Source organism: Granulicatella sp. HMSC30F09, from assembly GCF_001806915.1.
GTDB lineage: Bacteria > Bacillota > Bacilli > Lactobacillales > Aerococcaceae > Granulicatella > Granulicatella adiacens.
The window spans coordinates 1-44,163 of record NZ_KV786413.1 but is presented as its reverse complement, the minus strand read 5'-3'; the positions used below and the strand labels follow the sequence as shown (position 1 = coordinate 44,163).

Genomic DNA, 44,163 nt, shown 5'->3' with positions numbered 1-44,163 from the left:
TTTAGAACGCCGTTTAGAATTCCTGCAGCAAAAGCATCTCCTCCACCTACTCGGTCGATAATTGGATTAATATCATAGAGTTTGGATTCTACAAACACTCCATCTTCGCCTATAAAGAATCCTTGTAATTCGTTATGATTTGTTGAAATGACATTTCGTTTGGTTGAATACAACACTTTAATTTTTGGATATTTTCCTTGAACTCGCATGTAAATTTCTTCCAGCGAAACATCTTCGTCTTCTGATGCTACTTTCAAGAAATGAATCGCATCAAGTCTACCCGCAGAAAGGATATCTACATAAGGCAAGATTTGTTGGAAACAAGGATAGGCTTCCTCATAACTCCACAACTTACTACGATAGTTCATATCAAAACTCACATAGCATCCATATTCTTTCGCTTTACGGACGACTTCAACCGTCCAAGCTTGCCACTTCTTAGAAAGAGCTGGTAGAATTCCTGAAATATGAAGCAAATCAGTATCAATAAAGATTTCGTCTAGATTCCAGCATAGTTCATTTAAAACGGAAATACTAGAATATAAGCGGTCGTATGTAACACGAGAAGCACGTCCCGCATTTCCTTGTTCTAAAAAGTAGGTTCCTAATCTTCCATATTCTGTCGCTACTAGATTCGTATTGATTCCATTCATTCGTAATCTTGAACTTACAGCATCGTTTAAAGGATTATCTTGTGGTAGAACCGTTGCCACAGAAACGTCATGGCCAAAGTGCGCTAAAGAAATCCCTACATTTGCTTCAGCTCCACCATAGCAGACTCTGAACTCTTTTGTACTTTTTAACCGTACATCATCTGCGGTCGATAATCTTAGCAAAATTTCACCTAAAGTGATGACTCTCATCTTGACTCCTCTTTTCTTAAATTGAATTTTTTTAGAAGGATGAATTACCTCCAATTAATCCGCTAAAGCATTCACAAATTCTTTGGCAATTCGTGTTACACTTTCATACCCTTCTGTTGCAACTTTCGCACCAAGAGCACTTCCTACACCTACTGCTACTGCGCCTTTTTCTTTCCACTCTTTAATATTGGCTAGAGAAACTCCACCTGAAGGCATTAAATTTACATTTGGAATTGGGCCATGAATATCTTTAATAAATGAAGGTCCTAAAACTCCACCAGGGAATAGTTTGATGATTTTTGCTCCACCATTCATCGCTTGCACGATTTCTGTCGTAGTTGCACAACCTGGGAAGTAATCGATATGAGCTTCATGAGCAACCTTTTGAATATGTGCATCATAGTGAGGACTTACTAAAAATTCCGCACCAGCAGCAATTGCTTCTTTAGCCAACTCTACTGTCATAATCGTTCCAGCACCAATGACAACTTCTGATTTTTTTGCATAAAGAGCTTTCAATTCAGTAATTGCTTTAGAAGCCTCAGGTGTTGTATAAGTCACTTCAATATTTTTAATTCCACCTAATACAGAATGTTTTGAAATTTCAATCGCATCATCTGATGATTTTCCACGAATAACTGCAAAAATATAGTTTTCTTTTAATTGATCTAATACACTTGACATGTCCTTTCTCTCCTTTATAAATCCGTCTTTGCTATGAAACAAAGGTTAGTTTTTTATCTGAATCTTATTTTCTGATTATTTTTCTCAGCAACCATTCTCCCATAAACGATATTTCCATTTGAATCTTTTAGATATTTCAGTCCATTATGAATATCTTCTGGAGAATAATAGATCGTTAACTCTCCACTCTTGGTTTTACATTTTATTTTTGTCCCTCTTTCTTCTCCTGGACAATCTAGGCGAGGGATGCTCTCCTTCTCCACTGAATAAGGTTCCAATGCAATACATGTAAAAATGGGATCTTTTTTATTTCTGATTTTTAATTGAATGCCTTCATCCAACGAATTGTATCGTTTAGAATATTGGATAGCCTCTGTAACCATCTCTCCATTCGTCCAGAACCTGGAATACACATCATTCGAATGTTTCGTTGGGATGATAAAGTTTTGGGCTAAAGCATGTCCACTTTCTTCTTCATCAATCACCAAAAGAAGTTTTGCTTGCGTATCCAAAATCATTTTTCGACTAACATAAGCTCTACTAGAAGTTTCATTATCTTTCATAGGAATACTCCATTGTGCTTCAAAATAATAGAGAGCTTCCTCCTTTTTCATCTGAATCGATAAAGGTTTTGCTACCCAATGATATCCCCATGAATTTTCAATAGAAGGATAATGCCCTTTTTCTACTAAAACCGTATTTTGCATCCGTTCTGATTTAAAGCGAACTCGATTTTCACATTCCGTGTAAGTATATCGTCCGGGATGTGTCATAAAATGAACTCCATCCATTTCTAAACTGATTGCTCCGAGGGATGCATGACCATGTGAGCTTCCATGAAGGCCACAAAACAGACTGAAGTAAATATCTGAACTTTTTACAACCGCTAATCCGCCTACTTCATCATAAAACCAGTCTTCGAAATTCACTTTATGTTTTTTATCAAACGCTCTCCCTGAATATAAAACTCCCATTGTATACTCTGGACATTCACTCTCAAACCCCAGCAAATGATAGTAGGAATGGACCCAAGAAAAATCAACCGTATCACTGTCATTTAACGCTAAAAGCATGTGAGAGGAATTCGATAAATAATAGCTCGCACGAATGGGTTCGATCAAAACTTCCTTCCAAATGTGTTGATCCTCATCTCCCATGTAACAAGCAATCTGAAATAAATAAGCAAAACACATTACAACTTGATGATGATACAGTGGACTTTGTTCCCAATGAAGTCCCGTTTTTGTAAACTGAAGAGACGCTTGCTTTAAAAGTGTTTCTTTAGCCCACAAATACAGCTCAGGTTGTTCATCAAAGAAATATACGAAAGAAAGAACACCACTGACTGCAAGCACTCCCCAGTTACTTAGAAGATGCTTCTCTTGTAAATGAGTACGAATATAATTAACATGCAAAGACATCGCTTCTTGAATTTGCTTTCTTTCTACCTCACTAAACTTTGATAGAGGAAGATAGGTTAAACTTTTCACCCAATTCATTAAGCGGATGCCTGCATCCAAAACTCTCCATGAAGCTTCTGGGTGAGAAATCTCTTTTTCATTTTCCAAAATAAAATCAAAAACGATTTCCTTCCACTTTTTCAAGTATTTTTCTTCTTTTGTTATATAAAATGCCACAGCTAAATCAACCAGATATCCTTGCCGATTTAACATGAAGATCCATTCCATATCTCCATTTGGCGTTTGGTGCCATTTAAACTCATGAAATGAATATTTTTCAAAACACGTTTCCATATCCATTTGATGATCATAGTAGACTAAATCCTGGTCAACTAAAGCATCTACTCTAGAAAAAAGTTCAAGCAGAAACCCACTTGAACTTTTCCCTATCTTTTTTAGAAATTCTTCTTTTAACCAAAATCTAGATTGATATGTCTCTAGATTCGTAAACATCTCATCACCTTATGCTAAAATTCCTAGAACAGAAGCTAAGATACCAATTGCGAATAATAGGATTAATAATTGATAAGTGTTCCATTTTTTCTTCTTCAATAGATAGAACACTAATACTGTAATTAATACTGGTAATAATCTTGGCATCATTTTATCTAAGATTTTTTGGATAGAAACGATTTGTTCTTCACCAGAACTTACAGTTGTCGCATATTGAATGGCAATTTTAGCTTTTACAAATGAGGCTGCTAATGCAGAGATAACAGTTACCCCAACAATATTGGCTGCTTCAGAGATTTTGCTAATTTGAGCGCTTAAAGTTTTAATAGCATTTGTCCCTAAACGATATCCAAGATATCCCATGAATACTTTGATAGCAAACATACTTAATAACATTGCCAACCAATATCCCATTGGAGCAAATCCTAGACCATCTAGAGCTAAACCTGCAAAGATTGTAGAGAACAATGGCGCTAAACCGAATTGTGCGATAGAATCTCCAATCCCTGCTAAAGGACCCATAAGAGCCATTTTAATACTACGTACAGAATCAATACTTTGACCATCTTCGTACATCGCTAATTGTAAGTTCGAAATAAACGGTACTAAATGTGGACTTGTGTTATAGAACTCCAAGTTTGCTTTAGCAGTTTCTTTTAATTTTTCTGGATCATCTTTATAAATCTTCTTTAAGCCAGGTAAGATAACGTTTAAGTAGCTGACCCCTTGATAAGTATTATAGTTGAATCCATTTTGTAAGATGTATGATCTTAATGATGTTCTAAAATAATCACGTTTCGTTAATTTATTTTTTTTAGATTCCATTGCTAAAATCCTCCACTTCGCTAGTTTGAACTGTTCCCACAACAACTTCTTGTTTATTAGAATTTTGGTAGTAAGCAATTAATGCAAATACTGAACCAACTAATGCTACAGCCATTGTTGGTAATTCTAAGTAAGCCACGCAGATATAACCAAGGATTACGTATGGAGTTAATTCTTTCTTCAACATTACAGATAAAATCATTGCAAAACCGATTGCAGGAATTAACCCACCAGCTACACCGAAACCACTAATCAACCATTTTGGTAAAGCATTAACAAATGCTTCTAATGCTGGACGGCTTAGTGCAGACAAGATACCAATAATGAAACCAGCAACTGCTAAACCGATATAAGTTGAGTGTGCGATTAGTTTAAATTTACCAAAGTGACCATTTTCAATCGCTTTTTCAGCCATTTTTGGATTACCAGCGAAGAATGTGTATAAGAATGTTGTAACGAATTGGAATAATACCGCAAATGGGAATGAAAGTGCTAATGCATTTTCAGGTGTAATCCCTTGATCTTTTAATGTAATTACCATGATCGTACCTACGATACCAGGTCCTACTGGGTTAGGTGGAACTGTACCACCAGCACCTACCCCGAATCCCATATAAGCTAATTCAGCTAAAGCTCCGAATGTTAATGCTGTAGGAATGTCTCCTAAAATTAACCCTACAAAAAACGCCATAACAATTGCTCTGTTTGTATAAATTCCTAGTAACATCCCTGAATAACAGAATGCTGTTACTAGACCAATCAAAATACCTTGCATTAATGAAATTTCCATTGTTCTCCCTCTTTTCAGCTAATCATTTCTAATAATTTTTCTAAAGTTTGTGCTCCGTCATTCGTAACTGGAGAAGTTTTTGTATTGAATTGAACATTGAATTTTTCTTTCATTGTTCGAAGTGCTTGTTTATCTTCTTCTCCTAGATAAATGAATTGTGATACTTTATCCTTTCCAGGAGCTGCATGAATGTTACCTACATTCACATTTTCCATTGGAAATCCTAGTTCACATAAGCAAAGTGCATCCGCTGGACTAGATACTACTACAAAAATTGTTTGGTGTGGGGCAGCTTTCCAAATAATTTCAGCAGTTCTTTGAATCGTCCAAAAACGTACATTCACTTCTTTTGGCAGTACAGTTGTCATTAATGTTTGTTGTAATTCATCTGTTGACACTGCATCATTTGCACAAATGGCTAAGTTAACTCCTAAACTCTTAATCCATAATTGTCCTTGACCATGGATAAGTCTTTCGTCAATTCTGACCATTTTAATGTTTGGTTTGTTTTCCATGTTTTCATTCCTTTCTTTTCTTTTTTACCAGTACATTTCCCAGTCTTTCTTTTTACGCATAAGCGCTTCTAGATAGAAGTAATCACCCCAAATATTTCCCTCGTTAACCCCCTTCCCTGAATGCCATGAATATACTCCTTCATTTAATAAGGCAACGATAGTAGATCCTTTTTTATCCGTATATTTGGTGATTAGGTTATATAGAATTCTGTCTGCCCATTTTTCATACTCTTTAACCGCTTCATTATTTGGAAGCTCTTTAGCCATTTGCTGGATACCACAAACTGCAATGGCAGCTGCAGAAGTATCTCTTGGTTGACCTGAAGTATCATCAAAGATTAAGTCCCAATAACATACAAAGTCTTCCGGCACACGATTTAAGAAGTAATTTGTTACTGCTTGGAAATATTCAACATTAGTTTCGGCTGGAGCGTACGCATTGCATAGTGCAATTCCATAAATTAACCACGCTTGCCCTCTTGCCCATGCAGAATCATCTGAATATCCTTGTCTTGTTTTTCCATATGCAGGTTCTCCTGTTTCTGGATCAAAGTAGAAAGTATGGAAAGCAGAAGCATCTTGACGAATGGCGTTTTTTAACGTTGTCTTGAAGTGAGCTTTGGCCATTTCTTCATATTTACTATCTCCAGTTTCATTACTTGCCCAGAATAGAAGAGGAATATTTAATAAGCAATCCACGATTAAGCGGTAGTTATCACGTGCTCCTAATTCTCCCCAAGCTTGAATGAAGTTTCCTTTTTCTTGATATCTTGAAGCGAGTTGGTCCGCAGCTTTAATGGCCGCTTCTTTTGCTTTCTCATTTCCTGTTAGCTTATAAGCGCTGACACAAGAAGGCGTATATAGGAAGCCTAAGTCGTGGTGATTAACTTCGATTAATCGTTCAATTCGTTCAATGAAGGAATCCACATTCTTTTCGGCAGCTACTTTATATTTCTCTTCCCCAGTAAATTCATAAGCGAGCCACAACATTCCAGTCCAAAAACCATTGGTCCATTCGATATTTTCCATCGGTTTATAGTCATTATCGAATGTTGCCGGCGTTGGGAATTGTTCCCCCAACTGCTCTAAGTTACTATCAATTTTTTCTAAACAAACTTTGATTGCTTCATCTACTAAAGCTGGAGTTAAGACCTCCGACTCATTCGATTTATACGCTTTCAAAAGTTCGATATTTTTATCAATCATTTTTGCACCTCTCTATAAGGCAACTTAACACGTTAACTTGTTAAGTTCATTGTACCCTATTTTTTTATTTTTGTAAACGTTTTTTTGAAAAAATAAGTGAAATTGTTAATAATAAAATTCCAAGTAACGTATACACTTCAAAATTCTTAGCCCCTGTAGCAGGTAAAGTCTCTTCTTTTGTTGTATTGGAGTCTTTTGAATCTTCTGTGTTTCTAATTTCAGTAGTTGATTCACTTGAACTTTGTTGTGTTTGCTCTTGAGTTTGTTCCTGAGTCGTTTCTTCTTCTGTTTGTTTTTTCACTAAATACGTGTAATATCTAATCTTGTTTTCAACAGTAGGTTCTGTTGAATTTTGTAATTCGTATTTGCCTGTGTTGAGTGCTGGTAGTCCTGCTGAAGGATCTTCTGGATTTAAGAATGCAATGTCTAGCTTATTGCCCTCTTTTTTAATGGTATAAATTCCTTTCTCTTTTAATACAAGGCCATCTTCTAATGTCAACTCAGAGTCATCATATTTTACAACTCCGTAAATTTGATTCGTCTTATCAAAGACTGCTTGCGTTTTTTCAGAATTTTCTACAACTTGAATGTCATCGTTGTTCTTTTCCTCTTCAAACTCTTTAGCTGAACGATTTGGATAGAGGACATACGCATATTTATTATTCGTAGCGTCATGTGGTTGAACAATTGAAATGAAGCTATTTTCTACTTCTTCATCACTTTGTCCTTCATTAATATCCTTCCAAGTTCCTTTACGGTTTTCTTTTTTCACATTAACAGTTGTTGGTTCTAGGAATTTATATCCAATATTCATTTGCGTGTTTTGAGATTTTAAGAGTAAATCTTTCACTTGCATTTTGGTATCCGCGTCTGAAACAGGAACTTCCTTTCCGTCTGCAACGACACTATAATCATTCTTCGAAGCACTACGATTTCTTGATGCTCTTTGAATTTTACGATTATCGACTACTGTATAAGCTTCATTGTCCGTACTGTTCTTAATATCCGAACCGAGGAATACGATTCGATCTCCTAAAATGAACCATGATTTTTTAGCAGTCAGTGTCTTATTCCAGTTTTGGAAGTCCATCGCAACCGTTCCGTATTTATTTCCTAGCGCTGTACTTCCAACAAATGAATGATCCATTGTCGTCATTCCAGATCCTTTTTTCCTTACTTCATTCGTTTCTGTAATCCCTGCAAGTTTGTATGGATCGACTGTCGCCCAATAATCGTCACTATAATGACTTAAATCATCATTGTAGAGATAAGAGACACCATCACTTGTATACCAACCTTTGGCATTTTCATTATTCATGAATTCGTAGTTTTGAATCTTATTCGAATACATGCTAATTCCGAATGCAAATTCACGTTCTTTATTGTAGTAAGCAACTTTATCCATTGCTTGATAGAGTTTGAGATAAGTGTCCCTAGGAGTCGCCTCCACCATCGGATTGTACATTAGACTTTCAAAGAGATGAACATCGTAGAAAGACTTCAACGATTTAAAGGTATCGTAGAAATTATCGGAAGAAACGATGTCTTTTACTAACCCTTGAAGTTTCGCTTTTTCTTGTTGATCACTTGCTTCTGCAATTCTTAAAATACCTCTTAAAACTTCCACGGCTGCATAGTGATCATTTTGAACTTTTCTGCTAAGTGAGCGACCTCTTGTCATATCCATCAATCCACCCTTATAAATCAAAGGTAAGAATCCTTGATGAATCCAGTGATAAAGAACGTTTAATTTGTCATTACTGATCTTATAAGGACTTGCTTGGATAACAGGAAGTAATTGAGAAAATCCATCAATTAATACATTCCCGTATGCCCCTGTATAAGCAATATTTGTATGATCTACATAAGAACCATCGTAGTAGAACCCTTCGCCCTCAGAAACTAATGCTAATACATTACTTACGGCTTGAATTGAGCGTTCTAATTTAGCGTCATCTTCAAGGAGGAGCGCTTCAATGATTTTAACTTTCCCCAAATCTGAAAGGTTCCCACCAACAGCTGTTTTACCACGGTTTTGGCTGACCATGATTTTAGATGGGTCTGGAACCATCTTGCTCACTGGTTTTAAGTATTTCGCAATTTCTTCTTTACTGAAATAACGATTCATAATCGTTAGGATATTATTGATGGCACGAGGCACTCCAATTTCATAATCCCACCAATTTCCTTTAGACTCAGTATTTTCATTGTAGTAATGGTCATACATTAATTTCATACTATGCTTAACCACTTGAATAACTTTGTCATCGTTATAGTATTTTGAGTTTTTATTCGTAACTGATTTTGCAATTTGCTCTACGCGTCTATACGTCTTCGTTAAATTGGCTGATTTAGAGTAATCCCCAACTGCATCCCAAATTTTCTTTTCATCTTTTGCTAAGAAACTTGATAGATATCCTTCTACTTCTTTTTCATTAACGTTAAAGATTTCTTTCATATAACTACTCTCTGTAGAGTAAAAGTCATTCCCAGAAATCATAGCATCCCATTTTTTTAACAAGTTCTCATACGTTTCGTTTGGTTCAAGGACCTTCAAAGGAACCACTTTATCTTTGCTGTCTGGAGCGCTTACAACTAATTCAGTACTTCCAGCCTTTTTAGGAACAATTGCTCCGTTTTCGATGGTAGCAACAGAAGTATCCTTAATCTTATACGTATATTTTGAATCGAGAACCCAACGTTTACCGGTCGTTAGCATTACAGATTCATCAAAATCAATCTCTTTTGATGTTTGCGGTTGAGTTTCTTTTTTCTCCTCTTTTTTGGTTAAGCTCACATCATCGAATTGAACTTTCCCTTTTCCTGTTTCAAAGAATAACTCCACTCGGATTTTTGTCGCTTCACTTGCTGCGACAAACTCCTGCGTAATCGTCGTCCAATCATTATCTCCGACTAAGCTCTTGCTATACCAAAGTGGTGAAAGCTGTTTGTTATTGCTGTCATAAGACATAATGCGAACTCTAGCCCCAATTTTAGAGTCTAGTTTTTCCGTTTTAATTCTCACTGAAAAAGTATACTTTTGATTCGGTTCAACTGGAATATCTTGTCCTACTACCGCTCTCATTTCAGATTCAGCTTCCATTAAAAGATTCCCTTCATCTGTAATTTGAATTTTATACTTTCCTTTTTCTCCTTTAGCAATCCAAGGAGTATTCCAATCAACTGCTGATTTTCCAGTCCATTTTTCCCCTGTATCGAGGGTCGAATCAAACGTTCCATTTTTTACAAGATTGACTGTTTGTTCTGCCTGAGTTTCCTTATGATCCTCAGCATATACAAGATTTCCCTGAGAGACTCCCAGAGACGAAACCAAAGCAAAAGCTAAAACTAAACAGCTCGACCAAACTTTTTTCATCATGACCATCCTTCCGTTTTTAACTTAACGTGTTAACCCTATAAATGAATTCTACCACTCCTTTTAGAATTTGTAAACGGTTTATTTAATAAAAATTAAAAAAAATAAGAATCCCCCACATTAGGAGGATTCTTATTTTATTCAGCAATCAAATTAACTTCATAAAAATCAGGATGGATAAAGCTTTCTGAGTATTCAATCACTTCTTTGGTTGTATTGTTAAAGATTGTTTTCTTTACAATCACTACCGAATTGGTTTGGAGCTCGTTTGTTTCAGGAATATCCACTGTTTTAAATTCAATTGTCATGCTCATAGGCATATTTACTAAGTTATTTTCAATACCCAACTCTTTAGAGACACTTCCACCATCAGTAATATGACGAACTGCCTCTTCACTTAATAAGGTCGTTTGAACAAAACGCTTTTGAATTTTCCATAAAGTATCGTCAATCATCGCCCTTTGAACGATTTCATATAAAGGACCTTTCCCTTCAAATTGACTTAAAACGCGTTTATCTTCACAGATTTGTATCGAAGTCTCTACTCGTTCCGAATTCTTTTGCGGATTGAATTTCTTCGTTAGTCTTTCACTGAAACTAACTTTTCGATGCAACATGTTTTTACGAACGAAGGTCCCTTCTCCTTGTCTTCGAATCAAGTACCCTTCTGCCACTAAATCATTTAATGCTTTAACGACAGTTGTATTACTAACCTGATAGATTTTTTTCAAATCACCTTCGGAATAAATTTTAGAGCCGGGTTTAAATTTGCCTTCGTCAATCTCTTTTAAAATGTTTTGTTTTATAATTTCATACTTTGGTAGCACACACAAACACTTCCGTCCTTTTATTTTAAAGTCATCATAACAAAATAATTTCCTCAAGTAAACAGAATAAACACCCCTTCTACGGGAAGGGGCGTTTAAAATTAAGGTTGTTTACCGATGTACGCTAAAATACCGCCGTCCACATAGAGGATATGACCATTTACAAAGTCACTTGCACCACTTGCAAGGAAGATGGCCGGACCTTTCAAGTCTTCAGCTTCTCCCCATCTTTCTGCTGGTGTTTTTGCGATAATAAATTTATCAAATGGATGTCTTTCTCCATCAGGTTGAATTTCACGAAGAGGAGCTGTTTGTGGTGTCGCAATATAACCAGGTCCAATTCCATTACATTGAATATTGTAGCATCCATATTCTGATGCAATGTTACGTGTTAACATCTTCAATCCGCCTTTAGCAGCTGCATAAGCCGAAACGGTTTCGCGTCCTAATTCACTCATCATTGAACAGATGTTAATGATTTTACCGCCGCCTTTTTTAATCATTGAAGGAATAACGGCTTTTGATACGATAAATGGCGCATTCAAGTCGACATCGATTACTTGTCGGAAATCTTCAGCCGCCATTTCATGCATTGGAATTCGTTTGATGATTCCAGCATTGTTGACTAAGATATCAATCAGGCCTACTTCTGCTTCGATTTTTTTCACCATTTCTTGAACACCAGGTTCATCCGTAACGTCACAAACATATCCGTAAGCTTTAATACCCTTTTCCGCATAGTTTGCTAGCCCTTTTTCTACTCCACTTTCATTTCTATCATTAAATACGATAGTGGCACCAGCACTTGCTAAAGCTTCTGCAATCGCAAACCCGATTCCGTATACTGCACCTGTTACGAGTGCAACTTTGCCTTTTAATGAAAACATGTCATTTGTCATTTTACTTACTCCTCACTATTTAAGATCTTGCATTGGAACCATATCCATGTCGGTATAGGTGATGTTTTCTCCAGCCATTCCCCAGATGAATGTGTAGTTTGACGTTCCCACACCTGAGTGAATAGACCAACTTGGTGAAATACATGCTTCTTCGTTTCCAACGACTAAGTGTTTTGTTTCTTGCGGAGTCCCCATGAAGTGGAAGACTCTTGTATCAGGTTCCATATCAAAATAAAGGTATGTTTCCATACGACGTTCATGCGTATGACATGGCATTGTATTCCAAGAGCTACCTGGTTCAAGGACTGTGTACCCTAATTGTAATTGGCAGCTTTCGCATTGATTTGGATGAACATATTGATAAATTTTTCTTTGGTTTAATGTATTAGATTCACCCATGCAAAGTGGAACAATTTTTTCAATGCTTAATTTTTTGTTTGGATATTTATGATGTGCTGGAACGGACACAACGTAGAATTTCGCAGGATCTTCAGCAGAAATACTTGAAAAAGCAATTTCTCTTGTCTCTTTTCCGATGTAATATCCATCTTGTTTCACCATATTTTCTGAAACACCATCAATTTCAATGACACCTGGGCCCCCAATATTAATCACACCCATTTCACGTCTTTGAAGGAAGTATTCCACTCCTAACTCTGTAGATAATTCGATAGTTAATTTCCCTTCAACTGGCATTACCCCACCAAAAATCATGCGGTCGTTATGAGTGTACGTTAACTTCACTTGATTTGGTTCAAATACTTTCTCAACTAAGAATTCCTTTCTTAATTGCTCCGTAGAATAATGTCTGATGTCCTCTGGACTGTGTGTATATCTCGTTTCCATAGTTCTCCTCCTTAATTGATTCATAAAAGCTTTTTACTACCAAATCTTTTTTTCCTTTGGTAGCGCTCTCGCGTTCAGTCTAACACTAAACGAAACCAGTTTCAAGTAAAACTTAACGTGTTAACACGTAAACTTGTTCTTTTTAAAATATTTTCTGGCGTATTTCACAATATGTAGATTGGATGCGAACTTCAAAAACGCCTTAAAATAGATATAAATTAGCATTATATTTTAGTTCGAAATTCTCAGTTTCACAAAGCGAGGTGACAAAAACTTTTTTTTGATTTTTTCAAAAAAAGGTGCAATAAGAAAATCTTATTGCACCTAAAATGAATAGATGGCGACCAGTTTTTGGCAATTCTAGTTTTCGTTTTATTCATTTTCTTAACTAGTAATTAAAATATATTGCATGATTATTTTCATGCCTTTATTCTCCTAAAACAATGACTCTATACTTTCTTGTTCTTTCTCGTGTTTTATCAAAGTCGGCAAAATAAACATACCCAGTTTTACCAATTCCTAATTGACCATCCACTACTGCTAATGTTTCACTTGCACCTATAATAGTGGCCTTGATATGCGCATCTCCATTCCAAAGGTAGCTACGATCTCCATTTGGTAGCCATTCTTCTGGGTTAGGCCATGATTCTACTTCTTTATAGTGTGCTTCGCCTGGATAATTGTAACTTTGCGCATTTATATGGGGCGGAACTATACTTTCTAAGATTCGATTCAAATCTAATTGTAAGAAATCCACTCCGTCTTCATCTCGATCATGTGTATCTTCTTCAAAGAAAATAGAACATGTCGTATGTGCTGTTACAACTGTACAAGTTCCCGATTGAATACCACTTTCTAAAATAGTATCTTTTACACTTTGCGTAATATCCACATAGGATACAGCCTTTTCTTTTGTTTCAACTTTAAACTCTTTTTGAAATACACTCATGATTAACCCTCATTCATCACTTGATCAATCGCTTCAACCATTAATCTCAACATTTCTTTTGGATTTTCAGCTTTTACGATACCACTTGTGCAACCAGTACCTTCTGCGCCTAATTTAATAGTCCGATAGACATCCTTTTCATTCATAATTCCTGCACCTTGCATCATAAGAATATTAGGATTTACTGACTTCACTTGTTCATTCGTTTTCACAATATAAGAATCATCGCTGGTTTGTCCAGTACCAATAAGCTCTGTCGGTTCACAAAGCATAATTGTTGGCTCTAACATTGCAAGCATTCTCGCTTCTTGAATAGAATCCGCACATAGAACTGTAATCATTCCTAGTTCTTTTGCTTTATTTACGGACGCCACTACTTGTGATGTTGTTAATGGATGTTCGGCATGGTTTAAGAACGTTGCTCTAGCACCAGCATTATATAACGATGCTGGTAATACAGCTCCCATTCCCCTACCGCAATCAATTCCATCTAAATGTTGAGCCGTTACAATAATATTTTTTGTTTCACTCGCAACTCTACTAATATCTGCATATGGGCAAGTCACAAAAATACTAATTTCAGGATAAACCTCTGCTAAATGGTCCGCTTCTTTAGCTAACTCTAGTAATTCATCACCAAATAAATATGATTTGGGATTGAAGATAAAGAATTTGCTTTTTAAAATTTTCATATTTCTCCTCCTAATTTATTTGGTTTCAAATACTTTGTAATAATGTTCAAGAGTATTTTCCATACCCTTTCTTGATAAATTCACAATATCAATATAGTTTTCTACATATCCATCAGCAACTGCTTTGGCACCAGAGTATATAAAATCACTATAAATGTTAATCTTTGAAATACCATGTGTAGCACAACGATTTAGGTTATCATCTCCAGAACCTGACCCGCCATGCAATACCAAAGGAATAGTAAGTGCTTCATTCAACTCTTCTAACCGTTCAAAGTTTAATTTTGGAGTACCTTTATACAACCCATGAGAAGTACCAATAGAAACAGCTAATGAATCTACATTCGTTTCTTCAACAAATTTCTTAGCATCTTCAACACTCGTATAAATGGATTTCACCTCTTCATTATTCGAAGCAGCATTTGCTCCAACAAATCCAATTTCAGCTTCTACATCTACACCAAATTGATGTGCGTATTCCACAACGTCTTTCGTTTTACGAACATTTTCCTCAAATGTATCTAATGAAGCATCAATCATGACTGAATTAAATCCAAGTTCAATAGCACGTTTAATGAATTCAAAATCTTGACCATGATCGAGATGCAACACAACCGGAGTATTTGTTACTTCTTGGAAATAACGTCCAATTGCTGCTGCGTCTTCTAAACTTAAATATTGAGAATGTACTTGTGCATAAGCAAGAATTAACGGTAATTTTCTAGATTCGCTGATTTCACTGTATGCTTTTGCAGAATTCCAATCGATGAAATTAGTTGCTGGAACTGCATAATGCTCTTTTTTTGCATTTCCCAAAACATCTCTCATTCTTGCTTTCATGATTAAGCCTCCAATGCTTGTTTCAATTCATTCCATAAAGAATCGATTCCCATACCTGTAAGTAATGGCAATCCCATAATTACTTTATCTTTTACGGAATCAGGAACTACTGTTGTAGAAATAACTACGTCATATTCATCAAGTCTATTTACTTCTTCTGATACTTTAGATTGGAATACTTGCACTTTATCTTCGTACCCATTATCCTTCAACCACTGTTTTACTTTACCAACAACAACAGTAGATGTCGCAATACCAGAACCACACATAACTAATAATTTTTTCATAATATTCACTCCTATTTTGCAACTCGAACTTTATTAACATAGAATAGACCAGCTAATGATCCAACTAATACAACTGTTAAAATAATCCATGGGGCTGTTTGCCCAGCAAAGACAAATAACCAAGTTGGCCATAACCCACCTTCTGCTAGCGCTGTAATACTTGTATTTCCACCTAAATCAAAGTTAGCTGCTTTTGCTGCTTGCGTAACAAGAGGCGCAACCCATGATGTAATATAGAAAATACTTGTCATATAAATCGCTCCACCGACAACTGTACGAACAATATTTCCTTTAAATACAGCTGCCATTAAGCAGACTACGAATGGGATTGTTGCAAGGTCACCAAATGGTAATGTTTGGTTTCCAGGCAAAATGACTGCAAGTAAAATTGTAATTGGTACTAAAAGTAATGAACTTGATAATACTGCTGGATGTCCTACTGACAATGCTGAGTCCATACCAATATTTACTTCACGACCTGGGAAACGTTTTTGAACGAATTCGTTAGCAGCTTCTGAGATTGGCGTTAAACCTTCCATTAATAGAGACACCATACGTGGCATAAGAACCATTACAGCAGACATTTTAACACCTAATTGAAGAACTCCTTTTGCATCATAACCAGCTAAAAGACCCATTGCAATACCAATTAATAAGCCTAAAACTGTACTTTCACCAAACACACCAAATTTCTTTTGGATACTTTCTGGGTTAGCTTCAATTTTGTTAAATCCAGGAATACGGTCAAATAACCAGTTCAAAGGAATCGCAACTAGGAATCCAGGTGCTGAAGTTCCGTGTGGGAATGTAATATTAGGAAATCCATAGAATTTTTTGATTGCTGGTGCAATAAGATCTGCTAATAAGTAAATCATTACTAAATAAGTAGCAGTTGCATATAAACCCAATGTGAAATCTTGTGTAACTGCGTAAACTAGTGAAGCAACAAAGGCTGCATGCCAGAAATTCCACATATCAACCATCAATGTTTTTGTTAACCCTAAGAATAAAAGTAAAATGTTAATACCGATACCAATTGGAATAGCAAGCGAACCTAACAATGTACCATAGGAAATTGCTGCAGCAGCTGGCCAACCAACGTCAATTGTTGTTAAGTTTAAACCAAAACGTTCAACCATTGCTTGAGCCGCAGGTCCTAAGCTACCTCCTAGCAAATCGACTACCATATTTAATCCTACAAAACCAACCCCAACAATAATACCTGATACAAAGGCTTTTTTAGGTTTAGTTCCAAGAGCCATACCAAAAATAAAAATTAAAATTGGTAGAACAACAATGGCTCCTAAATCAATAAATTTTTGAAAAAATTCTAACATTATAATTTCCTCCTAATGTATAATAATCAGAATATCAGTCTGATACTGATGATTTAGTAACTTTCCGTCCTCCTCTCCTATTACTAAACCATTTAATTATTTAATATTTTTTAATGCTAATACTTCTTTTATCTCCGAGTTAGGTGTATTTTCATCCATGCTCAAGATTCTTTCCATTATGTCTTTATCCTGTAAGACTTCCATCAGTTGTTGAAGCATCGTCAATTGACTGTGTGCTTCTTTCAGCCCTAGCATAAAAATTACTCTCACTGGAACTTCAACATCATTTGTTCCCATTTGATAAAACGACACAGCTTCTTTCAATGTCATTAACGCCATTTGCTCTTTATTCACATGTTCTACATCTGTATGTGGGATAGCAATTCCATACGCTTCAAACTGCAATCCTGTCGGAAAAACATGCTCTCTATCAATAATTGCTTGTTTATAAGATTCTTTTACAATTCCTTTACTGATTAATTTATCAGCCAAATAGCTTAACGCTTCTTCTTTCGTTTTCATGTTTGGAACATTCATTTCAAAGACTTCCTCATTTAGCATTTTGGCTCACCTCCTTTAATAGTCTTTCCTTAATTTCATCACCATTATTCATGAACACCAATTCATTCATTAATTCTTGATTTTCAATCACAGAATATAATGCGATTAAACTATCTTTAAAAATCGGAATATCATTTTCTGCAACGGCAATAAGGATGATTAATTTAACATTATTTTTACCCCAATTAATCGGCTTATCTAATGTCATAAATATTAATTCGGAATGATTAACAAATCTTGGATCACAGTGAGGTAAAGCAACCCCTGTGTATACACTTGTACTACCTAACGTTTCTCTTTCAAGAATTGACTCTTTAAATCCTTGAATTCTCCGATTAGACAGGTCGCATTCATCAATCATTTTCTCAATACATTCTTTTTTATTTTTCACAGATACATGAATTAATTTAGGAGTCTTAATTAATGTTTGTAATGATTCCATGTTAAACTTTCTACCATCTAAACTTGTTCGCATTAATGTGTAATTATCGGTCATATGATCAGTGTAGAAACTTCTTATAGATTCAATTTCCCCTTTTGTAAGAATTGGGCTAACCTCAATCACAGGAATCGTTATATCTGGAAGCGAAATTGTAGAAATAATTAAATCGATATTGCTTAAATCATAAAAATCGATTTCTCGTACACTAATATTTGTAATCTTTGCATCTGCATCAAAAATCTTGTGGAGCTTACTCATGATTAATTCTGAAGTTGCGATACCATTTTGACAGATAACAACGACATTCAAAGGTTTTAGTATTTTTTCAATTGCCAATTGAAAATGAATTACGATAAATGCCAACTCTTCATTAGGAATATTGATTTCATAGTATTTACCCAAGTCTCGAATAGCGATCCAAATGACATTAAACAAACTAGAATACTGTTTTTTTATTTCCTCTATAGCCGGATTTGTAATGTAAATTTGATTTCGTAATCTGAAAATCATTTTTGAAATGTGGTTTGATAACATCAATTTCAAATGTTTGTCTTTAGTTAAGTCAAGACTAAGTAAAATAGATACTTTTTCGATTAATTCATTTACCTGCTCCTCAATATTTTGAATATAATCAGCTGATTGTATACTAAACCCGTAAGCAAGCAAACTATACGCCATTGCTTCAATCTCAAAGGGAGAAATTTCTGAAAAAGGCTTATCAATAATGTTCTCCAACAATTCTCCAGAAAAGAAATAAACTTCTAAGTGGTTAAGATCATTTATCAAGTTACTTGTTCTTTTCGTTAAGTAATTTTTTTGATCAGTTCTCTTTTTAAAAACTAGACATTCTGTAAGTAATAACCATGAATAATCATCTGAAAATTGGTGATGATATTTTTGAGATAATCTATCAATAGCCTCTCTACATTTTTCAACATCGCCTTTTGTAAAGAATCCTTCTAACCCTTTTTCACTACGGATTGTTTGATTTTGAGTTATATAAGAATATAATGCTTTTCTAATACTCCACTCATCACCATCCACATAAAAACAATCATGTTTGATTCGGATTTTCAAATCAAACTCTCCTAAATTGTTCTCTAATTTATCAATATCTCTATGAACAGTTGATTCTGTAACGAACATTTCTTCAGCAAACTCATAGATATCTAATTTATCTTGATTAATAAATAACCTTTTAATAATCTCTGATTCTCTATACTCTGGCGTATAATTTTCTGCCCCAGATTCAAATTTATTCTCCAAAAGAAAAGCATGAATCCTTTTTCTTTCTTCATCAGCAGATAACTTGATTCCTTTTCTTGGAACTTTAATAATTCTGCTGTTCAATGCTCCTTCTTCTAAAAAGAAATTTACTTTGTCAATATCTTGATAAACAGTTTTCGTAGAAACTCCGTACTTTTCAGATAATTGGTTTGCTGAGAGATACTCATTTTGTTTAAGCAAATATTCTAATAGGAAAATTTGTCTTGCATTCATGCGTTCACTCCCTAATCAATTCATTTCTACTGCAAGCGTTTTATCACACTTCTAGTATATGATATGCCTACAATTATTTTTATTCGTTCTAGTTCCAGATTAATGTGGAACTAATTATATTTTTATCTCTATTTATTATATTTTCATTAACATATAGCAACCATAATTAGATTTAATTCAGGTATTAATGGGAATATTTCAGATTTTATAATAGACTTTATAAAAATAAGAGATAGAACTATGTCTATCTCTTTTCTAATAAAAAATGAAGTTTCTTAATTATTTAAATATTTACCTTCTACTCCTAAAACATCACAAACTTTCTTCAAGTCTGCTTTTGATAAGACGTTGTTTTCGCGGATGCTCTTTCCGCTGACACGTTTTAGTTCTAAGGCAATATGTGCAGCTTTATCGGCTGTTTCGATGAGACCAAAGCAGTCTTGGTAGTCTTTTCCGGTTGAAAGCACTCCGTGTTTAGCCCATACGACAAGGCGATGAGTCTCCAGTTCACGCGCTGTATCGTCACCGATTAACTGAGTTCCAGGAACTTCCCAAGGCAATACAGCAATCCCGTCATGGAATACAACGATAGATTCTGTTAATACGGACCATAAATCAAGCGTTAATGATTCACTCGTTACTTCATCTAATAATGAGTAAATAACAATATTGGTCGCATGATTATGAATCACAACGCGGTGATTAGAATCCACTTTTAGTCTTGCTGCATGAGCTAATATATGCATGAAGATTTCACTGGTTGGACGTTTTCCTGTGACAAATCCTGCTACTACTCGGTACCCTTTTGGAGTCAATTGAATGATTCCTGTGTCCTCATGAGGTTGTAAACACAATGTTCTGAAGTGACTTCCTGAAGCAGTAATTAAGAGATACTCTCCTTGTACATGCTCAGGTACATCTAGAACTTCTACTTCATTTCTATTTGTATCGTAATAAGTATACAAGGTTCCTGCAAGGTCTGCTTCAATCGATCTAGCTTCCTCTTTTGTGAGACGATAACTTACATTGCCACCATTGTATTCATCCCAACCCTTATTCCACATGTCATATGTCACATGGCAGAGCTCATAAATATAATCTGGGTATGTCATACAAATCTCCTTTCAGTTCTTTTAAAAAATAAAAAATGATGATGACAATACCCCCTGTGAATCATTCATCAGGGGGCTCTATTTTAATCTTCTGGCTTGAAATCAGGGGTTTCAATCTTATCCACTTCTTGGAAAGGTGCCAATGTCGATACCATGACAATTGGTTCATCATAAGGATTTTTTACATAATGAACTTCATTTGGTTCAATATGAATAAACTCTCCTTTAGACAAAGTGACTTTTGCATCATCAACATAAATATCAATTTTCCCTTCAAGAACATAGAAATTTTCTTCCATAATTTCATGATAATGCGCTGGAAAATCTTGTCCCGGATTAAATCTTACTACTGCAAAATTGGAACGTGGCCCTTTCATTAAGTACTTTGGCCCACTATCACCAAAACGATAATCTTTCTCTTTTTCATCTAATACAAACATACAATCACTCCTTTATTATTCAGAACCTGGGGCAATCCACATATAATCTGTTAACCCCTTATCTGAAATATTTAGCAACTCTTTATAAAGCACTTGCCAATCATTGAAAATCTCTAAATATTTACGATGATTATCCATATCCGGTTCGTAAACTTTGTCAATTTGAACATATTGGGTTGTTTCTTCCAAATTATCGTAAACGCCACTACCAATCCCCGCTAGAAACGCAGCGCCTAGTGCCGTCGCCTCTTTTTCTTTTGGAGTAATCACTCTGATTCCTAAAATATCTGCAATCGTTTGTGACCATAACTCACTATAAGCGGAGCCACCCGCAAAGAAAATTTCATCTGGTTTATTTCCAGTGATTTCTTCAACCATTTTCAAGTGACCTAAGGTAATCAAACCCGCATTTTCCATAATGGACTTATAAAAGGTTTCTTTATTAAATTTTAAAGGGTCAATTGAAAAGTTTGTGAAAGTTGGGCTCGCGTGCTTCAAATTTCTAAAGTTCATGACATCCGCAAAAATCGAATGCATTCCATAACATCCAATTGGAATTTCTTTCGCTTTTTGATCCATGAGCGCATACACAGAAGTTCCTAATTGTTTAGCTAGTTCCACGTCTAAGTCTAAAAATGCATCCCTAAACCATCTCATCACGAGACCGGAACTCCAAGCAATTGCTTCTTGTTGCCACACAGAAGGAACCGAGTGGCAATTTACTCGAATTCTACCTCTGTCATCCACATAAGGTTTATCGGTATTGAATTCATATTGCCAAAAACTTCCTCCAAAAAGGGCAGCTTGATTTGGTTTAATGGATCCAACCCCAATACAACCTAGTTGAGAGTCTCCACCACCGCAAACTACAATCGTTGATTCTGAGAGGCCAGTTTGATGAGCAGCTTCAGCACTTACATTTCCTACTGGAACCCCACTTTCATAGACAGGTGGGAATATATCATCCTTTAAGCCACATTTCTTCGCTACTTCCGGTAACCATTCGCGTTTAGCTAGGTCAAATAATCCGCTAGTAGAAGAATTACTTGGCTCTGAAACGATTTTTCCAGTTAATTTGAATACAATCCAATCGTTTATCATGTTCATATATTTAGCCTTTTTGTAAAGATCTGGCTTGTTTTTTTGAACCCAAAGCAAACGTGGAACTGCACTCAATGCAAATGTTTCGCCCGTTTCAAGATAGATTTCCATTTCTAATGTAGGATGTTCCCTCTTTAATGAAATCACTTCTTCTTTGGCTCTAGCATCGATGTTAGAAAAACCAATTAATTCCTTTTGATTTTCATCATAAAGAATGAACCCTTCTCTCATTGAATCCGTTGAGATCCCTTTAATATCTTCAGGAGCAATATTATTTTTTTCTATTAGATTTCGAATACAGCGCTGGATAATCTCCCAGTTTTTTTCAAAATCAAAACCTACACTTCCTGGGTATTCATCATATACAGGATGTTCCCATTCAATTTGCTCAATAGCTTTTTGCACACCGTCTTTTTGGAATAAAATAGCTCTAAAACTCCCTGTGCCTCCATCGAGCGCTAATAAGTATTCTCTTCTTTCTTCCATGTGCAGTCTCCTAATAGAAGCTCTGCTGTGTTTTCATCCGTAATTAATACATTAACAAAACCATGTGTAATAGCAGTATGAATAATTGGAAGTTTTGCGTCTCCTCCAGCTGCAACAATGATATAATCATAATTTTTAAGTTTATCTAGCTTGGTACTGATGATTCTGTCTTCAATCTCATCATCAACGAGATTGCCATCCTCATCCATAAAGTGCATTAGCATATCTCCAACTGCACCTTTACTCTTTAAGCTTTCAAACTTCTCAGGTGTGAGAAGACCTGATTTCAGTATGGTCGAATGTTCTTGCATTCCACCTAAACTAGAAACAACTACATTGATTTTCTCCGTCATTTCGACAATATCGGATACTGATTTTTCTTTCAAAATTGCTTCCGTTAATTCTTTACTACCTACAACTAATGGAGCAGGAATTAAATAGTGTTTAATATCAATGATTCCATTTCCAATCTGTCTGATATAGGGCATTACTCCACCAGTCATGGAGATGACAGATAGATTTTTATCCGTCAATCCTGATAAATGTCTGAGGAAGGCTCCCATTGTTTCACCATAACCAACTCCAACGAATGCATCATCTTTAATTAAATCATTCAGATACATGGCCGTAGCTTGTCCTAAATCTTCCGCTAAGTTTTCATTGCTACTCCATGGCACAACAAAGACATCTTTTAAATTGTATTTTTCTATTAACTGTTGTTCAATCTTGTTTTTATCCCGATAGACTGTCGAAAAGTGGAAACGAACAATTTTCTTTTGACGTGACTCTTCTAACATTTTGATGATTTTAATTCGACTGACAGAAAGACGATCTGCAATCTCTTTTTGAGTCAAACCATCAATATAATAGAGCCATGCAACCTTATAAAGTAATGAATCTTTATAACGTTTATCTTTTTCAGAAAAATCCATTTTATTTACCCTCTTTACGAAAATCTTAACTGAATAAAGTATACACTACCCAAAAGAATTAGGGAAATAACACTCGTCTTCCCTAACCCTTTCATACCTACATTTTCAGATTATCGATTGATTAAATCTGTATAGTATTCAAATGCTTCTTTGTCCGTATATTTTTCATGAACAATTTTTGCAATACTCTTAGCCATTTCCGTTGGATGCATACTTTGGAAAATGTTACGACCCATATCCAACCCTTTTGCTCCTCCTTGAATAGCTTTATAAGCTAACTCTAATGCTTCTTTTTCAGGTAATTTTTTACCTCCCGCAACGACAATAGGTACCGGACATGCAGCTACTACTTCTTCAAAATTATCACAATAATATGATTTGACTAAATTAGCTCCCAGTTCGGCTACGATACGAGTTGCTAGTTTGAAGAAGCGATCTGTTCTTTCCATATCTTTTCCGACTGCTACAACTCCCATCGTTGGAATGCCATAACGATTACCAAGGTTAACCGCTCTAGATAAATTATCTAAGCTTGATAATTGTCCTTCAGCTCCGATAAAAGTTTGAACGGCTAAGCAGTCTGCGTTTAATCGAATTGCTTCTTCAATATCCACTGCTAAGATTTCATGACTTAAATCGTCATTCAACATCGATGAACCTGAAGTCACTCGTAAAGCTGTTGATTTTCTCCAACTTGGATCAACACTTGTTCGAATCGCTCCACGTGTACCCATCAAGCAATCTACTTCTGGTGCGATTTTTGGAAGCACGATATCTAGACGTTCCAATCCAGCTGTTGAGCCCATGAAATACCCATGGTCAAAAGCAAACATCACTGTATTCCCGCTTTTAGGATTGAAAATATTCGCTAAATGTTTTTTCATTCCGTAATCGACATTATGAGCCCCTTTCACAAAAAACTGATCTAATGTCTTAACCGGTTGATCGATATAATATTCTTTTGAAACTTTTAAACCTTCTAAATCTGCCATTATTTTTCCTCCTAGAAATCGTATTTATCCATATTTTCCTTCGTGAAGATTGTTCTTTCTGGTAATAATACAACCCCACTATCTGGTGAATCTTTATAGTTTGGATCTAAAATAGAGTTATTTTGAACTTCAACTTCTCCAATTCCAGGGACATTAATCTTATCGCCAACTTTTGCTTGGTTGCCTGAAGCTAAGTAGTTTGCAAGATACACAGCAAGAGCACCTTGCACTTTTACATCCCATAGACCCCATTCTTCGATGATGTCATCTTTAGCATATTTCTTAATAGAGTTTGGAGTTGAGAATCCAGTTACAGTAATATCCTTCTTCGTAAGTTTTGCGTTTTGAACCGCTTGTAATTGTCCTGGTAAAGCTGTTGAGTCATTACAAATGATTAAATCAATATCTTTATGTGCAGATAAGATTGATTGACCTACGTTTAAAGCTTGTTGAGCATCTTGGTTACTGTAGTAATTTGATTCATTCACATTTTCCCAGTTTGGATAGTTTTTCTTAATATATTCTTCACCCACTTTTTGCCAAGAGTTTTGGTCTTGTACGGTTGAAGAAGAATAGTGCCATGCATATTTAATTTTGTCTTTCTTAGGATCCTTTCCACGTTTTTCTAATGCATCCACACTCATTTTCACTAACATTTCTCCTAATTGAGTCGGAGTTCCTTGAGATACCATTAAACTACGTGCATCTGGAGAAACGTCTGAGTCCCAAGTAACGACTTTCAACCCTGCTTTTTGAGCTTGTTTTAGGGCATTATCTAGTCCTGTTGGGTCTACAGAAGAAACTGCAATAGAGCCTGCTCCTGTTTGAACCGCGTTGTTGATAATGGTTACTTGGTTGGCTACTGAAGCTACAGGATTACCGTTATAATCCACTGTAAAGCCTTCTTTTTTAGCCATTTCTTGAGCGCCTAAGTTTCCAGATTCAAAGAAAGAATTCCCTGTTACTTTAGGGATGAAGACTACTTTCCCACCATTGTTTGCAGTTTGAGTTGTTGCGTTTGAATTTGAATTTGAAGTTGAACTTGAATTTTGACTACTGTTTCCACAAGCGCCTAAAAAGAAAGCCGTTGCTCCAACTAGGACACCATACGTTAAAAATTTTCTAAATTTCATGTTAATTCTCCTTTATTTGAACTCATTCTTTTGACAACTTTGCAACTGGGGAATCTCACACTATGAACTATTCATCGCTTCTTTCCTCCTTATTTCTTTTTCATTATTTTTTGGAACACTTTTGAATGAATCATAAAGTTGATAATGAGTGATAGAATCAATAGAATTCCAACTGGAATATCTTGATATTGCGCATTAACTCCAATAAGTGTTAAACCAAATTTCATAAAACCAATAATTAAGGCTGCTAACCCCGTTCCAATCACGTTTCCTTTACCACCGTAGATAGAAGTTCCCCCTAATACCACCGCAGTAATAATCGGCAAGGTCAAATCAGCTCCAAAGTCCGGCTTTGCTGTACCAAGATAAGACGTTAGTAGAATTCCTGAAATCGAAGCGGCAATCCCAGATAAGACGTAGGTACTCATTACAACTCTAGCAGTCTTAATTCCAGAGTATTCCGCGGTATTTCGGTTCACCCCAATGAGGAAGATTTTTCTTCCGTATTTTGTAAGGTGTAAAAGGATAAACGAAAGGATCAATAAGACTGCGAAGATTATGACCTGATTTGGAATCCCAGCGATATTTCCTGCAGCAATCTCCTGAAATTCAGGTGGAAAATTAGTAATCCCTTGGTAAGCTACTACTCCAGCAAGCGCGGGAACCACCAAGGACAAGCCCGAATAAAGGAAGGATCCACCCAGTGTAATGACCATCGGCTGAACTTTTGCATAAGCAATTAACATTCCACTAATCAGTCCACAAAGCGCTCCTACAAGAAGCCCAAGCAGTACTGCTAACCAGATATTAAGCCCCATCTTCTGCCAGAGAACCCCTACACAAATCGAAGTCAATCCCATAATGGATCCGGCTTGAATATCCATTCCCCCAGTGATAATGACGTAAGTAACCAATAGAGAAACGATACAAACTGGAATAAAATTATTAATCGAATTCATTAAAATGAATGGATTTAAGAAGCGTGGATTCAAACTTCCGAAAATGACAAACTCTAAAATTAGTAGTAGAACTAAGAAATACTCCCAGCGCCATTTTAGAGAACTGAATATTGATTTTTTGCTCTTTTCCATCTTATTCCCCTCCTTGCTCTACTCTTACGCGGAGTCGTTCTTTTCGAATATTTTCTTGCGTTCTTTGGTTGGAAATAGCTCCAATCACTACAATCGCAATTAAGATTCCTCCGGTAATCGTATTGTTGAACGTTGAAGGGAAGTTTAGGAAAACTAGGATACTACTAATCGATGTCATTAGAATAGATCCAATAATAGCTCCAAACGTAGAACCTTGGCCTCCTTCAAGAGCAATACCTCCAATCACACATGCGGCAATTGCAGTCATTTCATAACCCGTTCCATCTGTTGGCGTCACAAATCCAATACGGCTCGCATATAAGACACCGCCGATAGCTGCAAAGCTTCCACAGATGATATAGCTGAGGAACTTAATTCTCTCAACTGGAATCCCAATGAGTCTTGCGCCATCAATATTGTCTCCTACTGCTTTAAAGCTCTTACCCAGCATCGTTTTCTTCGTAAAGAAGTAGAGTAAAATCGCAATTACTAAAGCGCTTGCAAACACGTATCCAAAAGTTCCGCCAATGGTTTCTTGAGAGATATTCAAAAATTCATTTGGAAAATCTTGTAACCATTGTCCATTTGTATAGATATATTGGAACCCACGAATAATCCCCATCATTCCAAGCGTCATGATAATGGAAGGAATTTTAAAGAGCACAATTCCCAGAGCATTAATAATGCCTATCGCCATTCCAACGACTATCGCTACTATAAACACTGAGAAGATAGAAGCTCCCCCGTTTAACATCTTTCCCGTAATGGCTGCTGTTAACCCAACAATTGCTCCAATGGAGACATCAATCTCACCGGTGAAAAGAACAAAACACATTCCTAGCGCCACCATCGCATAGACAGCACTGTTATTGACAATCTGGAAAATATTCTCAAGTGCCAAGAACTGTGGATTGAATAATCCTACGACTACAAATAGTCCAATGATAAAAATGATTGAGACGATTTCTCGCTGTTTGAGTAAATTCTTCATGAGACTTTCTCTCCTTTTACAACACCGAATGAGGCACTCATCAGATTTTCTTGGGTGATTTCTTCACCGACAAACTCTGCATTAATTCTGCCATGATACATCGTTACTGCTCGATCAGATAATTGAACAATTTCTTCCATATCCGAAGAAATCATTAATATCGCAAGCCCTCTTTCTTTGAGCTCTTGAATGATTTTATACACATCTCCTCTGGCTCCTGCGTCAATTCCTCGTGTCGGTTCATCTAATATTAATAGCTTTGGCATGGAGGCAATGGCTTTGGCAATCACCACTTTTTGCTGATTCCCACCCGATAAGCTACCAATCTCATCACTAACATCCATCGATTTAATCTTGAAGGAGCGTTTAAAGTATTCGTACATTTCTTTCTCACGTTTTCGATTTACGAAATACTTTCCAATCGACTGAAGAGAAGCGCCCGTGATATTCATCCCAAGATCACTAATCTTAAAAATTCCGTGTTTGAATCGATCTTCAGGTACATAATTAAGACCGAGATGAATCACCTCACTTGTAGATTTCCCCGTGATATCGATTTTTCCAAGAAGGACCTTTCCACTATGCACTTCGTCTTTCCCGAAAATCGTCTCAGCGAGTTCTGTACGACCTGCACCGACAACACCCGCCAACCCGAGAATTTCCCCAGGGAATACTTTTAGAGATACACCTTTAAAGCCATTTCCCGAATAGTCCTCCACCGATAAAATCGGTTCGACTGTTCGATCAATGACTCTCCCATTGTCATGATTTCTAAGATCTTCCATATTCGTTCCATCCGGTAACAACGCTTGAATCAACATATCGTTGGTAAAGTCCTGTGTCTTTCCAGATAAGCTAATCTTCCCATCGCGCATAATAATAATGTCAGTAGCAATCTTAAAGACTTCTGTAAGACGGTGCGTAATATAGAGAATCCCAACGCCTTCTGACTTTAGCTTCTCGATGAGTTCGAATAACGTTTCGGTTTCATTAAAGGTTAACGAGCTGGTTGGCTCATCCAAAATTAAAACTTTTGGATTACGAATCAAGCCTTTTAGGATTTCAACCAATTGTTGTTCAGCAATGGTTAAGGTATCTGCCCTGCGCTCTAGATTAATACTCCATTTTAGCTTTTCAATGAGTTTGAGGAGTTTTGCCTTTTGTTCGCTTGCATCCCCTGGCAATCCAATTAGAATATTCTCTAAAACAGACATATTCTTAAAGAGCATCGGTTCTTGCGGTACCAAATAAATCCCACTACTTAAAGCGACTGCAGGTGTTAAGTTCTTATGAGAAACCTGATTAACAATAATCTCTCCTTGGTCGGATTTGTAAATGCCCATAATAATCTTCATGAGCGTACTCTTACCCGCACCGTTCCCCCCAATAATGGCGGAGACTTCTCCAGGAGAAAGACTAATGTTAATGCCCTTTAATACATGGTTATCGCCGAACGATTTACAGATGTTTTTACATTCAAGCAACTTCACATTTTCCACGACAACATTTCCTCCTTTACAAATGTTACGTACCTAAACTTTTGTTTCGAGTTCATTGTACTCATTTTTTAAAGCGCTGTCAATGATGTAAATTTGATAATTCTATGAATAAAAACGAACGAAAAAAAGAAATCCCGCTAAAACTAGCGGGATTTCTTTTTGCATATTAATTAACTATACAGGATATTTCTTCAGATTTTTCACCAATTTCTTTGCAATGATTTCATCAATATCCATGTCTAATTTTTCAGCTAAAGTATAACAATAGATAAGAACATCTGCTAATTCTTCCTCAATGTCCTCACGTTTTTTCTCCACAGCAGATTCTGGATCAGTCCATTGGAAGATTTCTAACAATTCAGCAGCTTCAATGGATACTGAAAGAGCCAAATCTTTTGCGTTATGGAATTGTCTCCACTGGTGATCATCATGAAACTGATTAATTAATTTCATGCTAGGATTATTTTCATTTGCCATTTATCTTTTCTCCTTGTCTACGCATTAATTCTTCTTGAAGAGCTGGGTCAACGGCATAAATATAAAGCCCCTTTACTCCCCGAGTTAATAGTACATTCAGTTCATTTTTTAATAGTCGTTCCCCAAATTTCTCTTTTCTTCCATCAGACAACGTTCTATTTCTGACCGCTTTTTCGTTTTTACTATTTTCAGGAACGAACTGGATTTTTCCATCTCTAAAAACGACTGATGGTCCAATAATCACCCCAACATAGTTTAAGTCAAAACCTTGAATTGTAAAAGTCGAACCTACTTCTGCGATTGTTTGAGGTTGTTCCGCCCATGCCAATGATTTATAATTGATGGATTTCTTTTTAACTTTAGGTAATTGTAAGTTCCATGGCATTTTCCAATCTCCAATAGAAACATCCCAATAACCATCCTCTTTTTTGTTACCACTATATTCCCAGTCAAACGTAGCTACTATTCTAGACAGACCGATATTTTCATTATCATTCTTTTCAACAATTGCTTTTTCTAGTTCTTTAGGAGTTTCAAAAATACGTAAATCATACCCTAACTCATCGTGAGGAATTGGTCCTACTTCTTGTAAGTCAATGATATTTCGAATCCACTTCACTGTCTCTTTGCTTGAATGAATTCGCATTTGATTCTTCAACTCAATATAATTATTTTCGTTTTGACACATTCCCTTATATTTATCTAAGAGTTCGTCTTCCCAAATTTGTTCAGTTGAAAGTATTTGATTTTCATCAAAAACAATCACAACTACTTTTGCTTTCTCTAGGAGATCATCTAATTGATTTTTCCCTCTATAAGACTGCTTCCCTTGTGTCCATAATAAGTGAGCCTCATCTACGATAACAACATCAACAGGATTTTCTGAGGAATGATTATTAATAAAACTAGTTGGTTTCTGAACATACTGCTCTTTGATACCTAGTTTTTTTGCGATTTCTTTGTAAACGGTCAACTGTTGTTCATGATTGACTAATAGATATGTTGAAATTCCACTAAAAATAGATTCACCCTGCTCTTTTTCGCTTTCCTGGAATAACTCATAAAATAAATTACTCATTAGAACTGTCTTTCCAGAACCCGCCTCACCATTCACCATAATTAATTGGTGCGGAGTATCTTTTCTAGTATTAGCTACGTTTTCAAAAATCTTGAGCATAATTCTATCTTTGGTTTGTAATTGTTCCTGAGTCAATTTATGGAATGGAGAAGCTTTAAAAACAGCTGCATCCTCTATCCGTCTACGTGTTGGAAAAATAATATTATTCTTTCGATGTAACTCTCCCCATATTTTTGAGAAAATTGGCTCCATCTGATCAGAGGTATAATACTCATTCTGCTCATTCGTACGACGATTATAAACTTCCTGGACTGCTTCTACGCTACTTAAGTAATGCATTAACTTGTTTTCAATATCAAGAGTTAAAGATTTATTGAATAATTCGTGCCCAATCACAAACATATTGGCATCATCTCTTCTTGATAATTTTTCCCAATCTTTGCGTTTCTTGCTCCCCTGTTTAAGATGTTGTTCTGTACGACGTCTGATATCTGTCGTTTCACCAATATAAACACAAAATTTTTCTTTTTCAGGATGATGAACAATATAAACTGTCGGATAGTTAAAAATTAGTTTTTCATGAGTTTCTTGAACACCTTCATAATGAGGTTCCATTTTATTCTCATACTTTAATTCGTAAATTACAGGATTTGCGATTCTTTCCACCCTCAAGGCTCCTTTTTTCGTAGTAAATTTATCATAATACGAATCAAAGGAGTTTTCAATTTGAACTTCTAACTTTTATCGTATTTATCACAATACAATCGATAAGAATCTTAAAATGTCTTTTCTTTGAGCTTAATCTCAATCTCATATCCATTTTGTCGAGCTAATTCCACAAGCGTCATAATAGTTGGATTATGATGCCCTGCTTCTAATCTTGCTAAATAGGCTCTCTTTACATCTAACTTCGCTGCAAATTCTTCCTGTGTCAATTGATGATTGACCCGTAACCGAATCGCTCTCAAAGCTACTTTCTGTAGAGAAACCTCTCTAAGTAAGTCTTCTTCGAAATTAGGGTAAATCGATGAGAACTTCATAAACTTGCGTGTTAAATAAGAAGTCACTACCATCCACCCCTTCTTTAGTCCTTGATACAGGTATTTTTAACCAGCGTTTTCCTTTATAATAGTATCCCCATTTTTCGAGCAATTCTGGCGTCACGCCTTCATCTTCTAAGATTTTATAGACTGCCGCTAATTTAATCATCTCGCTATATTCAAGCGTCTCTAAACGATCCACTTTCTCTTTATCAACCCTAAATTTCTTTCCCATACCTATTACCTCCCTATGACCTAAATGTAACATATAAGTTACGTAACTTATATGTTACATTTTGCTTTTTTCAAGTACTTTTTTGTCAAAAAAAGACTCACGAAGGACTTATATCATATTCCTTCGTAAGTCTAAATAATTGTTTGGGATTAAATCATTTTCGCCATTCCTATACCGATACGTTCCACAATGGAAGTAACGAGCGCATTCCCCATAAAGAAATAACGCATACGGTCGTTAACTTCAGTAACTGTTCCATCGGATAGTTTCTTGTATTTTGTCCAATCACAAGGGAAGCATTGTAATAATTCTGCTTCGTTTGGCGTTAATAATCGGAACTGATTACCTTCTTTCAAGAAGTGCGTTGAACGATTCACACTCCCCTCGCTTGTAAGCATTGTACGTCCTGGTAGTGAGAGATCATCTGTTTCACTCATCCCACCTTCAGAGAAGATATAAGTAAATCCTTCTTCTGTCGTACGCTCAATTTTCTTTGGTCCACGCAAGTATTGGAATTTCTTAATCTTATCTTCGTCTTGAATTACGTACTTTTGAATGTATTCTTGATAAGCTTCCTCACCATGCTCTTCGACATAATACTCTTTAGCCTTTTCGACTACTTCGCCTAAAGTCATTGCTTTTTCGAATACAGGTGTTGTATCGATGGTGTAATAAATTCCATCTTTCATCAAACCGGTGTTCCATACTTTCCCAGTAAAGTTATTAGAAATATCAACAATATACTCTTCAGAATGTGCATCTAGTTCACTAAGTTTATCTGTATAGATACGATTCTTATTCGCACTATTTTCTACTGGAAACTGTTTGGCAAAAAGACCTTTTTTATAAATATAGGCTTCAAATGATTCTGGTGATAAATCTTTAATGCCATGTTTTTTTGCAAAAGCTGAGTCGTTTTTATAAATAAAGAAGAACACGCGTCGACGTCTTTGAGGTGCACCATAATCTGCCGCGTTAATCACACGCCATTCAACGGTATAGCCTAATTGATTAAATGCTCCAAGCATAATCGCAAAATCCCGTCCACGTTGTTTAGACGGTGATTTCAATAGTCGGTCTACATTTTCAAGAATAAGATATTCTGGTTTAATATGATTCACCGCGCGAATAATCTCCCAGAAAAGAACTCCTTTTTTACCTTCGATACCCATTTCGTGCTTTTTACTGCGTGCTACTGAGTAATCTTGACATGGAAATCCGCCAACAATCATATTCACACCATTCGCTTTCATCTCATCGAAATACTCTGATGAAACTTGCATGATGTCTTCATTACTATGATTGATTTTCGGATAGTTGTATACTCCCACTTCAAACGCATCTTGCGCTTTTCGACTAGGTTCAAATTGGTTTGTATCAGTCACTTGGAAAAATTTTTTATTTAATTTTCTGTTTGCCTCATCAAGGCCAACGATAAATCCCCCAACGCCATCAAACATTGAGAATACTTTAAGTTTTGACATGATTACCTCTTTCATTTTCATTCAAAATTTCTATCTTACTATATCATGAATTCAATATTTGATTAACTGATTTGCTAATCCCACTTGCCTTGCAAAATTTCTTGTAAGAACTTCTTAGGCATCCAGAATGAATGCTTTGTAATTCTTCGCCCATCGGGTAGTGGATTCGTATCTGAGAGTTTTCCTTTTCCGACAAAGACGTCTTTTTCAATCTCGTAATAAGAGTTTGAAGCATGAATTTTTGTAAATAAAAATTGATTCACTTGGCTCTGAGGGAAATTCGTCGATACTCCCTTATCTGACTGTGTTAACTGTACCCCTTCATTAATAATGGCACGTGTTTCATTCCATACACGTTGTGCTTCATATATTAAACGCTCAGGGAATCCCCAGAACTTCACTTGATTTAATACGTACTCACCTGGAGCTTCTTCCTTAAATACGACAAACATATAACGTTTATCACAAATTTCTTGGAAAACATGAGACTCTTCCCAATTATCATTTTGTGCTAACTCGATAAAATCATAAACCTTAAATGGAGAATCTTCTTTAGGGAGGTCATCCTGATTCACCCGAATGACTCTAAGATTCATATTCGCTTTCTGAAACTCTTGAGTATTTTCTAAGTCACCAGTAATGCCAATCATTTTTCTGATTAACAAACTATTTTTAGATTTCGAACGAACAGGAACATCAAAAGCATCATATAAGTCTTCTGCTTTCCAACCCTTATACTTCAAAATCTTTTCTTCAATAAGTTGAGTAAAAGTTTTCTTTGTACCTTTTGCAGTAGCTAATACACTCTCCTGTTCATGACTAGCAAAGATTTTATGATTAATCAAATACGTCATGTAACTAGACTTTAATTCCCAAGCACGTTGTTTTGCCATCACCTCACTAAAGGGTTGTTCTCTCCAGTCTTTCCCTTTACCGGCTCCTTTGGTACAAGTTGATAAATAGTTGCCATCGGATTCAGACAATTCGTGTGCTCGGCCATCTTTAATTTTTTGAGTAATACGAGCATAATCATCTAGAATAACATTCATATCTTCTTCGAACCATTCAAAAAGGAAAACTTTTTCAATCATATAATCATAAAGTGTTTGTTCAGGAATTAAGCCATTATAAAATAATAAAAGTATTTTTGAACATTTTCGCCATAGATGTGATTGGTAGAAGTCGTCAAGATTCTCTTCAAGGTAATTAATAATCGTTAAAACTAATCTTTCTTTTGCAGAAATAGTTCCATTCTTATTAACTTTAAAAGGAGTTACCTTGAGTTCTACTCCGATTTCTTCAAAATCAGCCGCATCATTACTATTCGGTTGGTAGCCATAATAATAACGTTCTATATAATTCCCATACTGTCCTTTTGAAGACGGCTTAATTTCTTTTTTCTCATACACATTGGCTTCTTGCTTTTGATAATCCTCGTATGTCTTATATTCCGCCTCATCATATTCTTTTATAATATCTGCGAACTTTCGATTAAGGATTTTTTCAGAATACTGAAGCACTTCTTCTAATTTTGTATTGTCATAATTAAACAGTTCTTGTCCCATATACTTATCTCCCTTATTGTAGCTTTATTGTACATGAAATCTACATTAACATAAATAAAAAAATAACCACCAGATAAAACTGGTGATTATTTTTCTTTCAAAATTTATTCTCCCCTAATTCGTCCCCATGCTCATGGTTTCGGGTAAGGTGCTACCGCCGTCGATGACGATTTGGCTTCCTGTGAGGTAGCTGGCTTCGTCGCTTCCAAGGAAGGCGAAGAGTTCGCCGACTTCGAGTGGGTCTGCCAAGCGTTTCATTGGCACGCCTACTGCGATGTCTTGGATGGCACTTTCTGGGTTGTCTGGGTTGGATTCGGTGGCCATCTTTTCAACCATTGGTGTACGCGCATATCCCAGTTGTGAGCAGTTCACGCGGATATGGCGGTCTGCGTATTCGATGGCCAAGCATTTTGTCAATCCCACGAGCGCTGCTTTTGTCATGGCATAGGCTGCTTCTCCGGCATCGGCTACGATATCCCCTGTCACGGATGAAGCAATAACGATGCTACCTCCACCTTGCTCCAGCATATAAGGGATGACGGCCTGACACGTATTCCATACGCCCTTGATATTCACATCGATATGGAAGTCGCGCATTTCATCGCTCATTTCTTCAAATGGAGCCAAGCGACAAACCCCAGCGTTACAACAAGCCACGTTCACTTCCCCAAAGGCGTCTTTTGCCTTCTTGGCTGCTTCTTTCATATGGTCTTTGTTGGAGACATCTCCGACATAAGTGAGGACTTCTGCGCCGTAGGTTTCTCGTAATTCCTTCGCTGTTTCTTCGACTTCTGGTAATAAGTCGACAAGACACATCTTAGAGCCGTATTTGGCATAGACCGTTGCGATTCCCTTTCCGAGTCCAACGGCTGCTCCAGTGATGAGGGCTACTTTCCCTTCTAATTTTTTCATGGTTTTCTCTCCCTTCTTTGAACTTTTCTACATCTTCAGTGTACCTTTTTGTGAGCTCTTTATCAATCTTATTTTTGGTTATTTGAACTTTTTAGAACCGTTATATCTTCAGTTTGTGAACTTTAGCGCATTTTATAAAACAAAAAAATCGCCTTCTGGAAGGCGTGCCTTCCGTCCAGCGATGGTTTTGTGTTATTTGGTTATTCTTGCCCTTTAACTTCAGGTGTTGCGACATCCTCGCCAAACCATTTCTGGCTGATTTGTTGGAAGATGCCCTCTTGATAGAGTTCCTTGAAGGCTTGGTTCAGCGCTTCGAGTAGCTTCTTATCGGCAGGTCTCACCCCTACCGCAAAGGACTCACTCTCGAATCCTGAAGGAATCGTGTCGTACTCGTCGGCAATGCCTTCTGTTGTGAGGTAGTAATCCGCGTATACACGGTCGATGAGCAAGGCGTCGATACGGTCATTCTTCAAGTCGATAATGGCCTCGTTCACGCTTTGGTATTGGTCGGCGTCCCCGCCTTTGACGCGGTTCTTCAACACTTCTGGATGTTCTTCAAAATCCAACATCCCAGACGAGCCATTTTGTGCGCCAAGGACTTTCCCTGTCATATCTTCTACCGAGTGAATGCCACTCGTTTTCTTCACGACTAAGATTTGCGTATTTTGCATATAGGGAATCGTAAAGGCGACTTTCTCGCGGCGTTCGTCTGTGGCCGAATACCCATTCCAGATGGCGTCAATCGTACCGTTTTGGAGTTCCGTTTCCTTCATATCCCAGTCAATCGGTTGGAAGTGAACCGTGATACCGAGTTTCTTCGACACGTACTGCGCGAGTTCGATATCAAAGCCGGCATAGTTGCCATTCTTTTCCTCGAAGCCCATCGGTACAAAGGTATTATCGAAGCCGACCGTGATGCTCTTTTGTTGTCGGTATTTATCCCAGTTATCGACTTTTGGATTGCTTGCCAGTTGCGTACAGCCCGCAAGGCTCATGACCGCCACCCCTACAAGCGCCAAAAGCCCTAGGATTCCTTTTTGTTTCTTCATAGCGGCCTCCTATTTCGGTTCGAACGTCAATAATTCGTCCGCGATATTTTCGGCAAAGGTTAAATCGTGGGTCACAACGATTTGCGTCATTCCGAGTTCTTTGTTTTGGAGGATTAACTTCTCTACTTCTAGGCGAAGGGCTGGATCGAGTGCTGATGTTGGTTCGTCATAGCCGATGATTTCAGGATCAATCATCATTGCGCGAGCCAAGGCTACCCGTTGCTTTTGCCCGCCTGAGAGTGAATACGGGAATGCGTCCTCGTGTCCAGGTAGGCCGAGACGTTCTAAGAGTGCGCGTGCCTTCGCGTTGGCTTCTTCTTGAGGCACCCCGTTCATTTTCACCGGTGAAATCGTTAAGTTTTCTAATACCGATAAATGTGGGAATAATTGGAAGTCTTGGAAGACGAATCCAAGCAGTTGGCGCTTTGTAAGTTCATCAAGTGCGAGCGGTTCGCCGTTATAGAACACTTCTCCAGAGTCGATGGTTTCTAGTCCTGCTAACATACGAAGTAAAGTCGTTTTCCCGCCTCCTGAAGGTCCGACGATGGCCAAGATTTTTCCTTCGTGAATGGTTAAGTTGAAATCGGACAAGATTTGTTTATCGCCGAATCGTTTACTAATATTGCGTAATTCTAACATCTGCTTGTCCTCCTATTTATAATAACTAAATTTCTTTTCAATGCGTTTGGCCACAAGCGTCACAACCCCGATAACAATCAGATAAATCGCCCCTGCTAGAAACATCGGAACAAGACTGGCATCGCGGTTAGCTGCGGTACGGCTCGCCAGAATCAGGTCTGAGATTCCAAGCGCGTAAACAAGGGACGTATCTTTGACAAGGCTCATGATTTCATTGAAGACACTTGGCAAGACAATCTTCGTCACCTGAGGAAGAACAATATAGCGAATCGTCGCTCCTGGAGTGAATTTCAACACCTTCGCCGCTTCATACTGCCCTTTTGGAATCGTATCAATCCCCCCGCGGAAAATCTCTGCAAAGTACGCCGCATAGTTGAGCGTGAAAGCAATGAGCGCTGCCGGGAGTCTGTCTAGACGAATGCCGACACTTGGCAAGACGTAATAAATAAAGATGAGTTGGAGTAACAGAGGAGTCCCGCGCATCACCCAGATGTAAATATGAATGAGCCAGTTGAGTGGCTTCCATTTGAGTTGCATCGCAAAGGCAATGAGAATGCCCAGCGGAATTGAGAAGATAAGCACGAGTGCGAACACTTCTAATGTCGTCACTGCTCCGTGTAATAAACTTGGTAAAATTTCGAGTGAATAAGACAAATTCAGGACCTCCATCTGTGGATTGATGGTACATAGTATAGCACAAACGATTTATTTGAAAAAGATGAAAGTTTCATGAGAACGGTCTCAGTTTTAAAGTTTTTTATCCTATTTTCTAAACAAAAAAAAGACCTGTCGAAATCGACAAGTCTTTGAATCTCACTATTAAATACTTAACTCAATTCGCTTGAAGAATTCCAAGCGGTCAATACACTCTACACCAATATCCTTTGCGACATCAGGAATTTTTGCACTTCTTACCGGTCCACCCTTATATAGATTCACGTTCTTTGTTTCTTCAGTTACCAGAATATATTTTTCTTCTTTAGCAATGGCCAGTAACCATGCATCTGCTACCGTTTCTTTAGACCATCCATTTTGTGAATCTAATGCTTCACTTGTATAAACTGGATTATTGCGTACGTTATTCAAAACTTCAGCCCACTGGATCCAGTATTTTCGATGATCAATTGGATTCAAACCACATGTCTCTGTCATATAAGTGTTTAACCAAGCACTATTTTTAGTCTCCTCCATCACAACTCTTGGGACAACGACTTCCTGCTGAAAAGTTTGAACTAATTTCTCCCAAAATGTTGGAAAGTTCCGTTGCGGATAATACCGTTCATAAAATGCAATATAAATATTCGTGTCTAGTAGATACATACCCTATTATCTCTCCCTTAATATTTGATAACCTTTATATCCTACTCCTAATAAACGAAAAGCTTCTGTATACGTAATGCGATCGGATTGAATCGCATTCTCAATATACTGGAAGAAATTTCTATCGATGCGATAACGCGTATTGTATTTATAATCTCCACCTTTACTCTTTGGTTTCGTTTGATTCTTCCACTCATTTTCCCATTCACGCACGTGCATTTGATAGTCTGATTTGGATAAAAATCCTAAGTCCAACAATCGTCTTGCAATCACAAAGCGACTGACTTTAAAAAATAATGCTAATGCGTCAATTGAAGGATGTTCGTCATATCTCATCTTCAATAGGTCGGCAGGCACAAGTACTTCTGCTGTTACCTTATTGACAAAGGCCTCTACTTCATCATACTCCGATTCAAGGGGCGTTTGACCAAGGATTTCCTCTTCTCCTAACAGTAGATGTACAAATTCATGGACTAGCGTAAAGATCTGCGCATTTTTTGTATCTGCTTGATTAATAAAAATAATTGGCGCTTCCTTATCCGACAATACGAAGCCACGGAACTCTTTTGGGTCTAGTAATCTATGGGTATTGTCTTGAAATTTCCCATTCGTAAAAACAAAGACACCTACACGACTGATTCTTCCACGCAAGAACTTAAACACTTCTTCTTTTTTGACTTTTTCGAAATAGTTTTTGCTTAAGTCCAATATCTCCATCACAGCTTGGGCTACAACCATCGCATTATCATCCATCGAAAATCTTCCAATGAAATCAAGTTCCGGTAAACGTTCTTCTTTTAGAAATGCTTGCTTTGACTTCATCTCTTCAATCGTGTCTCTTAATTCCCTAGAAGGTTCTCCAATAAATTCTGAGTTTACCGTTCTAAAAGGAATCTCAATTTTCTTCTCAGGGATGACTTCATCACTAAGTAACACTCCTAAAGGAATCCGAAAATGTTTCGCCATCTCTGATAATTGGTTAAAGGAAGGTGTTCTCTCTCCCGTTAAAAACTGACCGAATCGTTTACTGACTTTTTGTTCCATAAATTCTTTCGATAATCCCGATTTCTCGAAATAATAATTTAACACTGCCGTATTCATTCGCTCACTTCCTTTCCTAGTTTCAATTATTATACCAGAAATAACTTCGAAATCATCATGATTAGAAAAAATTTTTATTCAAAAACCGCAACTGGATTCGCTCCAATTGCGGTTTGATTCTTTCTTATTCAATAATGCCTTGTTCCACTTTCCGGCGTTCTTTGAGAAGGTCACGTACTGAAATCAAGACCACCGCTCCTAGTATCATCGCCATTCCGACAAAATCGATGGCATAAAAATGCTCGTTCATAATGAGAAAAGCAAAGAAGACGGCAGAAATAGGTTCAACCGCAGCAATCAAACTACTTTTCACCGGACCGATGTAACTCGTCCCTTTTAGGAACATCGTATAAGAAATGACCGTTCCGATAAGGATAATTCCCGTTAATGCAGCCAGAATATCAACACTATATTCTAGTTGAAGGGTCGTGAGTCCACTCATTGGGAAAAGAATGACTCCTGCAATCACCATTCCTACGCCAATCACCGTTAGACTTCCATACGTTTGGATGAGTTTAATCGGAAGCATAATATAGATGGCATAGGTGAACGCACTGAAGATACCCCAGAATAGCCCTAGTGGTGTGACGCTAAGTTGATTCCACTGACCATGTGTCGCAATTAAGAAGGTTCCCGCCATCGCAAGAACAATTGAGGTCACTTCAGACGCAGTCGGTGCCGTACGATTTTTCAAGCAGATGTACACGAGAATAATGACCGGACAGAGATATTGCAAGACCGTTGCCGTTCCAGCATTACTCAAGGCGATTGCTTGTAAATACGAAAATTGATTTAAGAATAATCCTACAAAGGCAAAAATAACAATTTTGACGTAATTGCTCTTCTCCTTAAAAAACGCGCTTAGCTGCTCTCGGTTGAAGAGATAACTCATAAGAAGCAGTAGCGTCCCAGAGATAATCAGTCGTAAATCCGTCAAGGCAAGTACACCCATCCCGTGCGCCATCAAGTACTGACCACTCGCTCCACTCATCCCCCAGGCAATCCCCGCAAAGAGCGTCATTAAGGTTCCTTTTAGAATTTTTTGTTTTGGTTGTTTTGTAATGTCTCTATTTTTCATAAATCCGATTATAGCATAAAAAAGAACGATTATTGCTGAAGGAAAAAGTAAATTTTTCGTGAATTTTGTTAATATAGTTTGAACTTCAAAAGAATTTTTGGTATAGTAAGAACGTTCATTTTTGAAAAACAGGGAGGAAAATATGAATAAAATTACAAAACTTACTTTTATGACTGCAGCAATGTTTCTTTTATCTGCTCAAGCGGTCTACGCAGAAAATGCACCTGCTGAAACGACAGAAGCCACAACGGTAGCTCCTGTAGAAAACGACGCAGACAACCACGAGAATGAAGTCGTGGAAGAATATCAACCAAAAGAAGAGCCTTTTACTGGTTTTACTTCTAGAGATGGCGTGACGTATTATCACGTGAATAATGTTCCAATTACTTCTCAATGGAGAAAAATTAACGAAAAATGGTACTATTTCAACGAAGAAGGCATCATGCAAAAAAGTGCAATCGTTGACGGTTACCTTCTCCAAGATACAGGAGAAATGGCACAAAAAGAGACTGTTAAAATTGGAGAAAATACTTTTTACGCAGACGAAAATGGAAGAATTGTTTATAACTCATTAGTGGAAACCGTTAATGAAGGGGAATTCCTGTACTTTAATGCTAAAGGACATTTAGAACCAAATCCTCAAGCCTATGGATACCTTGTTGGGGATAACGGCATCATCCGTAAAAATGCCTGGGTTGAAAAGGATGGCAAATGGTATTACGCCGATCATAACGGAAAAATGGTTCGTAACACTTGGCAAGGGGCCTACTATCTTAAAGAGAATGGAGAAATGGCTAAGAACGAATGGATTTACGACAAGAACTACTCTAGCTGGTACTATTTAGCAGAAAATGGTCATTACGTTAGTGATAAATGGGAAAAAGTTAATGGCTTGTGGTATCATTTCCGTCGTGGCGGAGAACTAGATACAAATCAATGGGTCGGTTCTTACTACGTCAAAGGTAGCGGGTCAATGGCTGTAAACGAATGGGTATACGACAAGAACTATTCTAGCTGGTACTACTTTGATGGCAATGGCTTCTACATCACTGATAAGTGGGAAAAAATCAATGGCAAATGGTATCACTTCCGTCGTGGTGGAGAATTAGATACAAACAAATGGATTGACTCTTACTATGTTACTGCAGATGGCTCAATGAGAGAATAATCATCCAGTTTCAAACCAACTACTCCGGTAGTTGGTTTTTTGTTTATTCTTTCAACTAAATCTACTTTTGAACTTTGTATGAACAAAGTGTTAAAACATTGAACCCCTTCCCCCTTTTTGATACACTGATGACGTAAAAAAAGATTCAGGAGGAACCTATGAAAAAAGCAACAAAACTCACTTTTTTAACAGCTGCTCTTTCTCTCTTTCTTCCTCAGTTCGTGTTAGCAGAAACCGTCACAGATACAACGACGACTCTTCCAACAACGAGTGAAGAAACAACGCAGCTTCCAACAACTCAGCAAGAAGAAACGACGACGGAGAAGACTACGGAGGCTCCCGTCTCCCTTCCAACCGATGCTAAAAATGATATCTATTATTACAAGCCAGGGGAACGTCCACCTTATACGGGTATTTTGAGAGCTGATGGCAACATTTACTATCATGAGAAGGATAAACCAGTTACTTCCACTTGGAAATGGGCAGAAAATCGTTACTTCTACTTTGGCGAGGATGGAAAAATGGTCAGAAACGGCCTCACACCAGACGGGTATTTGGTAGATAATGAAGGAATGCTCGTCTCACCAGGCTGGAGCTACCAAGGTGGAAAATGGTACTACGCTCTTTCAGGGGGAAAAGTTTTCCGTGGAGATTGGAAGAAAATTGATGGCGTTTGGTACGCATTCCACGATAATGGTGTGATGTACTCTCACGAATGGAGTGGCAGCTATTTCTTAAAAGATAGCGGTGCGATGGCCGATAACGAATGGGTTTTCGACAGAAACTACAATAGCTGGTTCTACATTAAGCCAGGTGGTGTTTACGCAAGCCGTCAATGGAAAGGCGACTACTACTTGAAGTCTGGCGGCTATATGGCTAAGAGCGAATTCATTTACGATCCAAATTACAAAGCGACGTACTATTTAAAAGAAGACGGCTCTTATGCGCGTAGTCAATGGCTTTTAATTCAAAACAAATGGTATCATTTCCAAAAAGCTGGTGAAATGGACAAAAATAAATGGGTTGGCGCTTACTATGTAAAAGAAGACGGTTCAATGGCCGAGAAAGAATGGATTTACGACGGCTCTTATGGTGGATGGTTCTACTTACAAGAAGGCGGTTCTTATGTGCGTAACCTCTTCACTATCGATGGTAAAAAGCATGTTTTCCAATCTGATGGTCTTTGGGTCGCTGAAGTTCCTGAAGCCGTGAATTACGGACAATACAAAAATGTTATCTTCCTTGACCCAGGGCACGGCGGGAAAGATCCTGGCGCAGTCTATAATGGGCTTCGCGAAAAAGATTTGAATATGCAAATTTATCGTAAACTACGTAGCGAATTAGAAAGACTTGGGTATACGGTTCTTACTTCTAGGGATAAAGATGAATTTGTCGACTTCGTAACAGAACGTTCTCAAATGGCGAATAAAACCGATGCGGACTTCTTCATTAGTATCCACTTCAACGCTTCTGGTGTTCGTGGACAAAGTCGCAGTGGTGTTGAAACTTATATTTATGAAGCCGATGAAGATCTTCCACCTCGTATTAATAAGGAAGCTCATGACAATCCCCTTCGTATGAGTGAAAGTAAACGTCTAGCTGAGAATCTACACGCTTCGATTATTGAAAAATCAGGGGCTAAAGACCGTGGCATTCGTGGTGCAAGTTTTGCCGTGCTTCGTGAAACTGCAAAACCCGCTGTGTTATTAGAACTTGGCTATATGGATGGCCCTGAAAGCAAGAAAATCAGTGATAGTGCTTATCAAGATAAGCTTGTTGCGGGAATTGTGAGTGGCATTCAAAACTTCTACAAAACTACTAAATAATGCATCAATTTCATCAAAAGTCTCATCCATGTGATATGTACCCAGAATCCTGGACACATTAT

Annotated in this window: 42 protein-coding genes; 2 read left to right on the top strand and 40 right to left on the bottom strand. The window is 37.2% G+C overall.

Annotation, left to right across the window (positions count from 1 at the left end):
• The 40 genes from HMPREF3103_RS02210 to HMPREF3103_RS02015 form a co-directional block, all read right to left on the bottom strand.
• Positions 1-863, bottom strand: an 863-nt coding sequence (locus HMPREF3103_RS02210) for a sugar kinase (RefSeq protein WP_246826942.1), incomplete at its 3' end; no start/stop codon positions are given.
• Between the two features lie 54 nt (positions 864-917).
• Entirely contained in the window at positions 918-1,547 is a 630-nt protein-coding gene (locus HMPREF3103_RS02205) for a bifunctional 4-hydroxy-2-oxoglutarate aldolase/2-dehydro-3-deoxy-phosphogluconate aldolase (RefSeq protein WP_070437061.1), read from the bottom strand.
• 53 nt (positions 1,548-1,600) lie between these two features.
• Complete coding sequence (locus HMPREF3103_RS02200) at positions 1,601-3,460, bottom strand: heparinase II/III family protein (RefSeq protein ID WP_070437060.1); 1,860 nt, start codon at positions 3,458-3,460, stop codon at positions 1,601-1,603.
• Between the two features lie 9 nt (positions 3,461-3,469).
• Positions 3,470-4,285, bottom strand: coding sequence for a PTS system mannose/fructose/sorbose family transporter subunit IID (locus HMPREF3103_RS02195; protein WP_070437059.1), 816 nt, complete (start codon positions 4,283-4,285; stop codon positions 3,470-3,472).
• Positions 4,275-5,075: a PTS mannose/fructose/sorbose/N-acetylgalactosamine transporter subunit IIC gene (locus HMPREF3103_RS02190; RefSeq protein WP_070437058.1), complete on the bottom strand. Its 801-nt coding sequence runs from the start codon at positions 5,073-5,075 to the stop codon at positions 4,275-4,277. Before HMPREF3103_RS02190 ends, HMPREF3103_RS02195 begins: the two co-directional genes overlap by 11 nt.
• A gap of 14 nt (positions 5,076-5,089) precedes the next feature.
• Positions 5,090-5,590: a PTS sugar transporter subunit IIB gene (locus HMPREF3103_RS02185; RefSeq protein WP_070437057.1), complete on the bottom strand. Its 501-nt coding sequence runs from the start codon at positions 5,588-5,590 to the stop codon at positions 5,090-5,092.
• A gap of 24 nt (positions 5,591-5,614) precedes the next feature.
• The gene (locus HMPREF3103_RS02180) at positions 5,615-6,796 is read right to left on the bottom strand and encodes a glycoside hydrolase family 88 protein (protein WP_070437056.1); all 1,182 of its coding nucleotides are present in this window, start codon (positions 6,794-6,796) and stop codon (positions 5,615-5,617) included.
• A 64-nt stretch (positions 6,797-6,860) separates the two neighbouring features.
• Positions 6,861-10,175 (bottom strand): polysaccharide lyase family 8 super-sandwich domain-containing protein, encoded by a 3,315-nt coding sequence (locus HMPREF3103_RS02175; protein ID WP_168132807.1) that lies wholly within the window; start codon positions 10,173-10,175, stop codon positions 6,861-6,863.
• A gap of 134 nt (positions 10,176-10,309) precedes the next feature.
• Positions 10,310-10,999: a GntR family transcriptional regulator gene (locus HMPREF3103_RS02170; RefSeq protein WP_070437054.1), complete on the bottom strand. Its 690-nt coding sequence runs from the start codon at positions 10,997-10,999 to the stop codon at positions 10,310-10,312.
• 101 nt (positions 11,000-11,100) lie between these two features.
• A complete protein-coding gene (locus tag HMPREF3103_RS02165; RefSeq protein WP_070437053.1) occupies positions 11,101-11,898 on the bottom strand; it encodes a gluconate 5-dehydrogenase in 798 nt (265 codons plus the stop codon).
• 15 nt (positions 11,899-11,913) lie between these two features.
• Positions 11,914-12,744 carry a 5-dehydro-4-deoxy-D-glucuronate isomerase gene (kduI, locus tag HMPREF3103_RS02160; protein WP_070437052.1) on the bottom strand — a complete coding sequence of 277 codons (831 nt, stop codon included), beginning with the start codon at positions 12,742-12,744 and terminating at the stop codon, positions 11,914-11,916.
• Between the two features lie 427 nt (positions 12,745-13,171).
• Complete coding sequence (locus HMPREF3103_RS02155) at positions 13,172-13,693, bottom strand: YjbQ family protein (protein WP_049554422.1); 522 nt, start codon at positions 13,691-13,693, stop codon at positions 13,172-13,174.
• A gap of 2 nt (positions 13,694-13,695) precedes the next feature.
• Positions 13,696-14,385, bottom strand: coding sequence for a triose-phosphate isomerase (locus HMPREF3103_RS02150; protein WP_070437051.1), 690 nt, complete (start codon positions 14,383-14,385; stop codon positions 13,696-13,698).
• Positions 14,386-14,400: 15 nt separating this feature from the next.
• Positions 14,401-15,225 (bottom strand): class II fructose-bisphosphate aldolase, encoded by an 825-nt coding sequence (locus HMPREF3103_RS02145; protein ID WP_049554420.1) that lies wholly within the window; start codon positions 15,223-15,225, stop codon positions 14,401-14,403.
• A gap of 2 nt (positions 15,226-15,227) precedes the next feature.
• Positions 15,228-15,512, bottom strand: a complete 285-nt coding sequence (locus HMPREF3103_RS02140; protein WP_005605792.1) for a PTS sugar transporter subunit IIB — start codon at positions 15,510-15,512, stop codon at positions 15,228-15,230.
• Positions 15,513-15,523: 11 nt separating this feature from the next.
• The gene (locus tag HMPREF3103_RS02135; protein WP_070437050.1) at positions 15,524-16,849 is read right to left on the bottom strand and encodes a PTS galactitol transporter subunit IIC; all 1,326 of its coding nucleotides are present in this window, start codon (positions 16,847-16,849) and stop codon (positions 15,524-15,526) included.
• Between the two features lie 96 nt (positions 16,850-16,945).
• Positions 16,946-17,410, bottom strand: a complete 465-nt coding sequence (locus HMPREF3103_RS02130; RefSeq protein WP_070437049.1) for a PTS sugar transporter subunit IIA — start codon at positions 17,408-17,410, stop codon at positions 16,946-16,948.
• Positions 17,400-19,352, bottom strand: a complete 1,953-nt coding sequence (locus HMPREF3103_RS02125; RefSeq protein WP_070437048.1) for a BglG family transcription antiterminator — start codon at positions 19,350-19,352, stop codon at positions 17,400-17,402. The genes HMPREF3103_RS02130 and HMPREF3103_RS02125 overlap by 11 nt, the downstream gene beginning before the upstream one ends.
• 275 nt (positions 19,353-19,627) lie before the next feature.
• Positions 19,628-20,464 carry a rhamnulose-1-phosphate aldolase gene (gene rhaD / locus HMPREF3103_RS02120; protein ID WP_070437047.1) on the bottom strand — a complete coding sequence of 279 codons (837 nt, stop codon included), beginning with the start codon at positions 20,462-20,464 and terminating at the stop codon, positions 19,628-19,630.
• A gap of 83 nt (positions 20,465-20,547) precedes the next feature.
• The gene (locus HMPREF3103_RS02115) at positions 20,548-20,904 is read right to left on the bottom strand and encodes a cupin domain-containing protein (protein WP_070437046.1); all 357 of its coding nucleotides are present in this window, start codon (positions 20,902-20,904) and stop codon (positions 20,548-20,550) included.
• A 15-nt stretch (positions 20,905-20,919) separates the two neighbouring features.
• Positions 20,920-22,491 carry an autoinducer-2 kinase gene (gene lsrK, locus HMPREF3103_RS02110; protein ID WP_070437045.1) on the bottom strand — a complete coding sequence of 524 codons (1,572 nt, stop codon included), beginning with the start codon at positions 22,489-22,491 and terminating at the stop codon, positions 20,920-20,922.
• Positions 22,464-23,423, bottom strand: a complete 960-nt coding sequence (locus tag HMPREF3103_RS02105; RefSeq protein ID WP_005605804.1) for a sugar-binding transcriptional regulator — start codon at positions 23,421-23,423, stop codon at positions 22,464-22,466. The genes lsrK and HMPREF3103_RS02105 overlap by 28 nt, the downstream gene beginning before the upstream one ends.
• 110 nt (positions 23,424-23,533) lie before the next feature.
• Positions 23,534-24,415 carry a 3-hydroxy-5-phosphonooxypentane-2,4-dione thiolase gene (gene lsrF / locus HMPREF3103_RS02100; protein ID WP_005605805.1) on the bottom strand — a complete coding sequence of 294 codons (882 nt, stop codon included), beginning with the start codon at positions 24,413-24,415 and terminating at the stop codon, positions 23,534-23,536.
• A gap of 11 nt (positions 24,416-24,426) precedes the next feature.
• Complete coding sequence (locus tag HMPREF3103_RS02095; RefSeq protein ID WP_005605806.1) at positions 24,427-25,548, bottom strand: substrate-binding domain-containing protein; 1,122 nt, start codon at positions 25,546-25,548, stop codon at positions 24,427-24,429.
• 89 nt (positions 25,549-25,637) lie between these two features.
• Positions 25,638-26,639, bottom strand: a complete 1,002-nt coding sequence (locus tag HMPREF3103_RS02090; RefSeq protein WP_070437044.1) for an ABC transporter permease — start codon at positions 26,637-26,639, stop codon at positions 25,638-25,640.
• Between the two features lies 1 nt (position 26,640).
• The gene (locus HMPREF3103_RS02085; RefSeq protein WP_070437043.1) at positions 26,641-27,630 is read right to left on the bottom strand and encodes an ABC transporter permease; all 990 of its coding nucleotides are present in this window, start codon (positions 27,628-27,630) and stop codon (positions 26,641-26,643) included.
• Entirely contained in the window at positions 27,627-29,129 is a 1,503-nt protein-coding gene (locus tag HMPREF3103_RS02080; protein ID WP_070437042.1) for a sugar ABC transporter ATP-binding protein, read from the bottom strand. Before HMPREF3103_RS02080 ends, HMPREF3103_RS02085 begins: the two co-directional genes overlap by 4 nt.
• A gap of 174 nt (positions 29,130-29,303) precedes the next feature.
• A complete protein-coding gene (locus HMPREF3103_RS02075) occupies positions 29,304-29,606 on the bottom strand; it encodes a nucleotide pyrophosphohydrolase (RefSeq protein ID WP_005605812.1) in 303 nt (100 codons plus the stop codon).
• A complete protein-coding gene (locus tag HMPREF3103_RS02070) occupies positions 29,596-31,350 on the bottom strand; it encodes a DUF2075 domain-containing protein (protein ID WP_070437041.1) in 1,755 nt (584 codons plus the stop codon). Before HMPREF3103_RS02070 ends, HMPREF3103_RS02075 begins: the two co-directional genes overlap by 11 nt.
• Positions 31,351-31,460: 110 nt before the next feature.
• Positions 31,461-31,757, bottom strand: a complete 297-nt coding sequence (locus HMPREF3103_RS02065; protein WP_083278697.1) for a helix-turn-helix domain-containing protein — start codon at positions 31,755-31,757, stop codon at positions 31,461-31,463.
• Positions 31,699-31,959, bottom strand: a complete 261-nt coding sequence (locus HMPREF3103_RS02060; RefSeq protein ID WP_039848815.1) for a hypothetical protein — start codon at positions 31,957-31,959, stop codon at positions 31,699-31,701. Before HMPREF3103_RS02060 ends, HMPREF3103_RS02065 begins: the two co-directional genes overlap by 59 nt.
• A gap of 149 nt (positions 31,960-32,108) precedes the next feature.
• Complete coding sequence (gene dcm / locus HMPREF3103_RS02055; protein WP_070437040.1) at positions 32,109-33,443, bottom strand: DNA (cytosine-5-)-methyltransferase; 1,335 nt, start codon at positions 33,441-33,443, stop codon at positions 32,109-32,111.
• A 74-nt stretch (positions 33,444-33,517) separates the two neighbouring features.
• Positions 33,518-35,008, bottom strand: a complete 1,491-nt coding sequence (locus HMPREF3103_RS02050; protein ID WP_070437039.1) for a Sau3AI family type II restriction endonuclease — start codon at positions 35,006-35,008, stop codon at positions 33,518-33,520.
• 114 nt (positions 35,009-35,122) lie between these two features.
• Positions 35,123-35,920 carry an SDR family oxidoreductase UcpA gene (ucpA, locus tag HMPREF3103_RS02045; protein WP_070437038.1) on the bottom strand — a complete coding sequence of 266 codons (798 nt, stop codon included), beginning with the start codon at positions 35,918-35,920 and terminating at the stop codon, positions 35,123-35,125.
• 200 nt (positions 35,921-36,120) lie between these two features.
• Positions 36,121-36,969, bottom strand: a complete 849-nt coding sequence (locus tag HMPREF3103_RS02040; RefSeq protein ID WP_070437037.1) for an amino acid ABC transporter substrate-binding protein — start codon at positions 36,967-36,969, stop codon at positions 36,121-36,123.
• 9 nt (positions 36,970-36,978) lie between these two features.
• Complete coding sequence (locus HMPREF3103_RS02035; RefSeq protein ID WP_070437036.1) at positions 36,979-37,608, bottom strand: amino acid ABC transporter ATP-binding protein; 630 nt, start codon at positions 37,606-37,608, stop codon at positions 36,979-36,981.
• A 12-nt stretch (positions 37,609-37,620) separates the two neighbouring features.
• Positions 37,621-38,262: an amino acid ABC transporter permease gene (locus HMPREF3103_RS02030; protein WP_039848818.1), complete on the bottom strand. Its 642-nt coding sequence runs from the start codon at positions 38,260-38,262 to the stop codon at positions 37,621-37,623.
• 165 nt (positions 38,263-38,427) lie between these two features.
• Positions 38,428-38,928, bottom strand: coding sequence for a DUF4411 family protein (locus HMPREF3103_RS02025; protein WP_070437035.1), 501 nt, complete (start codon positions 38,926-38,928; stop codon positions 38,428-38,430).
• Positions 38,929-38,934: 6 nt separating this feature from the next.
• Complete coding sequence (locus HMPREF3103_RS02020; RefSeq protein WP_070437034.1) at positions 38,935-40,029, bottom strand: ImmA/IrrE family metallo-endopeptidase; 1,095 nt, start codon at positions 40,027-40,029, stop codon at positions 38,935-38,937.
• 124 nt (positions 40,030-40,153) lie between these two features.
• Positions 40,154-41,107 (bottom strand): DMT family transporter, encoded by a 954-nt coding sequence (locus tag HMPREF3103_RS02015; protein WP_070437033.1) that lies wholly within the window; start codon positions 41,105-41,107, stop codon positions 40,154-40,156.
• Positions 41,108-41,249: 142 nt separating this feature from the next.
• Between HMPREF3103_RS02015 and HMPREF3103_RS02010 the strand changes: the two genes are divergently transcribed.
• Both HMPREF3103_RS02010 and HMPREF3103_RS02005 read left to right on the top strand, forming a co-directional pair.
• Positions 41,250-42,275 carry a hypothetical protein gene (locus HMPREF3103_RS02010; protein ID WP_070437032.1) on the top strand — a complete coding sequence of 342 codons (1,026 nt, stop codon included), beginning with the start codon at positions 41,250-41,252 and terminating at the stop codon, positions 42,273-42,275.
• A 158-nt stretch (positions 42,276-42,433) separates the two neighbouring features.
• Positions 42,434-44,101 (top strand): N-acetylmuramoyl-L-alanine amidase, encoded by a 1,668-nt coding sequence (locus HMPREF3103_RS02005; RefSeq protein WP_083278696.1) that lies wholly within the window; start codon positions 42,434-42,436, stop codon positions 44,099-44,101.
• The last annotated feature ends 62 nt before the right edge of the window (positions 44,102-44,163 follow it).

Excerpts from the sequence above, each read along its gene's own strand:
- HMPREF3103_RS02205 (WP_070437061.1), bottom strand. The coding sequence starts at position 1,547 with ATGTCAAGTGTATTAGATCAATTAAAAGAAAACTATATTTTTGCAGTT.
- HMPREF3103_RS02200 (WP_070437060.1), bottom strand. The coding sequence starts at position 3,460 with ATGTTTACGAATCTAGAGACATATCAATCTAGATTTTGGTTAAAAGAA.
- HMPREF3103_RS02195 (WP_070437059.1), bottom strand. The coding sequence starts at position 4,285 with ATGGAATCTAAAAAAAATAAATTAACGAAACGTGATTATTTTAGAACA.
- HMPREF3103_RS02190 (WP_070437058.1), bottom strand. The coding sequence starts at position 5,075 with ATGGAAATTTCATTAATGCAAGGTATTTTGATTGGTCTAGTAACAGCA.
- HMPREF3103_RS02185 (WP_070437057.1), bottom strand. The coding sequence starts at position 5,590 with ATGGAAAACAAACCAAACATTAAAATGGTCAGAATTGACGAAAGACTT.
- HMPREF3103_RS02180 (WP_070437056.1), bottom strand. The coding sequence starts at position 6,796 with ATGATTGATAAAAATATCGAACTTTTGAAAGCGTATAAATCGAATGAG.
- HMPREF3103_RS02175 (WP_168132807.1), bottom strand. The coding sequence starts at position 10,175 with ATGATGAAAAAAGTTTGGTCGAGCTGTTTAGTTTTAGCTTTTGCTTTG.
- HMPREF3103_RS02165 (WP_070437053.1), bottom strand. The coding sequence starts at position 11,898 with ATGACAAATGACATGTTTTCATTAAAAGGCAAAGTTGCACTCGTAACA.
- kduI (WP_070437052.1), bottom strand. The coding sequence starts at position 12,744 with ATGGAAACGAGATATACACACAGTCCAGAGGACATCAGACATTATTCT.
- HMPREF3103_RS02155 (WP_049554422.1), bottom strand. The coding sequence starts at position 13,693 with ATGAGTGTATTTCAAAAAGAGTTTAAAGTTGAAACAAAAGAAAAGGCT.
- HMPREF3103_RS02150 (WP_070437051.1), bottom strand. The coding sequence starts at position 14,385 with ATGAAAATTTTAAAAAGCAAATTCTTTATCTTCAATCCCAAATCATAT.
- HMPREF3103_RS02145 (WP_049554420.1), bottom strand. The coding sequence starts at position 15,225 with ATGAAAGCAAGAATGAGAGATGTTTTGGGAAATGCAAAAAAAGAGCAT.
- HMPREF3103_RS02140 (WP_005605792.1), bottom strand. The coding sequence starts at position 15,512 with ATGAAAAAATTATTAGTTATGTGTGGTTCTGGTATTGCGACATCTACT.
- HMPREF3103_RS02135 (WP_070437050.1), bottom strand. The coding sequence starts at position 16,849 with ATGTTAGAATTTTTTCAAAAATTTATTGATTTAGGAGCCATTGTTGTT.
- HMPREF3103_RS02130 (WP_070437049.1), bottom strand. The coding sequence starts at position 17,410 with ATGCTAAATGAGGAAGTCTTTGAAATGAATGTTCCAAACATGAAAACG.
- HMPREF3103_RS02125 (WP_070437048.1), bottom strand. The coding sequence starts at position 19,352 with ATGAATGCAAGACAAATTTTCCTATTAGAATATTTGCTTAAACAAAAT.
- rhaD (WP_070437047.1), bottom strand. The coding sequence starts at position 20,464 with ATGACATACCCAGATTATATTTATGAGCTCTGCCATGTGACATATGAC.
- HMPREF3103_RS02115 (WP_070437046.1), bottom strand. The coding sequence starts at position 20,904 with ATGTTTGTATTAGATGAAAAAGAGAAAGATTATCGTTTTGGTGATAGT.
- lsrK (WP_070437045.1), bottom strand. The coding sequence starts at position 22,491 with ATGGAAGAAAGAAGAGAATACTTATTAGCGCTCGATGGAGGCACAGGG.
- HMPREF3103_RS02105 (WP_005605804.1), bottom strand. The coding sequence starts at position 23,423 with ATGGATTTTTCTGAAAAAGATAAACGTTATAAAGATTCATTACTTTAT.
- lsrF (WP_005605805.1), bottom strand. The coding sequence starts at position 24,415 with ATGGCAGATTTAGAAGGTTTAAAAGTTTCAAAAGAATATTATATCGAT.
- HMPREF3103_RS02095 (WP_005605806.1), bottom strand. The coding sequence starts at position 25,548 with ATGAAATTTAGAAAATTTTTAACGTATGGTGTCCTAGTTGGAGCAACG.
- HMPREF3103_RS02090 (WP_070437044.1), bottom strand. The coding sequence starts at position 26,639 with ATGGAAAAGAGCAAAAAATCAATATTCAGTTCTCTAAAATGGCGCTGG.
- HMPREF3103_RS02085 (WP_070437043.1), bottom strand. The coding sequence starts at position 27,630 with ATGAAGAATTTACTCAAACAGCGAGAAATCGTCTCAATCATTTTTATC.
- HMPREF3103_RS02075 (WP_005605812.1), bottom strand. The coding sequence starts at position 29,606 with ATGGCAAATGAAAATAATCCTAGCATGAAATTAATTAATCAGTTTCAT.
- HMPREF3103_RS02065 (WP_083278697.1), bottom strand. The coding sequence starts at position 31,757 with ATGGTAGTGACTTCTTATTTAACACGCAAGTTTATGAAGTTCTCATCG.
- HMPREF3103_RS02060 (WP_039848815.1), bottom strand. The coding sequence starts at position 31,959 with ATGGGAAAGAAATTTAGGGTTGATAAAGAGAAAGTGGATCGTTTAGAG.
- dcm (WP_070437040.1), bottom strand. The coding sequence starts at position 33,443 with ATGTCAAAACTTAAAGTATTCTCAATGTTTGATGGCGTTGGGGGATTT.
- HMPREF3103_RS02050 (WP_070437039.1), bottom strand. The coding sequence starts at position 35,008 with ATGGGACAAGAACTGTTTAATTATGACAATACAAAATTAGAAGAAGTG.
- ucpA (WP_070437038.1), bottom strand. The coding sequence starts at position 35,920 with ATGAAAAAATTAGAAGGGAAAGTAGCCCTCATCACTGGAGCAGCCGTT.
- HMPREF3103_RS02040 (WP_070437037.1), bottom strand. The coding sequence starts at position 36,969 with ATGAAGAAACAAAAAGGAATCCTAGGGCTTTTGGCGCTTGTAGGGGTG.
- HMPREF3103_RS02035 (WP_070437036.1), bottom strand. The coding sequence starts at position 37,608 with ATGTTAGAATTACGCAATATTAGTAAACGATTCGGCGATAAACAAATC.
- HMPREF3103_RS02025 (WP_070437035.1), bottom strand. The coding sequence starts at position 38,928 with ATGTATCTACTAGACACGAATATTTATATTGCATTTTATGAACGGTAT.
- HMPREF3103_RS02020 (WP_070437034.1), bottom strand. The coding sequence starts at position 40,029 with ATGAATACGGCAGTGTTAAATTATTATTTCGAGAAATCGGGATTATCG.
- HMPREF3103_RS02015 (WP_070437033.1), bottom strand. The coding sequence starts at position 41,107 with ATGAAAAATAGAGACATTACAAAACAACCAAAACAAAAAATTCTAAAA.
- HMPREF3103_RS02010 (WP_070437032.1), top strand. The coding sequence starts at position 41,250 with ATGAATAAAATTACAAAACTTACTTTTATGACTGCAGCAATGTTTCTT.
- HMPREF3103_RS02005 (WP_083278696.1), top strand. The coding sequence starts at position 42,434 with ATGAAAAAAGCAACAAAACTCACTTTTTTAACAGCTGCTCTTTCTCTC.